The sequence below is a fragment of the Antarcticibacterium flavum genome, from assembly GCF_006159205.1.
In the GTDB taxonomy this organism is placed as follows: Bacteria; Bacteroidota; Bacteroidia; order Flavobacteriales; family Flavobacteriaceae; genus Gillisia; species Gillisia flava.
In genome coordinates this window covers 1,557,125-1,614,795 of sequence record NZ_CP040812.1, presented here as the reverse complement: position 1 = coordinate 1,614,795, position 57,671 = coordinate 1,557,125, and the positions used below count along the sequence as shown (strand labels likewise).

The following is a 57,671-nucleotide window of genomic DNA, read 5'->3' as shown; positions in this document are numbered from 1 at the left end:
GTGTGATGTTGGCGTATTTAATGTTGTTGTTTAGAATAGTTATTGTAGCTACAAAGGCCGACACTATTTTTGGAAAGCTGGTAGTGATGGGGGTTGGATTGCCCATAGTGTTCCAGGCCCTGGTGAATATGGCTGTAGCGGTGGAATTATTTCCCGTGACCGGCCAAACCCTTCCGCTTATAAGCAGCGGGGGAACATCCATCTGGATGACCTGCCTGGCCCTGGGAATTGTTCTTAGTGTAAGCGCAAAGAGAGAAGAAATTAAAGAATCGGAAGCCAGGGAACACGAGGAGGAGAATCCGTTGGATATTTTAAGTGAAGCCATATGAAGGAACTAAACGTAATAATATCAGGAGGAGGCACCGGGGGTCATATTTATCCCGCAATTTCTATTGCCGATGAGATCAAGAGCAGATATCCCCTGGCAGATATTCTTTTTGTGGGTGCAAAGGATAGAATGGAAATGACTAAAGTGCCAGAAGCAGGTTACCCTATCGAAGGCCTATGGATAAGTGGTATAGACAGGAAATTCTCCCTTAGAAATCTGGCTTTCCCTTTGAAACTGGTGAGCAGCCTTGTAAAGGCAAACCAGATCCTGGGATATTTCAAACCTCATGTGGTGATTGGAACAGGTGGGTTCGCAAGTGGTCCCCTACTTAAAATGGCAAATAATAAGAAGATCCCCACGCTCATACAGGAACAAAATTCCTATCCAGGTATTACCAACAGGATGCTGGGTAAGGAAGCCAATGTGATTTGTACGGCTTATGAAAACCTGGAAAGGTATTTCCCTGCTGAAAAGATTCGGGTAACCGGTAATCCTGTGCGACAGGATATAACGAATATTGATCAAAAGCGGGAAGAAGCCAGGGAGTTTTACGGAACAAAATCGGGTAAAAAGACATTGCTGGTGCTTGGAGGAAGCCTGGGGGCCCGCAAGATCAATAAATTAATAGAAGCCAATCTTGCGTATTTTGAAAGGAATGAAGTGCAGGTAATATGGCAAACAGGTTCCCTTTACTATGATGATTATAAAAAGTTTGATACAGAAACTATCAAAACCTATGCTTTTCTAAACAGGATGGACCTTGCGTATGCCGCGGCAGATGTTATAATCTCGCGTGCCGGTGCGGGTACTGTTTCAGAATTATGTATAGTAGGAAAGCCGGTGCTTTTTATACCCTCCCCCAATGTGGCAGAGGACCATCAGCTTAAAAATGCTATGTCTATTGTAAGTAAAAAGGCGGCATTTATGATTAAGGAGGATGACCTGCTGGGGGAATTTGAAGATACCATAACACTTATGTTGGAGAACAGGGAGGTACAGGAGGAACTATCAGAAAATATTAAAAAGCTGGCGAGGCCTATGGCTACCGCAGCTATTGTAGATGAAATAGAAAAATTCATCAAAGTATGATGAGCGTGAGGTATTTCGGCACAACACCCGGGGTTACTTTATAAAAAGAAGGAGATAATTTTGAAAAAGATAGATAACATACAGAATTTTTACTTTCTCGGCATTGGCGGGATAGGCATGAGTGCCCTTGCACGATATTTTAATGCGCAGGGTAAGAAGGTGGCAGGATATGATAAAACAGCAACAGATCTTACAGCCTCCCTGGAGGAAGAAGGTATAAAGCTTATCCTGGAGGATGAAGTGGCAAAGGTGCCGCAGGCTTTCAAGGATGTGGAGAATACCCTGGTGGTATATACTCCTGCAGTGCCGGCCGACCATAAGCAGTATAATTATTTCAAAAAGAAAGGTTTTAATATTAAGAAACGCGCAGAGGTGCTGGGGATGATCACTAAAGATAAATTCACCCTGGCAGTGGCCGGTACCCATGGAAAGACCACTACCACAGCTATCCTGGGGCATTTGTTGAGCAAGTCTGGCGCTAAGGTAACTGCTTTCCTAGGCGGAATAAGTGAAGATATAAACACCAATCTCATTATGCAGGGAGATGAGGTTATGGTGGTGGAGGCCGATGAGTTTGACAGGTCTTTCCTGAAGCTTTCGCCAAACATCGCGGCGATAACATCTATGGATGCAGATCATTTGGACATCTATGGTGATGCCGAAAAATTAAATGAATCCTTCCGGGATTTTGCTGCCCTTGTTCCTGAAAATGGAAAGCTTTTCATCGCAAATGGACTGGACCTGCCGGGTACAACGGTGGGAGTGAAGGATGATGCAACATATTCAGCTATAAACGTAAAAGTGGACAATGGCACCTATCATTTTGATTTGCGTACACCCACCATTACTATAGATAATTTACAGTGCAATCTACCCGGCAAACACAATTTGCAGAATGCGGTTACGGCCCTGGCAATGGCATTGGAATACGGGGCCCCATCCCCGGAGCTTGCCAGGGCTTTATTTAGTTTTAAAGGAGTAAAACGGAGGTTTTCCTACAGGATCAAAACAAAGGAGCTGGTGCTTATAGATGACTACGCACATCACCCTACAGAGATCGCTGCAGTATACCAGGCCGTTAAGGAAATGCACCCTCGTAAAAAGGTACTGGCGATCTTCCAGCCCCACCTGTTTTCCAGGACCAGGGATTTTGCCGATGACTTTGCTGAAAGTCTCTCAAGGTTTGATGAGGTAAGGCTGCTGGATATTTATCCTGCAAGAGAAAAACCCATAGAAGGAGTGACTTCTGAATGGCTTTTGGACAAAATAGAAAATGAGGATAAAAAGCTGATATCGGAGGGTGATATTGAGAAAGAAATTCGCAATTCACAGGCGAAGGTTGTGGTGATGATGGGTGCAGGTAACATTGGGGAAATGATCAATAAAGTGACTGAAAAACTGGCTAATGAAGATTAATTATAATTACATAAAAGCATTTCTCCTGCTTGCGGCATTGATCTTCCTTTTCGGCTTTGCTGAAAAGAGGAATAACAGCCGGGAAATAAACAAGGTAGAGGTGCAATTTATGGAATTTGAAAACCTGTATGTCACTGAGGAAGCGGTTAATAAATTGTTAATACAAAATAATGTCACTGCTACGGGTGTAGTTAAAGAAACTTTAGATTTGAATAGGGTTGAGAAGGTGCTGCGGGCACATGATATGGTAGAAAATGCCGAGGTTTTTGTTACCCTGGACGGGGTGCTCAAAACCACTATAAATCAGCGCAGGCCAATAGGAAGAGTATTTGGGGCAGAAATTTTTTACGTGGACAGGTTAGGGGATAAGATGCCCCTTTCGCCGTACTATTCTGCCAGGGTTCCCGTGATCACGGGAATTGGGGAAAATGAGATAAAAGAAGTATATCCTTTGCTGGATTTTATTTATAATGATGAATTCCTGCAGCAACACATCACAGGGGTACACAGGAAAACCGGAGGGCATTATGAGCTGGATGTGAGAAAGATGGATTTTGATATATTTTTTGGAAAGGTTGAAAATCTGGATACCAAGTTCAACAATTTCAAGGCGTTTTATAAAAAAGCGCATAAGGACGAATTATTAAATACTTACAAAATGGTGGATCTGCAATTTGGAAATCAGGTTGTATGCACTAAAAAATAAGGTATGGAAGAGAACGACATTGCCGTAGGCCTGGATATTGGAACCACAAAGATAGTGGCCATGATAGGCCGTAAGAATGAATATGGGAAGGTGGAGATCATTGGGATAGGAAAATCCAAAAGTATGGGGGTTCACAGGGGAGTGGTGAATAATATCACCCAAACCATCCAGTCCATTCAACTGGCAATACAGGAAGCAGAAGCAGATAGCGGATTAAAGATTCATGACGTGGTGGTGGGGATAGCCGGCCAGCACATAAGAAGTTTACAACACAGCGATTACATCACCAGGCCAAACCCCGATGAGGTAATTGATAATGATGATATCCATACCCTTTGCAACCAGGTACATAAGCTGGTGATGCTACCGGGAGAGGAGATCATTCACGTGTTGCCACAGGAGTTTAAAGTGGACGGGCAGGCAGAGATCAAGGAGCCAATTGGAATGTATGGTGGCAGGCTGGAAGCCAATTTCCACGTCGTCGTGGGGCAGGTATCCTCCATAAGGAACATTGGAAGATGTGTGAAGAGCGCCGGCCTGGAACTTTCAGCAGTTACCCTCGAGCCACTGGCATCGGCCAACGCGGTTTTGAGCCAGGAGGAAAAGGAAGCGGGAGTTGCTTTAATTGACATAGGAGGTGGTACCACAGACCTTGCGATCTTTAAAGATGGAATAATAAGGCATACCGCCGTTATCCCGTTTGGGGGTAATGTGATCACAGAGGATATCAAGGAAGGCTGTTCCATAATAGAAAAGCAGGCAGAGTTGCTGAAGATAAAATTCGGATCTGCCTGGCCGGGAGAGAATAAAGACAATGAGATAGTTTCCATCCCGGGCCTTAGGGGCAGGGAGCCAAAGGAAATTACCTTGAAGAATCTGTCCAAGATCATTCACGCCCGTGTGGTAGAGATCATTGAGCAGGTATACCTTGAGATCAAGAATTACGGTCACGAGGAGCAAAAGAAAAAATTGATCGCCGGGATGGTGATCACCGGTGGTGGTGCCCAGCTTAAGCATTTAAAGCAGCTGGCTGAATATATCACCGGGATGGATACCAGGATAGGTTATCCAAACGAGCACCTGGCAGGTAACAGCGATTCTGAAACTACCAGCCCGCTTTATGCTACGGCGGTAGGATTGGTGCTTAACAGCCTGGAGCAAAAGAATGCCCGGTTCCAGGAGCAGGTGAATTTAAAACCTGAAGAAAAACCGGCAGAGGAAGTTGCCCGGCAGGAAGAGAGTCAAAATGAGGAGGAATACAGGCAGGAAGAAGAGCGCCGGCCAAAGAAGAGCATTTTTGACAAGTGGGCAGAGAAGTTTAAAGATTTTTTAGATAACGCAGAGTAATAGAGTAGAGAACCAGTAAAACAGGATTTATGAGCAGTACAGATTTCGAGAACATTTCATTCGATTTACCCAAGAACCAATCGAACGTTATTAAGGTTATTGGTGTAGGTGGTGGAGGAAGCAACGCGATCAATCACATGTTCCAGCAAGGGATCAAGGGGGTAGATTTCGTTATTTGCAATACCGATGCACAGGCCTTGGAGAACAGTACGGTACCAAATAAAATTCAGCTGGGCGTGAGCCTTACTGAAGGACTGGGGGCCGGAGCAAATCCCCAAATTGGAGAACAGGCAGCAGTAGAAAGTTTTGAGGAGATCAAACGTATGCTGGATACCAATACAAAAATGGTGTTCATTACTGCAGGAATGGGTGGAGGAACTGGTACAGGGGCTGCACCTATTATCGCGAAACAGGCAAAGGAAATGGACATTCTCACTGTGGGGATAGTTACCATTCCTTTTCAGTTTGAAGGAAAAATGAGGAACGAGCAGGCGCAGCAGGGAGTTGAAAAACTTCGCAGCCACGTGGATTCCCTCATCGTTATAAACAACAATAAACTCAGGGAGGTATATGGTAACCTTGGATTCAAAGCCGGGTTCTCGAAGGCAGATGAGGTCCTTGCCACTGCTTCCCGCGGGATTGCAGAGGTAATAACGCATCACTATACTCAAAACATTGACTTGCGGGATGCCAAGACGGTGTTGAGCAATAGTGGTACTGCTATTATGGGTTCTGCAACCGCATCTGGTGCCAACCGTGCCAATGATGCCATCATAAAGGCGCTGGATTCCCCTTTGCTTAATGACAACAAGATCAAAGGAGCCAAGAACGTTTTACTGCTCATCGTTTCAGGTTCAGAAGAGATCACTATAGATGAAATTGGGGAGATCAACGACCACATCCAAACCGAGGCCGGCCACAGCGCCAACATCATTATGGGGGTTGGGGAAGATGAAGCCCTTGAAGATGCTATTGCAGTAACTATTATTGCAACAGGTTTCAATGTAGATACCCAAAATGAAATTGTAAATACAGAAACAAAGAAGATCATCCATACCCTGGAGGACGAGCAAAGAGCAGAGCACAACTTTTCTGCCGCAAAATTTGATAACGGGAGACAGCTTCCTGAGGATACTGCTTCAGGTAATGAGGCTCCAAAGATCGTTCATACTTTGGATGAGGAGATCGAGGAGGTGGAGGCACCGCCAAAAAACGATAATTTAAACACTCCTCCCAGTGCACGTAATATGGATGTGATCTATGAGGAGGTGAACTATGAGGAGGAAAATTTTATCATTACCGATACCTCTTCCGCAGCCAAAGAAATAGAGGTGAATGAGCCTGAGGAGATCAAAAACGATTCAGAAGAGCAATTTATGTTCACTTTTGATTTTCCAATAAATAATAAGAAGGAAGAAGAGAAGAAGCCTGCAATTCAAAATGAGAACAGGCAAACAAAGCAGTCGGTTGAAAAACCGGCTCCCAAAAAAGTAATCCACAATCTTAGCGAGGAAACCCGGGAAATGGAAGTGAATGAACCCATTGAGATCATTCCGGTTACAGAGAGTACTGCGACAGGGGTGAAACGTTACAGCCTGGATGATTATATGGAAGTGGAGCAAATGCTGAAGAAATCAAAGCCCACCCCTAAGAAACCTGAAGAGGAGGAGGTTGTTTTTGAAAAGAAAACAGTTGCTCCGAAACCACAGGAACAGGTGCAGGGTGAGGAACACGATCCCTTTAATAATCCTATTTCTGAAAGCCTTATCGCCAGGGCGGCAGAGAGAAGAGCAAAGATGAAGGAGTTCAATTACAAGTTCAGGAACAATGCAGCCCAAATAGAGGAGATAGAAAGACAGCCTGCATATAAGCGTGCCGGGATAGATCTTGACAGCTCAAGGCCGGGAGAGGAAAAGCTTTCCAGGACAAGTCTTGGTGGTGGCGATAAAGATGATCTAAGGTTTAGGAGCAACAACTCCTTCCTGCACGATAACGTAGATTAATAACTGGTTTTACACTTTTTTAAACCCGAAATTCCTTGCAGGATTTCGGGTTTTATTTTTATCTTCGCAGTCCTTTAATACAAGAAGAAAATGAGCTTACAGGAACGGGTAATGACAGAAATGAAAGCGGCTATGCGCGCAAAGGATGCCGGCAAGCTGGAGGCATTGCGTGCCATTAAAAGCGGCATTTTACTTGCGCAGACTGAGAGTTCATCAAAAGATGGTCTTACAGAAGAGGAAGAGCTAAAGCTTTTGCAAAAACTGGTAAAGCAGCGCAGGGATAGCGCCGCAATTTACCGGGAGCAGGGAAGAGAAGACCTTGCCCAGCCCGAGATCGAGCAGGCAGAGGTAATAAGCATCTTTTTACCGGAGCAAATGACAGCTGAGGAAATCGAGGAAAAAGTTGATGAGATCATTGCAGAGACCGGCGCCAGTGGTATGAAGGATATGGGCAAAGTAATGGGGAGAGCATCCCAGGAGCTGGCCGGCAAGGCAGATGGGAAGACCATTTCTGTGATAGTGAAGAAGAAATTAAGTTAGAATCGAATAAGACCTCACAGGTTTTAGAAACCTGTGAGGTCTGAAGATGAGTTTAGGCCCCGTGGCGCAACTGAATAGCGCATCAGATTTCGGCTCTGAGGGTTGCAGGTTTGAATCCTGCCGGGGTCACGAGTAGAGGAGAAGATCCGCAGCGAAAGCTGCGGATTTTTTTGTTCAGGTGCTGTACAAATTCACCGTTGCTTCTCAAGACCCTGCTTAATCGTTTCCTTTACTTTTTCCAGGGTGGCGATCATATCCTCTTGATTGGTTTCCGGGTCATTATTGTATGCAATGAGTGGACTCCCACCATATTTATCTGGTTGTAAGGCGGTGATGGTGAAAATCAGCTCCAGAAGACCCGGGGGTACATCCTTCATTCCTGTGGGAGCTTTTCCTGTTACCTCTGTTGCTGCCATTACTGCTGCACACCGAAGACTTTGACTATCTGCCCTTGAAGGGCAGGGCCCCCTTTCACCGCTCGGGTTCCAGCTATTCTCATTTGAAATAAGGGCCAGTGTTCGATCTATAATCTGCAGGTCCTGCTCTGTGAAAATTAAGCCGGGTTTAAAACAATCTTCTGCACAATCAACAGACTTAACCTGTTCCCCGGCTGCGATGGAGGCCACCCAATCGCTTAGGCGGTTTCCATCTTCCTGGTATTTATAAAAATGATCGCGCGTTAGGATAGTATGTTGAAACCCGCCTGCGGTATAGGATCGAAATTGGGGCTGCTGGCTCCTTATTGTCTCGCGGTTGGTTTGTATAAGTTTTTGTACGTCCTCTCCCGTCCCTGTGAGCTCCAAATAATATTTTTGTACCGCATCATGGGCATGGTCAACCTGATAGAGTTCCAGGTTTGGAGCACTACGGGCTGCGAATAGGAATAATTGATCTATCCCGGCATTGCCTTCAAATTCTTCCCAGCCGGGATGCTTTTGCAGTACTTCAGGGACACCCCATTTTGTGGGATCTGAACCTGCACTGGCCTCCCTGCCAAAACTGCCCGCATCATCACTTAAACCTACCACCCTGGCTTCAGGGTACTGCTGTGCCAGCAGGCTGGCATAAAAAGGAGTAGCTAAAGCTCCTGCACTGGAGCCGGCAACAAAGATCTCCTGTGGGCTCTCGAAGTTGTCGTAGATCCAGTTCATTACCGCCATGGTATTGGTTTGACCCCGATGGTACACCGTGAATTCCCGGGGTTTCCCATTTTCTTTTTCAATTACGTAAGTGACATCCCGGGCACCCAGGTAACTGTCACCTGTACAAACCGGGAGTACTACCATCGAATAACCCACAAAGGGGTTTTCAGGATGTTCCGGGTCAAAGATGCCATTTAAATTTTCGGGATGTCGCTGTGGCTCTACCTGTGAAGCATGTGTATAGGTTTCCCTTTCAGGATCACATGTTTCAGCATCCCAGCACCCACCTCCACCGTGAAGGTAAACAAGCAATTTATTAGAATTAGTAGCCTTTGCAAAGAACTTATACTCACTGCCTTGCGCACAAAGAGTCTCACCCCCGGGATACAGAATGTTCCAGCCCTCGCTTAAACGAGCTATGCCCGGCAGGGTTCCCTCCTGTGAAAGATTTGTATAATTGTTTTCCTCGGTTTCAGCAGGGGTTTGGCCGGTCGCGTGGATGCTTAGTAAAATTATGCCTGTCAGGATGAGTAGCTTTTTCATTATTATTTCACTTTAATTTGTTCAATCTTTTCAGTAAAAACAGCGGTAAAATTCTCCTACCTTTTATTATGATGAACTGCAATAACCTCTTCAGTAAGATTGAGAAATTGTGCAGCATTATGATAAAAGATCCCGGCTTTTTCTTCCGTAGTTAAAAAGCCAAGGGAATTTACACGTTCTATTGCTATGCCTATGGCTTCCGGCCATATCATTTGATCTGTACCAAATAATATCCTGTCCAGCATTCCCATTTGTTTAGCCTGTTTAAGAAAGGATTCCAGCACCGGTTCCATTCCCGGTATCCAGTTAAGGATACTTATATCTGTATATAGCTGCGGATACATATTCATCATCATCAAAGCGTATTGGGAATATGGGCCGGCACCCCCTGAGTGCATCATGAACACCTTCAGTTTAGGAAATTCTACCAGCAGGTCCTCCAGTAATAATGGGTTCCCCATCTTAAGCCGGAATTTGGGGCAACAGCGAAAAGGAGTGCCGGGAAAACTGGCCCCGGTATGTATACCCACGGGAATTCCTTCCTCCTCTGCAATTTTGTAAAAGGGGTAATAATCTGGATTTGACGGGGAATAGCCAAAATATTGTGCTCCTACTTCCCCCAGCATGTCAATTTCACCATTTCTAATTAATTGGCGCAAACTGTCAGGCGACATAAATTCTGATGGTTCCCTCAGTTCAATTCCACGCAGGGTGCTTTCCCTGTCATATGCAGCCCAGTCATTTCCGCTCACGTGAGAAATACCAGATACAGCTCCCAGGACTATATTGTGCTCCTTCATAATTTCAAAGGTTCTCTCCATTTGTTCTTTTGCCGTGGCAGGGGAAAGTTTGCCTGTTACAGGACTTGGCGCCGGGCCCCAGAAGTCGACAGAGTAGGAGTGCAGGTGCATGTCGATAATAGGACCGGTATAGCGTCCGGGTAAAGTTTCCTGATTATTTCCTGCGGAAGGTTCCTGTGCTAATGCCAGATTGAATGTAAGAAGAGATAAGAAGGCAATTGTTATGAGGTGGAAGTGCGGTTTGAAAAATTTCATAAGCCTTTGATTTGAATTAATACTATTTTACCGCGGAAGAGTCCTGCGCAATGTGGAGATGAGCACAGTACTATCCGGTGTTAGACAGGTAAAAATTTGTAACCTGTTCAATATCAAAGGGGTATGTAACTGTTAATTTAAGAATTTTATATTAAAAAGTATAAGCAGATTTAAAAAAATCTTTCACCCATTATTCTGTAGGAGATTATTCACAGGATTCCTTATCTAAATTTCTGTAATTTAGGGAGATAACAATTATCGCTTATAATTATGGAAAAGATCAAAGCCTTTGCGGCACACCAGGAAGCAGCGCCCTTAAAACCTTATGAACTGCAGCGGCGCGACCTGCAGGAAAATGATATTTTTATTGATATTGAATACTGCGGGGTATGCCATTCAGACCTTCATTTTGTGAAGAATGACTGGGGGATGTCCCAATATCCGTTAGTTCCGGGGCATGAGATCATAGGCCGGGTCCTCGGGGTGGGTGCAAATGTGACCGATTTTAAGGAGGGGGAACTTGTTGGCGTGGGCTGTATGGTGGATTCCTGCCGGCAGTGCAGTGCCTGTGAGGAAGGGCTGGAGCAATACTGCGAAAAAGGAAGCGTCTTTACCTATAACGGACCAGATAAATATATGGGAGGAATGACCTTTGGGGGCTACTCCCAACAAATCGTGGTAGATAAGGATTTTGTGCTGCATGTGCCCGAAAATCTCGATGCAAAGGCTGCTGCTCCTTTACTGTGCGCCGGGATCACTACCTACTCGCCATTAAAGCACTGGAATGTAAAAAAGGGAGACAGGGTAGGAGTAATTGGCCTGGGTGGCCTCGGGCATATGGGAGTGAAATTTGCTCACGCCATGGGCGCAGAAGTCGTGATGATCACCTCGTCTCCCTCAAAAAGTGAAGATGCAAAAAAACTGGGAGCCCACGATGTCCTAATCTCTAAGGATGAGGAACAAATGGCACAATATGCCAATTCCTTTGATTTCCTGCTAAACACCATCCCCGTGGGACATGATGTAAATCCTTACCTGGGATTGCTCAAGCGGGATGCAACTATGGTTATCGTAGGCGCAGTAGAGCCTGTGGAGCCTGTACATGGAGGTCAGTTAATATTTCAGCGAAAAAGAATGGCCGGATCCCTTATTGGCGGGATCAAAGAAACCCAGGAAATGCTGGACTTTTGCGGGGAACATAACATAGTTTGTGACGTGGAAATGATCGATATGCAGGAGATCAACACCGCCTATGAGCGAATGCAGAAAAGCGATGTGAAATACAGGTTTGTGATAGATATTAAATCGCTGGAGAAGTGATTAGTGAGCCAAGAAACAAGAGCCAAGAGACAAGAGCCAAGAGCCAAGAGAAAAGAGAAAAGAGAAGAGAATCTGGAGGCTAGAGTCTGGAGTCTAGACTAAAAATAGACAGGAATTAATACGCTAGCTAACACAGATTTTAGTTAAGCAGTTTAGAAAAATATTAGTGCATTAGTGGCTAAAAAAGAGAGCCAGGAGCCAGGAGACAAGAAACAAGAAACAAGAAACAAGAGAAGTACATCTGGAGGCTAGAGTCTAGAGACTAGACTAAAAATAGGTTAGAATAAATAAGCTAGCTAACACAGATTTTAGTTAAGCAGTGTAGAAAAACATTAGTGCATTAGTGGCTATGAAAGAGAGACATGAGCCAAGAAACAAGAGCCAAGAGAAGAGAGAAGAGAGAAGAGAAACTGGAGGCTAGAGTCTGGAGTCTAGACTAAAAATAGGTAGGGATTTAATACGCTGGCTAACACAGATTTTAGTTAAGCAGTTTAGAAAAATATTAGTGCATTAGTGGCTAAAAAAGAGAGCCAGGAGCCAGGAGACAAGAAACAAGAAACAAGAAACAAGAAACAAGAGAAGTACATCTGGAGGCTAGAGTCTAGAGACTAGACTAAAAATAGGTTAGAATAAATAAGCTAGCTAACACAGATTTTAGTTAAGCAGTGTAGAAAAACATTAGTGCATTAGTGGCTATGAAAGAGAGACATGAGCCAAGAAACAGGAAACAAGAGCCAAGAGCCAAGAAACAAGAAACAAGAAACAAGAGCCAAGAGCCAAGAAACGAAAAATAAGACCAAGAATCAAGAGAAGAGAGAAGAGAAACTGGAGGCTAGAGTCTGGAGACTAGATTAAAAATAGACAGGAATTAATAAGCTGGCTAACAAAGATTTTAGTTAAGCAGTTTAGAAAAACATTCGTGCATTAGTGGCTAATAAAGAGAGACAGGAGCGAAGAAACAAGAGCCAAGAGAAGAGAGAAGAGAGAAGAGAAACTGGAGGCTAGAGTCTGGAGTCTAGACTAAAAATAGGTAGGGATTTAATACGCTGGCTAACACAGATTTTAGTTAAGCAGTTTAGAAAAATATTAGTGCATTAGTGGCTAAAAAAGAGAGCCAGGAGCCAGGAGACAAGAAACAAGAAACAAGAAACAAGAAACAAGAGAAGTACATCTGGAGGCTAGAGTCTGGAGACTAGACTAAAAATAGGTTAGAATAAATAAGCTAGCTAACACAGATTTTAGTTAAGCAGTGTAGAAAAACATTAGTGCATTAGTGGCTATGAAAGAGAGACATGAGCCAAGAAACAGGAAACAAGAGCCAAGAGCCAAGAAACAAGAAACAAGAAACAAGAGCCAAGAGCCAAGAAACGAAAAATAAGACCAAGAATCAAGAGAAGAGAGAAGAGAAACTGGAGGCTAGAGTCTGGAGACTAGATTAAAAATAGACAGGAATTAATAAGCTGGCTAACAAAGATTTTAGTTAAGCAGTTTAGAAAAACATTCGTGCATTAGTGGCTAATAAAGAGAGACAGGAGCGAAGAAACAAGAGCCAAGAGAAGAGAGAAGAGAGAAGAGAAACTGGAGGCTAGAGTCTGGAGTCTAGACTAAAAATAGGTAGGGATTTAATACGCTGGCTAACACAGATTTTAGTTAAGCAGTTTAGAAAAATATTAGTGCATTAGTGGCTAAAAAAGAGAGCCAGGAGCCAGGAGACAAGAAACAAGAAACAAGAAACAAGAAACAAGAGAAGAGAATCTGGAGGCTAGAGTCTGGAGACTAGACTAAAAATAGGTTAGAATAAATAAGCTAGCTAACACAGATTTTAGTTAAGCAGTTTAGAAAAATATTAGTGCATTAGTGGCTAAAAAAGAGAGACATGAGCCAAGAAACAAGAAACAAGAAACAAGATTCTCGAACCAAAAATATTAAAAATTCCAAATTCCAGGTACCAATTTCCAAAAAATAACAACGCCAAACAGAAAACGGTAAACAGTAAACGGTAAACACTCCGTCCTCTGCCCTCTGCCCTCTGTCCCCTTTTTCTAACGACTAACGACTAAAGACTAACAACTAACCAAAAAACCCCATAACTCCAATGAAGCTACAGGGTTTTTTAGAATGTCTATAAATATCCTACTGCCCGTCTGGCGCTATGTTGGCATCGGGTAAGGTGATGCTGCCGTCTTTAAGGTAGGTGTCGAACCACTGCATCATTCGCAGGTTATAATCGTACCTGGCGGTGGATTTTCTGTTTCCGTGGCCTTCGCCGGGATACAGCACTAATCTTACAGGGGTTTCAGTTCTGGTTTTGATATGACGGTACAACTCATATGACTGCCCGGGGTTAACACGGGTATCATCTTTTCCATGTAGAATAAGAAGCGGTGTTTCAGCCTGGTCGGCATAGAAGATGGGGCTGCGTTCAAGGTAGAACTCATAGTCATCCCAAATCCTTTTGCGGGCGTGTACCAGGAACATTTCTTCAGGAATATCACTGGTTCCCCATTTAGAGATGTTGTTGCTTATTCCTACAGACATCACCCCGGCAGCAAAGCGTTTGGTGTGGCGGGTGGCCATCCAGGCAGTTGCATAACCACCGTAGGAACCTCCGGTAACCCCTACTTTGTCCTTATCGATATCATAATTTTCAATTAGATAATCCACTCCATCTATAATGTCGTCAAATTCCAGTCCCGCGGGATCTCCCTGGCTGGATTTGGCAAATTCAATTCCTCTGCCGGTACTACCCCTGTAGTTAGGATAGAAAACCGCGTAGCCCTCCCCGGCGCCAAGTTGACCCGGCATATTATAGGAGGTTAACCAGCCATTGCTGTAATGAGCCTCAGGCCCCCCGTGCACTACGGTGATCAAAGGGGACTTTCCGCTCTTGTTTATAGGGTGTATTAAGATTCCTTCTATCTCCAACCCGTCTGCTGCTTTATAGGTGATAACTTCCTGTTTTCCCATTTTCTCCTCTGCAAGCCAGGGGTTGGAGGTGGTGATACGTTCTGCTGTGCCGGCCTTCGGCTTAATGACAAAAAGTTCATCGGGGTGCTGCGCGGTATTTGCAGTAGTTGCAATAGTGTTATTGCCAGCAACTGCAAATCGTGTAATATTCATAGCCTCCTCACGGAAAAGTTTATCCATTTTTCCGTCAAGGCCTATTGTTCCAAGGCTGCTGTAAACGCCTTCACTAACCTGGATATAGAGGGTTTTATTGTCTTTCCAGTCCAGGCCGTCGAATTTCCCTTTGAAATCCTTTTGAAGGATCTTAGGGCTGCCGCCGGTAACTTCAGCTATAAACAGTCTGCCATCAATTGGATCATGTTGATCTTCTCCTGCGATAAATGCAATCCTCTTCCCATCGGGGCTCCATTTCATGGGCCCCTGTTTACCCTTATGATCAACTTCAGCAGTTATATTTAAAGTGTTGGCATCTACTATGTAGATCTTTTGTGAAGTATAGAAATCATCTACAAGAGAGGTAGGAGCCGCGGCAACTGCCAGTTGTGAACCCTTTGGACTCCATTGGACAGAAGTTACATGGCCCTCCACTGCCAGTTCTTTGGGAGTGGGGTCGTTGAGGTTGGTTACAAAAGCTGTGGAATTTTCCAGGTCGGTTTCATAGACCTCGGGCGTATAGGGCAGTTCATTTTCCCTTTTATCCTGGGGTTTGTTGGCTACGAAGGCCAGCTGTGTTCCATTAGAGTGCCAGTCATAAGATGAAATAGAAGTCTGGAATTCATAGATTTTGGTGGCGTCACCACCACCTGGCTGCATCTCGTAAACAGCAGTTGCTTCATCTTTATCCCTTTTTGCGGTAAAAGTGATGCTGCCGCTCCCGGGACGGAATTTAATATTCGAGATGCTGTAGTCTGTCACCAAAGGAGTAGATTCTTTTGAAGAAAGGTCATAGATGTATAAATGGCTTTTCGCCGGTACATTTTCCTCCAGCGGGTTTGCCGGAACGACTTTTTGATAGGCTATTTTTTGACCGTCCTGTGAAATGACAATATTGGTAATAGCTTCAATCTTTGCCACATCCTGTGCTGTGAGCACATTCTCCTGGGCTGTCACAGTATGGGCAATAAAAAATACGAGAAGTGCAATGTATTTCTTCATATGCTTATATTTTATGATTTAGAATTTGGAGGTATAAGTTAATTTAATTTTTGGATTCGAAATATGACTTTGGTCATTTGTCACAGTTTTTTGTTTTAATTTATTTATAGTTAGCGGTGCGACTATCTTTGCATCCTGTTTAAATTTATTGCTCCAGAACTTTCTGAAGTAAGGCTCTGTGACCTTTCCGGGATAACTAAATTTATATCTTGTACCGCCAGTTGGTTTCTTAGATGCAAATTTTTATTTCCATGAAAAACACCCCACGGGGGATGGTTTCAAAGTTTAAATAACTTTCTGAATAACAGATATTTAATTGTACCTTCCTGAATTAACCAGGCATGCTCGTTAGGTGATCTACAGTGGGAATTTAATATTAAGGCTATTTTTTTTTGGCTGTTTTAGCTTACAGGGTTATGGGCAGATCTATGATGCCACCCGGCAGGATCCCTATCAAAAGATCTTTGTTGAAACCGATGACTTCGATGATTCTTATTTAGAGCAGCTATTGGAAACCCTGCCTTTGGTAAAGGAGGACAGTATTCATTTCGAAATACTGAATGATCTTGCATATTACTGGCACACCAGGAATCTGGTAAAGGCTCTGGAATATACTGAAATGGGGCTGGAACTCACAGCCCGTGACTCTAATATGCTTTGGAATGGGCACTTTCAAATTACCCGGGGAGCCATCCTCCTAAGACAGGAAAAGCTTGACGCAGCAGAGGGAGTACTTCTGGAAGCTGAACAAAAGGTGGATGAAAAAGATCTGCCGCTTCTTTACACCCAGCTGGGATATGTTTATGAGCGTCGCGGGCAGCTGGACCGCGCAGCCGATTTCGCCATGAAGACCCTCGAAATTGGAGAGATATATAATAATGATTGGGCAAAGGGTATGGCATACAGTGACCTTAGCAATTTGTTCTGGAAACAGGGCAAATATGAGGACGGTTTAAAGTATGGGCTGCAATCCCTTTCATATTTTGAGAAGAGAGAGGTAGTAGATCTTGACTACGATTTCACTCTCTACATTGTGGGAAATAATTACTTGAGTTTAGGCCAATTTGATAAAGCCCTGGAATATTACCTGCGTTCCATAGAAATAGGAGAGCGCTATGGTTTTTACAATAACCTTAGCGACGTCTACATCTCCCTGGTAGAACTTTATGCTGTTCTAAATAATTTCAGCAAGGCTGAAGAGGCAGGTATCAATGCCATAAAATATGCCTATCTCCTTGATAATGCCTTTATGTTGATGCGCTCCTATCTTTCAGTAGGAGAATTACAGACTAAAAATAAGAATTTTGATGCAGCCATAGAAAATATAAAAAGGTCTATTGAGGTCGCCACGCCCCGGTTTGGAGACGGATTTTTCCTGGGCAAAACCTACAAAAGCCTCGGCCTCGCCTATGCGGGAAATGAGCAATATAAGGAAGCTTATGCTGCATTTTCCAAATATGATTCTTTAAATGCAGTGGTTTTTACGGCAGAGGCAGATGAACGTATAGCACAACTGGAAACCCAGTTTAATGTTGCACAAAAAGAAAACACCATCCAATTACAACAAACCAGGCTTTCACAACAGCAATCCCGGCAAAATTTGATAAGCCTTGTTGCAGGCCTTCTCTTTCTTACGCTTACGATCCTCCTGGTAAGTTTTTTCAATAACCGAAAGAAAAATAAACTCCTCTCCAATCAAAACCGGGAAAAGGAGTTTCTTCTTAAAGAGATACATCACCGCGTTAAGAATAATCTTGAGATTGTTTCCAGCCTGCTCGCTTTACAAACAGCACAAACCAGTGATCCCACTGTGGCCCACGCGATGAAAGAGAGCCAGAACCGGGTGTTCTCTATGAGCATGATCCACCGGCGCCTGTATCAAAAAGAACATTTGTCATCTATAGAAATGAAGGAATATCTCAAAGACCTGGGGGATCATATCCTGGAATCTTTTGGGGAAAAGGACCGTATTAGGATAATGTATTCCATGGCGGATTTGCACCTGGATGTTGATACTGCGGTGCCTATAGGGCTTATTGTAAATGAATTGTTCACCAACAGCCTTAAATATGCCTTTCCCCATAGTAAGAACGGGGAGATCTATATTCGGCTTTCCCGGGAAACCACCGGGGTTTTAAACCTTTGGGTAAAGGATGATGGTATAGGGCTTAAACCGCAGGAAGTTGCGAAAGGAACGGGCTTTGGAAAAAAACTTATTAAACTGCTCACCCGGCAGTTGGATGGTTCAATGGAGATAACTACCAATGCTGGAACCCAGTATTTATTCAGGTTTAAAATGCATAATTCGGTTAAAGGAGAATCTCCCTGATAGGTTTTTATAGTTCAATCCTTTTTTCTCTAACCCGAACTTCTAAAAGTTGTGGATCTAAAATATGAGCCTGTTGCTGTTCCAGGCTTGCAGCACCAATGATCCCTTTATTGTCTTCCGGTACAGACATCAGAACCATATCAAATTGTTCTTTTTTAGGGTTCCAGCATTACTTATTGAGAATTTTGAAGTATTAAGTCATTGGTGTCCGATTAAGACTAATTTAAATTGACGTTTAGCCATGCTATATATACTCTGAGGTCATGTCAACCTCAACATGGGGGTGGTGGCGAATCTACCTTGATTTAGGAAAATCCAGGCTTTATAGAAGTGGGGAAGGAGCTATTTCCATGGACGTAGATTTTAGTCCAGGTTCTATATTCCAGTAGCGGAAGCGGTCTAGACTCTTTTACCGGATAACAATAGTTTTGAAGTAATCTGTTATCCCGGTATTACCAGGCGTTCAAGGTCTTTCTTACCGGCCTAAATTTTAATTTCAAATCTTTTTTGGCAAGGTTATTTTTATAGACTACCTGCGCCTTTTCCTTCGGTTCGCGGCGATTTAGCATTTCGTGAATGTCCAAAACTTTATAAGTTTCACTGCTAAGAAGATAATCTTTCCCATGCAGGCCTGTGGTGGTAACGGCATTATAAACAGCCTGCGCCACGTCCTCCACATCTACCATTGCAAATGGAATATTATTATCATAGAGGTTTTGAAAAAAGTCATCTGGCGCCAGTTTGTTCTTAATTAAGGATTGGATCCCCGTGGAGGTTGAATCTTCCCTTTTGGAAAGGGATTTTCCCATCACCATCACCGGGGAAACGGTAGTAATTTCAAAAGGAAGGGAGGGATTATCTAATATAAATTGTTCCACTACCCCGTTAGCCACATATTTTGCCCGGCAATATGGGTGGCTTTCCTTACTTGTAAAACGAACATCCTGTTCATCAAAGCTGTCCAGGAAGGTTTTTCCTCCTGCGGGTAAAGGAAAGTTTGTGTTCCAGGCGGCTACAGAGGCAATGAAGATCACTTTTTTAATTTGAGGTGCATCCAGCAGGGAATCCAGGAAATTCTGGGTGCCAATTATTGTTGGATCCAGCAGTTCTGCCTGCGGATCTTTAACCTCGAGTTGAAACGGGGTGCCACTATGGATCACAATGTCACAATCTTCAATGAAATTGCCTAATGCTTCCCTGTTTTCCAGTTTTAATGGCCTAATAACTATGTTTATTGAATTCTCCAGGTTAAAAAGGTGCTCATATTTTTCGCTTTTTTGAATGCTGGTGACAGAGACCTTTACCTTATAATTCTTTTCCAGGAACTTCCTGGTTATATGGCTGCCTATAAATCCTGCTCCCCCTATGATTCCAACTGTTTTCATAACCTTTCATTTTTACTGCTGCGTGACATTGTTTGGGATTTTTTGGGAGGATCATACTGCGAATCGAGCTTAGGGTTTTTGGGACATTACAGCCTCTCCTCCCGTGGCTTTTAATGCCTGGGCTTCTGCTGCTTCCATCGCATTTATATCTGTAACCAGCTTTGAGATATCCCAATATCCAAGTTCCTTGACAATCTTCCCATCCCTGAACTGGGCTGTGGAATGAGTGGGGATCACATATTTACGGTTGTTAGCCTTTAAGGTACCTTCCCAAACACCCCAATAGTTCACCCAGGTTTCCCCGTCATTGGTCACTACCATTTCAAAGGTCTCAGGGTCGTCCAAGAATCTCCAGCTGTTAAAAATGGCAGCATCTTCTTTGTGTGTCTTCAGGATCTCTGCAAGGTTTTGCCCCTCGCTTTCAGGCACATTATTAATAATTACCGCATCGGGATGGTAATAGGTGGCAAGGCTTCTCCAATCCTGGTTTTCATAAGCTTCCAGGGAAGCCCTGTAGGAATCAATTTCTGCCGACTCTTGCGTGTAGCGTTTATCTGGCTGGCTGCAGGATGTAATAAGTAGAACTACAAGTCCTGTTAAAATGATATTTTTCATAATGTATTTATTGATATTATTCTGAAAATTTGACGATTTTCCCTTTTTCAAAAACCCAGGAATGCCTGAATCTTTTAGAAAGGTGATCACACTCTGTTGCTTTGCGTCCCTTAACAATTCCACTTACATAGATCATGTTTTTTCCTTCAGGTTCAAATTGAAGGTTTTTGAATTCCAGGCTTTCCCATTCCTTTTTTAGAATGGAGGAAATGCTAAAGCCATTATTGTTATTAATTTCTTTTACCTGCTCCTGTTCAATACCGGCCGGTAAGGCTGCCATATATCGTGAAGAGGCATCTCCTTCCTCTAAGGCTGCGTAGATCCCTTTTACCATAAGGATCCTTTCATCGCTTTGCGCCGGTGTGAGTGTGGAAAGGAACAAGGCAGGTAAAAGAAAAAATAATTTTATAATTCTCATTGCTATTTCCTTTTAATTCGAGGTGTAAGCCAGGTCAGGGCGCATATGGCCTGTTCTGGTTTCGTACTTTTCAACAGATTTTAAAATGTCATCGAACATTCTTTCCCCTTCCGGCCCCAGCAGCGTATTATTTTCTGCTGAAGTCTGCGCGTAGGATTGGGCGTCTTTGGCTGAAATTACCACCAGGTAGTAATCTGAATTTCCGAAGCCATTTCTATATACTCTGAAGTGTTGTTTGGAACCCTTCTTTTCATACAGGTCCCTTAGCGCCATCATTTTTGTCCGAAGGGCTGGAGCATTCTCAGGGGTGACATGGAAGAAATGCCATTTCCTGTAATCCTCACCCGGGGTATTAGTTGATAAGCCGTTGGGCATATAGGACATGTCGGTTAAGAGATGCACCATATAATCCCTGTGGGTGTCATAGGTCTTATTGAAACGGGCAAAGAGCTGTCTAAAATTGTCCTCTCCCATTTTCTCAGCAAGCGGGGCGAGGGGGTTCTTATCAAGATCGGCCATATTGGTAACAGGGGAGATGCTTAAAAAAGTACCATCGTCCAATGTCGCGGTGGCAAAATTGGCCCCTTTAATATTGTGCTTTTTACAGGCGTCGATAAAATCTTTGGTTACGGCTTCATACTCTTTAACCATAGAAGGTCTTACATTGTCCTCGTGAACCCAGAATGCCTGGTTGGCACTTGCGGTCTGCGCGAGAAGGTCCCCGGTTTGGAAAAGAAGGGTAGCAAGGAAAAAGCTGAAGAAGAATTTAGTTTTCATAATTTCCGGTTTTAAGTTAATTATACCCCAAGATATATTTGGAATTAACTGAAAACAAGGTAGTTAGGATGAGCGGGTGTGTTTCTTGTCCAAACGGTTCCTTTTTCTTCCCGGTGAGAATTTAGATGGTATGCAACCTTTTAAGAAGTTCCCTGCGCATCCCTCTGGCCATAGGGATAGCTTTTTTGGCAATAACTACATAAGAAGCTGCAATCTCATCAATCCTGGCAAGGTTGATAATATAGGACCGGTGCAGCCGGAAGAAATGCTTTGGAGGCAAACTGCGTTCGATATCTTTAAGGGTACATACCAACAGGAATTCTTTAAGAGTGGAAAAGATCCGGCAGTAATTTCGGTCGGCTTCCACATACAGGATATTCTTAAGTTCGATCTTTATCATAGATTCATGGTGCCTTACAAAGAGGTAATCCTTTAAGACCGATGTAGAGGCAGGTTCCCGGGCGTCCTTAGTCTGGGAAGGTTCTTTTTGATTCAGTTGAGAAATAGTAAGCTCAATGCTTCGCTGCAGGTCAAGAGGTTTAAATGGTTTGGATAAAAAGGCGTATGGATGACTTTGTTTTGCCCTGTTGAAATTTGCATCATCGGCATTGGCGGTTAGGTAAATAACGGCCAGGTCCCTGCTGTACTCCTGCATTTTAATTGCTGTCTCAATCCCGTCAAGTGGCCCCTTAAGCTGTATGTCAATAAGGACAATATCGGGCAGGTTATTCTGGATATGACTTAAAGCATCTTCACCACTGGGGATTATTCCCAGGACCTCGTGGCCCATTTCAGTAAGTTGCAGAGAAATATTGGCAGCAATGATCATCTCATCCTCAACTACCAGTATTTTCACAGGTTGCTCCATGGCTATGCCTTTCATTAGTTTTACAGGGTAGGTTTTAAAAAGACGGGGCCGTAGGGTAAAAATCCTGACTAACTTATATTCTTTACTAAGAAAATAAATTTGGATTAACAGCCTGGGATTTAGTAAACTAATTTAGTGAAAAATGTAGAAAGGAATCAAGGGTTTTTTGTAAACAGTACAAAATAAAAATCTTTTAACTTAAAAACTTATTATTTTTTTATATTTTAATTAGGATTTGTTGATTGAAGAATTGTAACTCGAGAGGAGTTACTGTTCTCAAACACCAAACGACAAACAACAAACACCAAACAAATCCCAGGCACCAAATCATTGTTGTCCGGGAAAAGAGTCTAGATCGCTCTGCTTCTAGAATCTAGAGCCTAGACTAAAATCCTAATGACTGAAAAAGAGCCACTTAAACTCTACTGCAATTCTTGAATATATTCTAAACTTTTTTAGATTCAAAACCACCCCCATGTTGAGGTTGATATGACCTCAGACTATACATAGCAAAGCAAACGGAAATTCAGTTTATATTAATCGGACAACTATGATTCCAAGTTCCAAATTCCAATATCAGGAATTTAATTCCAGATTTCAAAAACGGAAAACCGGAAACGGAAAACAGAAAACGGTAAACTACTAACGACTAAAGACTAAACCGCAGCAACCTTCTTTCTCCCTCCCATTACATTCCTGCGATGTTTTATAAGTCCGGAATGGTTTAGGGTTGGTTTCAAATAGGAACTTGTTGGTTTAAGCCCAAATAAACCAGATTCTATGAATCTACTGTTGGTTTTCTGAAGTTTACGCAGGGCTTTGGATTCATCTTTAATGAGCTTTTCCTGCTGCCTCCTGACCTTCAGCTGGAAGAATAGCAGCACGGCTATAAAAAGAAGAATTATTAAAAGAATCAGGGCCAGCATATTATAGATCAAAGGACTGTAAATGTAAATCGATTTGTAATTCACAAATTCTAAAGAGGGGTTAATTATTTGTTGATGAAAAGTTAATTGGGAAAGGAGGTGAGCAGTAAATAAGTAGCTTATGCCGAGAGGTGAAACGCACCTTTGTTGGGTGCCGGGGCTCCAAAGCTTTTTTTGAAAAAACAATTTCATATAAAAATTCGAAACACAAATATGTTTTCACCGGTATTTCTTGAGAAAACTTTTGCGGCTGTTGAAGAGGAATTTAATATTTGGTTTCGTTGTTGTCCGGGTCAAGAGTCTAGATCCCTCTGCTTCTGGAATTTAGAACCTGAATGAAAGCTGTGATAATCGTTAAAGCATAGCAAACACAAACGCGTTTGGCCTGTACTTCTCGAGTATTTTTGTAGATAGTTCTCCAAATTCAGAAATCATTTGTACAGGTTTATAGTTGCTTATGGTCAATGATGTTTCTTTAGTTATAGATAACTTAGCCACCAGTATTTGCGGTTATTCTTTTTATAATTCCAGTACCATTTGCAAACAGGATATAAACTAACAACCACAAATATCCAGACCAGGTACACAATACCTAATGAAAAACCATAGCCTTGCAAGTCCGTAACAAGTCCAATCCACACATCAATAATCATTAGTTCTGGATCATAACCAGTCAGATAAACAGCCAGTAGTGCCAGCAGATGGATCCAGTAAATATGAATGATGTAAAAGAACATGGGAACTTTGCCAAACAGCACCATTACTTCAAATAATTTTCCTTTAAACTTTTCAGCAAGTGAAAGCACGATTAGTGAGGGGCCCAAGGTGATTAACAAATACAAAAGTGAAGGCGGGTATTTGGTGACGTTGAAAAACGAAAGCAATGTTTTGGTAAAATCATCATAAGAAGAACGGGGAACCAAATCACCATAAACATTTGCAAAACGTAAAACAAAAAACAGGAGGATGGCAAAAATACCGGTGCGAATCAAGATCTGCTGCCTTTTAAGGGCATCATATCCAGGTTTGTAAAGGATGCCTAAATAATAACCCAGGGGCATTACAAATATCCAGGGTAGAAGTGGGTATGCATTTAAAATGTAAATGCTATCAGTGAGCTGAATTGGCCCTCTTACATGTAGCAGTTTCCAGAAATCACCCAGCTGTCCACCTAAAAAACCGTCCAATAAATTATGTCCAAAAATCACGAGCAGGCATAAAACTATCATAGGTCTTTTGGGGATATGGATAAACAATGCCAGAAAAAGCATCGAGGCTCCTAACAGCCATATCACCTGGAAAATAATAGCATCAAAGTTTAACTGAAACCGCCACCCGAAGGTTATGATGATAATTTCGACAAAAATGAGCCACATCCCGCGTTTTAAAAGCCATTTGCTAACAGCGTTTTTACCAATTTTTTGCTCTACAAAAAAAGCAGAAGTGCCGGCCAGCAAAACAAATACCGGCGCACAAAAATGCGTGATGAACCTGGTAAAAAAGATCCAGAAGTTGGTTTGGTCTATATCTGTAGGTTCAAAATAGAAATATTCTCTATGAAAATAAACCCGTGTATGGTCGAGGGCCATGAGTACAATGACAAATCCTTTTAAAAAATCTACAGATTGAATACGGTTTTGATTAGTTAAATTCATACAGTATTTGTTTTTAGCCATTAAACCTATTCAATGCACAGACTTTGAAAAAAATATTCAGCCTCCTTTTATAGTAAATTCAGCAATAGCAATTCGCTGCTTTTTGAAATCAATGAGATTTATAAAAAGAATACTTATCAGCGGTGCCAGTGCTATACATATAAAAACGTATTCCCAGGTCATAGTTTCTTTTAATGTTCCAACAAGCCCGGAGCCAACGGCTCTTCCCATGTTGGATAAGGCCATAAAGAGGGTGAATTGAGTGGCCGCTATAACCGGCCAGCAAAGTTTCATAGAGGCTGCAAAAATTCCAATTGTATGGAAGACGTAGAACAAATAATAGAGCATGATGAATCCAAATATGATCATTTTGATTTGCCAGAAGTCTGAGATAAATGCCATTAAAACGATTATTAGTGTTGTAATGATGAGGTAAATGGTAATCATTCTTTTATCACCGAAAAAATCAACCAGGGCTCCACCTACGAACATCCCAAACACACCCCTACTATAGTTGTTGTAGAATATGCCTGGGAAAATTCGGTGTTGGTCCAGCCCAGTTCCTGTATGGTAAAAATGGGTAAAAGTGTGTCGATTAAACCATACATGAGCCCCAGTACAAATGCTGCAACTAACATCATAAGAGTTGATGGCAGCAGCACTACTTTTAAAAGGCTGTTGAAGATTTGTTTCCAATGTTTTAGTTGTGTGGTTTCAGCCAGGGGGGATGCAATGCCTTTGGTCCATGGCATAATTTTTTCTCCTTTTCGTTCCCTGAAACAAATGGGGACCAGTATAATAAAGGCTACGGAAATGGCTAACAGGGCGATGGCGGTTGAGAATCCAAGAAGATTAATAAGAAAAGTTCCTATAAGTAGGGACAGGGAAATACCAATGGTTTTTGAACCCCACATAAGCCCGTTGGCCCTTGCCTGTTCGGGGACTGGCACAATATCTACCGCCATACCATCTGTAGCCACGTCCTGGAACGCCCCAAAGAAGCTGAGAATGAAGCCGGCGACCATTAAACTGTTTAAATTATTTAAGGGATCGTTCACCAGGCCCATAGAGAGAAAACTTAAAATAAGCCCTAATTGCCCGAATATGATCCAGGGGCGTTTGCGTCCCATGGATAGTATGGTATAGCGGTCCATTATAGGGGCAATAAGTATTTTAAAGCTCCACGGAATCCCAATTACCGCCACAAATCCTGCAATTTCCAAAGGTGTTTTTCCATTCATGGCCAACCATGCCGGTATAGCAAAATAGGTGATGCCCTCTGGTATTCCCTGAGCCAGGTACAATGCTGAAAAGCTTAAGTAGCGTAGGGTCGCATTTTCAGAAAGCACTAAATTTCGTTTCTTATGGCCTTGTCTCTTCATATCAAATAAGCTTCGTTCTTTTATAGTTTTTTAGTATTCTTATTTTCAATGCTTATTTTTCTATTGATTATATAAATAATCGTCAATAGAATTGTTGCCGCAAGCGTTCCCATAGCCTGAGCATAGGTCATCTTTGATAGGAAATAAGCTATAATTCCCACAGATAGAAGGGGTACAATTAAACCTCCCGGAATCTTAAATTCTCCCGGCCGGGATTTTCTGGTATATCTTAGTTTGATCACTGCAAGAGCTACTCCCAGATACTGCAGCAAAAGGCCTCCTGTTGCTATTACAGCCAGTTTTTCAAAAGTGCCGAATGCAGCAATTACAAAACCTGCCACTGCATAAGTAAGAATAGCCAAATGGGGTGTTTTAAATCTTGAATGTACCTTACTGAAAGCCTTAACAGGGATCACCCGGTCCCTGGACAGGGCATACACAACACGGGGCATATTCAGTATCGATCCACTTAGGTAGCCAAACATGGAAACAGCAGCACCTGCGGTGAGGAGCATAAATCCTTGAGAGCCGAAAACCCGCGCTGCCGTTTCAGCAAGCGGTGCGTTCTGGTCTGCAAGTTCATCCCCTAATACCCCCTGGGCTACGAGTTGTATGAATACATACAGAACTACGACGGTTGTAATTCCTGCAAAGATGGCCCGTGGTATATTTTTGTTGGGTTTTTTTACTTCTCCGCTCACATTGAGACCGGTTTCTCCGCCCATAAAAGCAAAGAAAAGGACAAGGGAAGTAGTGCCCAATTGTCCGAATTCAGGCCAGGTTTCGATAGAAATACTGGCTATTTCAATTTTAAAAGAACCTATAATAACAAGCAGCAACAGTGGGAGAATCTTGGCAACTACAAGTAACTTTACCAATCCAATGCCTTGTTTGATTCCTAAAATATTGAAGCCGGCGAGCCCCAGGAAAATTATGAGCAGGAACAACAATCTGATGATTTGCGATTCAAATAGGGGGAAAGCTACAGCAAGTATGTTCACCAGAGCATTGGAGACAGCTGCATCTGCAGCCAGGACGGCCATCAGGTATAGGTTACCCGATAAAAATCCCGCGTATTTACCGAAAGCGGTTTCTATATAGGTGTAAAGGCCACCTGTGGTTGTGATCTTACTTCCCACTTCAGCAAAACAGAGCATGATCAGGCCAATCAGCAAACCACAAAATAAATAGGCAATAATGCCGCCGGCACCCATTCCTGCAGCAACTATTGCCGGCAGCACAAAAATACCCGAGCCCACTATAATGTTAATTATGTTTGTGGACAATCCAAATATCCCAATAGTACGAAGCAGGTTTTCCTGTTTGTCTTCTTTTTTTGTAATGTTATTAAAAGAAGAGGACGTATGTATGGGCGGCATTATCTGGTTCGTTGGTTTCATTTAAAAATTTCTTTTCCAGATGCTCATAAAGGATTACTTTCTGGCTGCATCGGCCAGTTTTTTGGTATCCACATACTGCTGAAAGCCTATTATTTTCCCTCCTTTGAGCGTCCAGATATGGGCTACCTGTGCATTAAAGGTTTTACCGGTTTCCTTCACTTTTGCATCATAACGCAGCGTAGCCAGCACTTTATTGCCGCTCATTTCGTGCAGCTCAATATCTTCCAGTTTAAAATATTCATGTTCTGCGCCAGCCCTGGCAAAAACACCATTCAGCACAGCGTCGTGACCTATATAAGGGTTGCCGTCTGCATAGGCATTTCCTTCGGCTTCCATCCAGACTACTTTTTCGTCAAGTAAGGCGAGAACTGCAGGGATATCCCCTGCGGAAAAGGATCTATAAAGGCTATCTATAACAACTGTATTTTCATTGGTATTCCCAGGTTTCATCTCCACCCGAATTAGCCGGATGGGTTTGGTCTTGCTAAGGTTAACAGGCGCATGAGGTGCCTCCGGACCTTTTTGCATGGTGAGCGGAAAGGTTAAGGGTTCGGGCAATTCCCGGGTGTCAAAAATCACCTCACCGTCTTTATCGTAATCCACGAAATCCCCGGCTTCCTGAATGTAAAGTACACTTGGCCATTTGTGATGGTGAAGCGGTTCTTTCTCCCCGGGTGCAAGGCTAACTTCAAGTACCCTTACCTGATCATTCTCCAGTAGAATTTTATGGTTTTTTGGCGCCGCGATCACCGCATCCAGTTCAGCCGGCCAGGTAGCAGGATCTCCGGTTTTATAATCTATCTTCTGATTTTCCTGACCATAAGTGGTTGCAGTTATTGCAAGTAATACGAGCAGGCATTTTTTAATTGTTTTCATTTGTCGGTATGTATTGGTGAATCTCTTTTGGGAGATTTTTGTATGGTCTTTGTTTTAAAATCGTTTACCCTGGCAGTTACTCATTAGATTTTTTCCTGTATTCTGCTTTTAGGAGAATGTAATAGGCATCAAAATAAATTTAGCTTTAAGGATAAACGATCTTTAATTGACAGAGCTTGTCCATTGTTTTTCAAAGCTCCTTTTTTCTTTAATTTAAAAAGACCGAACAGCACGAGCTCTGGTGCCGTTGTAGTACTTAGCATAGCTGTCATCCCAGCCATAGTTGTCGACATAAACCCAAGCATGGAATGCATTGATCTCCGAAGAACTCCAATAGTAGCCATTAGTTAAAATGCCTACCGCTCCTTTATTTTCAACAAGTTTGTTCAACTCATCTTTGCTGGGTAAATACCAATCGGTGTAACCATTTAAATCTAAATCATTAGCTAATCTAGCTGCGATTCCTGCTTCTGCACAACCACTCACTATAGCGTTGGTATTAGCTGCGCCTGTTCCTAATCCTGTACTTGTACCACCAATAAAAGTATCAGCACAACCCCAAAAAACATAATAGTCGTTACCTACACTTAGGTCACTTGGAGCAGCAATGATGCCGTGGGTTTCATTTTCCACATATCCCGGGTCACCAGGCTGTAAGATATAGGCAATGATACCGCCCTGGTATGCATCTCCTATTTTTAAACCTTCTTCTTCACAAACAGGGATTAAGGAATAGCTTTCGCTAAAGGTGATTGGATCCCCTAATGCCTCCTGCACAACGCTGAAAGAAATCTCATCACATCCGGCCCAGGCTTCAGCAAGAGCCACAGTATGGTTCACCGTGCTGCCAGAGCTTACATCTGAATATTCCACTTCATCGCCTTCAATATCAATGGTAATGGTGGCCTTTGCATTTGGAGGTCCGGCAGTGATGGCATAGGTCACTTCCACCACAAAATCTGTTTCCGTATTGTAAGCGGTGTAGCTTACCGATTTTGTATTTCGGCCCACGCTCAGCGTTGCCATGTCGGAAACAGGATAGTAAATTTCACTTCCCGGTTCAATACAATCATCTTCACACGATCCAGCCAGGGCTTTATTCATTGGTGTGAATTGCAAATCTTTTTCAAGTATCTGGTCTGATACAGATTCTGTACTGCAAGAAAACATTACTACGGCAGCCGCGAGCAACGTGAGGCTGGTTCTGAGTCTTCTAAATTGATCTTTTTTCATAATAAAATATTTAAAATTCCTACTCATATGGCTTTTTGGAATACGCCCCGTTTTTTTTTAGTGGGTCCTGGACTCCACTTTTTTATCGGAAAGAAACTTTTTTCTATGCCACTGTTTGTATGGACTTTGTTTGAAAATCGTTTACCCGGGCAGTTATTCATTAGATTTTTTCCTGTATTCTGCTTTTAGGAGAATGTAATAGGCATCAAAATAAATTTAGCTTTAAGGATAAACGATCTTTAATTGACAGAGCTTGTCCATTGTTTTTCAAAGCTCCTTTTTTCTTTAATTTAAAAAGACCGAACAGCACGAGCTCTGGTACCGTTGTAGTACTTAGCATAGCTGTCATCCCAGCCATAGTTGTCGACATAAACCCAAGCATGGAATGCATTGATCTCCGAAGAACTCCAATAGTAGCCATTAGTTAAAATGCCTACCGCTCCTTTATTTTCAACAAGTTTGTTCAACTCATCTTTGCTGGGTAAATACCAATCGGTGTAACCATTTAAATCTAAATCATTAGCTAATCTAGCTGCGATTCCTGCTTCTGCACAACCACTCACTATAGCGTTGGTATTAGCTGCGCCTGTTCCTAATCCTGTATTTGTACCACCAATAAAAGTATCAGCACAACCCCAAAAAACATAATAGTCGTTACCTACACTTAGGTCACTTGGAGCAGCAATGATGCCGTGGGTTTCAATTTCCACATATCCCGGGTCACCAGGCTGTAAGATATAGGCAATGATACCGCCCTGGTATGCATCTCCTATTTTTAAACCTTCTTCAGAACAAACAGGGATTAAGGCATAGCTTTCGCTAAAGGTGATTGGATCCCCTAATGCCTCCTGCACAACGCTGAAAGAAATCTCATCACATCCGGCCCAGGCTTCAGCAAGAGCCACAGTATGGTTCACCGTGCTGCCAGAGCTTACATCTGAATATTCCACTTCATCGCCCTTAATATCAATGGTAATGGTTGCCTTTGCATTTGGAGGTCCGGCAGTGATGGCATAGGTCACTTCCACCACAAAATCTGTTTCCGTATTGTAAGCGGTGTAGCTTACCGATTTTGTATTTCGGCCCACGCTCAGCGTTGCCATGTCGGAAACAGGATAGTAAATTTCACTTCCCGGTTCAATACAATCATCTTCACACGATCCAGCCAGAGCTTCATTCATTTGTGTGATTTGAAAATCTTTTTCAAGTATCTGGTCTGATACAGATTCTGTACTGCATGAATACATTACAACCGCAGCCGCAACCAACATCAGGCAGGATTTTAGTTTTCTCAAATGATCTTTTTTCATAATAAAATATTTAAAATTCCCTACTCATATGGCTTTTTGGAATACGCCCCGTTTTTTAAAGTGAGTCTGGACTTCACTGTATTTGGACTTTTAAATAGAATTGCCGAAACCTTTCTATAGTCTCTAACTTTAAAAGTTGGCTTAAAATGAATTAATTCAGGAAGCAATATGTACTTCCATTTCTATTTCAATGAGCAATCCGGGAAGGGCAAGTTCTTTGACGCCCAGCCAGGATCCGGTTGGGAAGTGGTTTTTATAGATTTCAGCTCTGTAACCTGCCGCTTCCAGAAACCCGGACATATTGGTGGTAAACACATCTTCCTTAACCACATCATCAAAAGTGCAGTTGAAGTGTTTCAGGATTTTTTCAAGATCGGAATAGCAATTTTTCATTTGCTGCTCAATGTCGCCTACAGCGGTAGGGTTGCCTTCATCGTCCATACTCACGGCACCGGAGATCTTTATGCTGTTGCCTATTTTTACGGCGTGCGAATAGCCGTAGGCTTTTTCAATTTCGGGCCGGAGTAAAAAATATTCGGGTTTTTCAGTTTGCATCTTATAAGCTTTAAATTTTTTATTGAAATATTAGGGAATACTGCGTAACCTATACTTTCCCTTAACCCATCGCTTTCCTGCCGCTTAAAAATTAACCTCTGCAGACATAGTTATGGGTTCCAGGACAGTATGACGATCTTTTATATGTTGAATTTTTGGATCATTGATTATTGCCCCCAATTTTTGGACATCATCGGTATCAACCACTATTAAAATGGAATTGGGATCATCTGTATCCTGAAATGTTCTAAATCCATGAGATGCAGGTGCGAATAATCTTACCCTATCTTCATGGCCTTTTAGCCAGGCATTGATATCCCCTACTTTGTGTCGAAATACATAAGTTGCCATTGTTTTTTCATTTAGTATTTTGCCTACTCTGTATGGTTTTCGGCATCCCCATATTTTTCAATGTTTTTCATAACTTTTTACGAGCTGAATCATTTCCTGATTTTATATAGTATTCTTAATCATTCAGCAAAGGTTTCTAAAGATGATGACCTTTATTAGCTGCCTAAAGATTTTTGCGCCTTTCTCGCATCCAGTCCAAACAGATCCTGAACAGATTTGTACCAGTCGGCATCTGTTGCAGCATTCCAGGTTATCCATTCTTCATCTGTCATGGATGCACGCCAGTTAAGGAAGGGAACTGCATCAGGCCCCACCGGATATCGCAGTTGCCAGGACTCACTTTTGGCTATCTCCAGGATCTTATCTGCAACTGATGATGCCTGAGTGGGAGTTTCAAGGGAAGCTGCAAAGAGCCCGCTAAACCGGTTCACCTGCATATAAATAGATCTTCCGGCACCGTCCTGAGCAACATCCCTGGCCATTTTAGTATCTATGATCCCGGGTTCCACGATCGCGACCCTTATATTGAATTGTTTAACTTCCTGTGCCAGTGCTTCACTTATAGCTTCTAAAGCGAATTTGCTGGCGCCATACGCCCCGAGCGGAGTATTTGCTATTTTACCGGCAATGGATGCGACGTTTATGATACAGCCACTTCGATTATTCCTCATGTGAGGCAGCAAGTGCTTAATGCATCTAAGAGGTCCAAAATAGTTGGTTTCCATCACCGACTTAAATTTTGAAAGATCTGTTTCCTCAATAGAACCATGACATTCGATCCCGGCATTGTTAATAAGAACATCTATCTGTCCATGCTCTTTTTGAATGGCATTGATACAGTTTTTCACCGAGTCATCAGAGTCCACATCCATCTGTGCAATGTGGACATTCAAAGACTCGTTTTCTACTTTTTCCCTTAAAGAAACAGCCTTCCCCGGGTTCCGCATAGTTGCGAAAACCCTGTAGCCTTCCCTCCCGAATGCTAATGCTGTTTCGAGGCCGATACCTTTGCTAGTGCCTGTAATAATTACAGTTTTCATAATAAGTAATATTTAGTTACTTAACTCACTGTTTAAGGTGTAGATGTATGACCAGCCATCATCAACCGCGGCATCCCATTTAGCTCCCATTTCATCAGCTTTTTTCTTCCCTACGGCATTTTCGTAGACTTTCGATGGACTGTCTCTTACTATGTCCAGTTGAGCAAAACCGTTGTAAGGAGTGGAGACCATATAATCTGCGGCATCAACAGCACCACCCATATAGTTATACCACATTCCCCTATAGTCGCCTTCCTTGGCCTTAATGGCACTTGATACAGCAGTAATTATTTCCCTAAAAGCGGTATCGTCTTTGACTCTGAAAAATGTGACCCAAACAAGTTTTGTGTCTTCTGGCATGACTCTGCTGAATTCAGGCATGGAACGGCTGATACCATATGCAACCTTGTCAACATGCGGCATGATAAAATTGAGTAATACATTCGCGCATCCTTCGCCTGCAGGGTCCTCTTTGTCCATTTCTGCCCAATTACTCATTGAGCCAGACATTACATAAACATTGCCTTCGCCCTGCATTCTGCGCCAAAAATTCCAATTCTCTTTTCCCTCATTATCCAAATAACATTCTTTCCATTTTTTTACCCCTTCTTCAAACTGGGCACGGTGTCCTTGTTTTACAGTAATTTCAGTCGTTGTCAACAGTACAGGATCTGGCGTTTGTGCCAACACCATTGCGGGAATAAGAGCGATTAAAAAAATTAATTTTTTCATAATATTTGATATTGTTTTCACCTTTGGTGAAACGGGTTAGTAATTAATTTCCTTTAGAATAACCGGCTTTAAGATTATCTGTCCACCCATTTTTAAACGACCGGGAATGTGAGATGCCTATAGAGAAAAACTCACATCCGGTCGCTTTACGGCCCTCTACGATGCCGGTTTTAATTTCTTTAATTCGAGGTGTAAGCCAGGTCCGGGCGCATACGGCCTGTTCTGGTTTCGTACTTTTCAACAGATTTTAAAATGTCATCGAACATTCTTTCCCCTTCCGGGCCGAGCAGCGTATTATTTTCTGCTGAAGTCTGCGCGTAGGATTGTGCGTCTTTGGCTGAAATTACCACCAGGTAGTAATCTGAATTTCCGAAGCCATTTCTATATACTCTGAAGTGTTGTTTGGAGCCCTTCTTTTCATACAGGTCCTTTAGCGCCATCATTTTAGTCCGCAGGGCTGAAGCATTCTCGGGGATGACATGGAAGAAATGCCATTTACGGTAATCCTCAGCCGGGGTATTTGTTGATAAGCCGTTGGGCATATATGACAGGTCGCTTAAGAGATGCACCATATAATCCCTGTGGGTGTCATAGGTCTTATTGAAACGGGCAAAGAGCTGTCTAAAATTGTCCTCTCCCATCTTTTCAGCAAGCGGGGCGAGGGGGTTCTTATCAAGATCGGCCATATTGGTAACAGGAGAGATGCTTAAAAAAGTACCATCGTCCAATGTCGCGGTGGCAAAATTGGCCCCTTTAATATTGTGCTTTTTACAGGCGTCGATAAAATCTTTGGTTACGGCTTCATACTCTTTAACCATAGAAGGTCTTACATTGTCCTCGTGAACCCAGAATGCCTGGTTGGCACTTGCGGTCTGCGCGAAAAGATCCCCGGTTTGGAAAAGAAGGGTAGCAAGGAAAAGGCTGAAGAAGAATTTAGTTTTCATAGCTTGTGGTTTTAAGATATATACCACAAGATATTGTTGGAAGTCGCTGAAAACAAGCGTGTTAGGACGAACAGGGCCGTAGCCTGTCCAAAACGTCAATTTTATTACCCGAAAAGGAAAGTTATATGGTTTGCAATCATTTTAGAAGTTCCCTGCGAACCTTTAAGCTGAATATTGATAAGTACAATATCCGGGAGGTTTTTCTGTATATGGCCTGGGGCATCTTTTCCAACGGGGATGATTCCCGGGACCTTGGTGGCCCATTTCACAGAGCTGCCTGGAAATATTAGCTGCAATGATCATTTCATCCTCAACAACTATTATTTTTACAGGTTGCTTCATTAAGCGTAGGCTTTTATTTTAAATTCAAACTCAACTGTTGTTCCCTGTTCCGTTTTTTCAAGCATGGTGCCATGAAGTTGCTGGGTCAATAATTGTATTAATTGAGAACCAAATCCGGTTCCTTTTGGTGCTAAGCCTTTTATTTTACCAACTCCGTTATCTGCGACTTTTAAAGTCAAAGTTTCAGGAGTAGATTGTGATAAGCTTATTTGGATGGTTCCGTTATTGTCTACAGGGAATGCATATTTAAGGGCGTTGGTAAGCAGTTCGTTTACAATTAAGCCAATAGGCACGGCTGTATCCACATCCAGTTCAAGGGTTTCCATAACACATTTGATCTTCACTTTATCTTCAGCATTAAAGGTATCTAGAACTCCTTCGCCCAAATTCAGAAAATAGTCTTTCATCTCAATACTGCCCAGGTTTGTACCCTGATATAACTTCTGGTGGATAATGCTCATCGACTGTATCCGGTTTTGACTGGCAACCATAGCCTCTTTAGTTGCAGGGTCTTCTATTTGAGCCGATTGTAATGAAATTAAGCTCTTGACCAGTTCCAGGTTATTTTTTACACGATGATGTATTTCCTTGAGGAGCAGTTCATTTTCAGCATTCCGCCTATCCAGTAATACATTTTTGTCGGCTAACTCTTCATTTAATGCTTTTAGTTTATGATTACTCCTTTGCTTAAGCCTGTAATTACGATAAAGTAAGCCGAGTAATAAAACACCAATGGTTAAGGCCACAATATAAATGCTTTGTCGTTGCTGATTGGCTGCAAGCTTTTTTTCCTGTTGTAGCACATCTACCTGCAATTCACTTTCACGAAGGCTTCTTTCGTTTCTTTCTACTTCGATAATATTGTTAGCCTCAGACCATTCCTTATAGTTTTCCAGTGCTTTTTTATAATCTCCCTGGAGCTCATGGACCTGGTATAATTTATTGATGAAGTAGGCTGTATTGGCTTTGGTGTTAATTTCAATGGAGGAATTCCTCGCTTTTTCATAATAGGCGATTGCTTCGGCATATCGATTTTCTGCCTTTGCAATGTCTCCTAAACGGGAATGTGCAAATTGATAAACATCAATAGTGCGCAAATTATTATCCTCCAGTAATTTGATGGTTTTATATAAGTAGGGTTTAGCCTCTTCGTATTTTTCTTTGTCGATAAGTTTGCTGCCCTGGGCATAATAATACCAGGTATGATGAAAAGGATTGGTTATTTTTGGCAATAGCATTGCTATTTGATCCATATAATAATAACCAGAATCAGAATTTGCATCTGCGTAATGGTAGTATAAAGTTTTGTAGGTAGTCATAAGGGCTTCATTCTTTTCAGGATAATCTGAATTCTGGAAACCAGCCACACTTTCTCTTAGATACTGGAAAGATTTTTCCTGCTCTTCCGGCAACCCATATTGATAAAGAAATCTTCCCTTATCCTTTAAAAGCTTTAGCTGAATTTCAGGTCGGGGATCATCCTTGAGCAAATTCACGGCTTTTTCAAAAAGTTCCAGTCCGGGTTTTGGCTCTCCTCTTACTATTTTTATCAAAGCCCAATTGACTAATAGGTCATAACCTAAAACTTTATCTTTCCTGCTTTCCGGTATTTTTTCGTAATAATCCCAGCCTATGGGTGCCAGCGAATCCACGACAATAAAGTTATGTGACCTGTTCGCCCTGTCGGTAATATCACGAAACAAATCGGCCAAACGTTCATATTGTAAAGGCTTGTTGTTTTGGAGAAGGAGTGCTGCCCTGTCAAAATAATAGACAGTGCTGTCCCGGTTAAAATGCGGCATTTCCCTGAACCACATGGCCTTGTCCTGGTAGGCTCTGCTTAAAGCAGTAACCTGAGCAGGGGAAAGGTCTTGGTCAGCAATCCTTTTACTTAATTGTAAACTTTTAGGTTCTGGTTGATGCAGGGGCTCCATGGCATCCTTTTCTTTGTAAAAAGAAGCGCTGTCCTTATAGAAAAGAGGCATATAAATAAATAGGGAAGCTTTATTAGCATAAGAATTGCCCGAACCAATTACAGTTTTTACGGATGTGGCTTTTGCAGGTGAATTTTTTGAAAATCCGCTCAGGTGAAGGAGTAAAGCACTGCACCACAAAAGGAAGATACTCAGGGTGTGCCTTTTGGATTTATCTGTTTTGAAGATCATGGGATGTGGGATGGGAATTATTTTGAAGTTGAGAAATGCTTAACTCAAAATTGCGTTGCAGATCCAGTTTTTTGTAGGGTTTGAAAATAAAAGCATAAGGGTGGGGGCCTTTTGCCCGGTTGAAATTGGCATCATCTCCATTGGCGGTAAGATTAAGGGAAACTTTGAACTGAATGTCGATTAGGGCTGTATCTGGGAGGTTGTTCTGTATATGGCTAAGGGTATCTTTCCCACCCGGGATAATCCCCGGGACCTCGTGGCTCATTTCACAAAGCTGCATGGAAATATTGGCTTCATTGATCATTTCTTCCCCGACAACTAATATTTTAACAGGTTGCTTCATTAGTGCCTAATTTTATTGGGACCCATTATACACAGTGGTCTTTTAAATGAATTTCAATATCAATTAAATCACCGGGCGAGAGGTGAAGGGGTTAAAAGCTGCTAAACTGAAAAAAAATCCTGTTGGATAACACAGAAAACTAAGGTAGTAAAAAATTGGGTTAAAAATATCTTGTTGGCTGATTTTGAGGTTTTTATTGAATTTTCTACAAGAATATACAATTATGAAGTACGGTATGGTTGGCAAATTTTTGCCATTCATAAAAGCGTGATTTCGCAATTTACTCAAACTCTATAGTATACATTATGCACTATACATTATACAATTTGCTATATACAGGTTTTCGGCTTCAGGATTTTTTTTACTCAATACCCAATTCTCACTACTCAATTCTCAACTCAATTCTCACTACTATAAAACGTCACCCTTTGGCGCTTTGACATTTTACTTTTACCATAAATAATTATAAACGATGATTTATAACACCGTTAATCAAACAGCTAATAATCAAAGAGCTAATTTGACCGAGCAACTTGCCGAAAACCTCCTGTGCCTGGGATTCTCCATCTCCTTTGAAGAAATGAATGGGATAGAATTTATTTCTGTTACTTCAGAAGCTTCGCCGGGAGGAAAGTTGTTCTTTCTCCCTTTCGATCCTGTTACAAACAGGGCTGCCGACTTTCTACTTTTACTATCCCTTATGAGCGGATTACCCGGAACCACCTCCATAGTAGTCGCGGGAGCAGGGGAGCGGGAGATGATGCGGAATATTCTAAGAATGCAGGAGATTTCCGGGATAGAGGTATGGTCCCTGGATAAACTGAAGGATTATCCGTTGCAGGTGATTTAGGAAGGTAGAATCTGTAGTCTGGACTTGTTATAGCAAGCGATTGAATGGCTGACAAAAATTAAATTCCAAATTCGAAATTCCAAAAAATAGGAAAAAAAGAAAAAGAGAGCAGAGGGAAGAGAGAAGAGATACCGGGAGTTTAAATACAATAGTCTGGACGGGTGGGTACTTATTGGTAAATCGTCTTAGGAAGAAACCTCACAGGTTTCGAAAACCTGTGAGGTTTGAGCGTGCTTCTTTGTTATACAAGTGATTAGGGAAATTTTAAGCAGGAGAATCAGCATCATGATTCTTTTTATGCAGTAAGAAATAATCGGGTAGAAAGATCCCTTTAATGTTGGGGTTCGAACGCGAGGGAGACCTGCCAGGTTTAAGTTCCTTAAAAAGACAAAAATTGTTATTTAATCCTCCTCTGGAAAGAAGAAACCTGGTAGGTCTAAACAAGGAAAAACGAGTCCGTTTGTACATCGCGAGGGAGACCTACCAGGATAAATAATCGAAAGAGCATGGATATCCTTTATCATTCCGGCTTTTGTTGACGAGAAACCTGGCAGGTCTGGTGCCGGGTGCATTTAGAAACAAGAAACAAGAATCATTACGCAAATCGAGGTGTAGATCTTTTATAAGACGCTTTTTTTTACCGCAAAGAGCGCAAAGTTTTACGCAAAGAGCACAAAGGATTTTTCTTTGCGACCCTGGCGTATTGTCTTAGCGTCCTTCGCGGTTATAATCAAATTCCAGGCACCAAATTCCAAATTCCAAATTCCAAACCAAATTATAAAAAGCCAAAGGAAAACGGCTAACCTCTTATGCCTGCAGGGCCTACTGTATAAAAGTAAAATTGAAGAACGGAAAATTAGTATAACACCAATTTACATATAAAATATCCCTTCTCGTCCTCTTCCACCAGGTGAAAGAAATCCCGGAGATTTTCTACTGCAGGAATAGGCTCATAGCGTTCCCAGTTGAGGTATTTGTCCTTTCCATACACCTTCCAGCAATTGGTATTCTTCACATACGTAGCCTTCCCTGCTTCAGTCTTTATTACTGAATTTGCCTTTTTAAGATCAGGCCGTAGTTCGTAAATAATGACCGACTGGCCTTTTATATAAAAATCCAGGTCCAGCAAGTGACGAATATCTCCAGGAGGTCGGTTATTATTTAGAAAAAGAGCTGCTTCAATCTTTATTTCAGTAAGCTGTGCCTGGTCAAATGCCATGAAAATTCAAATATTTAAAGGCTATCAATTGCCACTTTCAAATCATGAAATTTGCAGACGGTATGATCAATTCCTAAAAGCGCGCCTAAAGTAATATGAGATGAATTTCTATCTTTTTCGTCCAGAACCCGGGTAGGAACTACATAAAAATTCCATTGGTCCAGATCCAGAGGATTTACCTTTTCCGGGTCTTTAGTTGTCAAAAGGCAGAAAATGAAGACATCACTCCAGCGCCTTTGAAATCCTGTAAACCCGGGGGTATTCTTGTCCCCCATATGCCCTAATATGCTAAACTTAATCTGTGCATTTTTTTTGATCTTTCCATTTTCACAAAAAGCATCAGTTCGTACCGACAGTCTTTTTCCTGATTTGCTTTCCAGGTCCCAGGAAGGGAAATTCTCCTTTAACGGGGAAGCGTTATTTAAAGCACGGGCCACAATAAACCTGGCCAGTTCATTCAGGGTTTTCTTTTCCAGTAAGTTCGATTTGTTCCATTTCCAGAAATCCAGAATATCAATCCCGGTGGGTTCCCCATTGCTTGTGAAGATCTCTGTACCCGTTTTTGTGCCAGGTTCCTTAGTGAAAATTGCCATTGCGGAAGTTTTTATTAAGAAAGTATAATTAAAGAATAAAATTTGGAAAAGGAGGTAAAAATTTTGGTTTTCAATTCCAACAGACATCAAATTACAAATTCCAGGCACCAAATTCCAGGCATAAAATTCCAGGCACCAAATCCAAAATTCCAAATTCCAACGGAAAACGGTATACAGAAAACAGAAAACGGAAAACAGCAAGCGGTAGGGCATATTAAGCCGGGAATCCTTCTTCCGCTTTGTTCGCTTTCTACTTTGAGATTAATTAAGGTCACGCAGTGCCCACCCCGGCCTTCGGCCACCCCTCCGAAGGAGGGGAATCGTCATGAGATAACTCCGTGCAACTCCTTTTTAAACTCCTTTTAAACTCTGGGTTTAACCTACAATTAGACTCGAAGAAAGAAAAATTAACCTCACCAGAAAATCCCAACTGACAACCCACAACCGACAACCGACAACATTTTTTTTCAACCTACAACCTACAACCTACAACCCACAACATTTTTTTAAATTCCAAATTCCAAATTCCAAATTCCAAAAAAAAAACAAATGAAAACTGAAAACGGAAAACGGAAAACGGTAAACAGAAAACAGCAAACAACCGGATTCCTCACTTTTTTGTTTTAACTTTATTTTATGATAAAAGCAGTAATAATTGATGACGAATTAAATGCCCGGGAGTTGCTGGAGAAGACCCTGGTTAAGTATTTTCCGAACAGGTTTAATATCGTTGCGAAATGTGATTCAGTAGATGCAGGCGTGATGGCGATTAAGAACTATGAACCGCAGCTGGTTTTTCTGGATATTCAGATGCCGGAGAAGAACGGGTTTGAGCTGTTCAAAAGTTTTGAGGCCATAAATTTCGAGGTTATTTTCACTACGGCTCATAATCAATTTGCCATTAAGGCGATTAAACGCAGTGCACTGGATTATTTGCTGAAGCCTATTAACCATATGGACCTGGCAGAGGCGGTGAAGAAATTCGAGAAAAAGAATGCCGGCAATTTTGCACAGAAGAAACTGGCTCTACTGCTCGAGAATTTGAATGTGAATGACCAGAATGTTAGCAAGATCGCATTTCCTACTACTGATGGTTTTGAGCTGATACATACCAACCAGATCCTGTATTGCAAGGCAGAGAGTAATTATTGCTGTATAAAAAAGATTGAAGGCAGCACCAAATTGGCCGCGAAAACCCTGAAATTTGTGGAGGAGATCCTGCCGACCAATACGTTTAAGAGGATTCATAAAAGCTACGTCATCAACCTGAACTACGTGGTGAGGTACCACAAGGCAAACAAGGAAATTGAATTAACCAATGGAGAGAAACTTCCTGTTTCCTTTCGAAAAGAAGAAGAGTTCATCAATGCCATTCTACAGAACCAGTAAGCTTTTCCTCTTATTTTTCCTATGCTATAGTTTGGGGTTTTCCCAGAATTATCCCGGCAGGAATTATACTGCAGCCGTGGAACTGCCCAATAATTCGGTAAGGTCTTTATTGGTGGACAGCAATAATATCCTGTGGATTGGGACAGAGAACGGACTCGTAAAAAAGGAGAACGACATCTTTAAATATTTCTTCGAGGAGGATGGCCTGGCGCTCAACAGTTGCTGGGCCATTGCAGAAGACAGCAACGGCAGGCTCTGGTTCGGCAGCTATGGCGGGGGTTTGAGTATTTATGACGGAAATAAATTCCAGGTCATTTCAGAAGAGGAGGGGCTGGTTCATAACGAGATCACCAAACTATATGCTTCCGGAAACCTGATGTACGTGGGCACCAGTGACGGGGTTTCAGTCATAGATATCAATACCCTGGAGGTTCGTTCCTTTGATGATCCTTCAGCAGAACAGCTTTTTAGGGTCAGGGATTTTTTAGAGTACGACGAGCATGTCTACGTTATTACTTATAGCACCGGCATCTATAAACTTCAGCAGAAGGGGAGCCAATGGGATTTGCTCAAGGTGAATGATCATACTTTCATTTATTCTGTATTTGTGGATAATGACAGCGTCTTCAGCAGTAACAAAGAGTATTTCACCAAACACAGCCTTTCCGAATATCTGAAGGAGGAGGTGCCTGAGGAGGTAGAAAAATTTGGGTTCTCCATTATCTGGGATTATGTGAAGACCCGCAATAACAGATTGTTTGCTGCAGCCTGGGGAATATATGATGCTAACGGTGGGATCTATGAAATAGTGGATAACCGGCTTATCTCCATGACTTCTCAATTCAATGTCCCAAGCCGGGAAGTGGTCTCCCTGGCATATGACCCAAACTTTGAAAAATTGTATGTAGGCACGCAGGATATGGGACTGTTTGAGATCAGTCTGGATCCGCAGATAAAATTCAGCGGGATCATAGGGAACAAGGTGCTGGGATTTGCCGCTGCCAGCAGTACTTCCGCAGTGTTGTTAGATGATGGCATCCTGATTAAAGGAGCAGAAAATGAACAAAAGATCTCCTTGCTTCAGCTAAAGAAATGGCAGGAAGATTATGTGCTGAAGACCACCCTTCCCTTGCCCAAACACAGGGATGATTTCTATGAATTGGATTATGCTACACTGGCCGAAAATATTGAATTCTATGACATAAAAGTGTCAGAAGATAGCTATTGGGTAAACACCACTATTGGTGTATTTGTCGTGAAGGAATCCGGGGAACTTGCGCGTTATTTGCCTTTGCATACAGAGGAAGTCAACTTCACGCCGGCCGGGGCTCTTATCGAGACCAATCCTTATGGCGGGGTGAGGGTTTACAGCGATGTGGATGCTTTTAAATATCAGCATTTCGATCAGGAGGAGCCCCACACCCCCACAATGGTGGTCAACAGCCTGAGAAAAAAGGATAAGACCTATTTTCTCTCCATTTTTTCCGGACTTTATGTGTGGGAAAATGATCGTTTCCGGTCCTATTTAAAAGAGGATATCTGGAGTGAAAAAAAGTTGAAGCATATCACTGCCCTTGGAAGGGATCTTGCGATTTCAAATGAGTTTGGGGATGTGTTCCTCGTGAATGATGAGGCGGGATTTGAAGTTAAAAAGAAAATTCCGCGCGCCGAGATCCGCGGGAATTCCATTTCTTTTCTGAAGGATTATCAATGCACCCTGCTTATAGGTACAGAAAAGGGATTGACGCTTTATAAGGACGGGCGCTTTATATTTCTGGATAGGGAACAGGGCCTGGAGCAGCCTCTGCGAAGTGCCCGGGTAAACGGGAATATCCTGTCCATAGGCAGCGATAACGGCTATTATCTCATAGATCTTGATGAGGTGGGGGAGACGAAAGCTTTGGTAGATCAAATTAGGCTGAAGGAGCTCCTGGTCAATAATACTGAATTTTCTTCGGAAGGATTCAATGGTAAGCAGCCGCTGACTCTGCCGCACAATGAGAATTCGGTATTGCTGAAGTTTGGTACCAATGCACACCCTTATCCGAATAAATTGCAATATCGCTACCGCTTAAATGCCAATGAACCCTGGAGCCTGCCTGTGAACCAACCCGAAATCTTTCTACCTGCCCTGCCGCCCAATGATTACGCGATAGACGTAGAAGTACTGGATGCCAGCACGGGGCTCACTTTTTCCCAGTCATTGCTAAGTTTGTCTATACTTCCTCCATTCTGGCAAACCTGGTGGTTTTCGGCACTTCTTATAGGCACCCTGCTATTGGTGGTTTACAGTGTTTATGTATATCAAATAAGGCAACACAGGCAATATGAAGAACAAAAGGCACTGATCCAGAAGCGGTTTGAGGAAACCAAAATGGAGGCCCTCCTGGCGCAAATGAATCCGCATTTTATTTTTAATGCGATGAACTCCATCCAGTACTATATTATGGACAGTGATATAGATAAAGCCACCGTTTTCCTGGGGGATTTTTCGAAACTCATCAGGTTGAACCTGGACCACTGTATCAAACCCGGAATCTCGCTGAACGAAGAAATTGAATACCTGCAATCCTATATCAGGATCGAGAATACGCGGTTCAATAACAGGATAAAGGTGAACTTTGAAATTGATCCTGCCATCAATACCTATGAACTGAATATCCCCACGATGTTACTGCAAACTTTTGTGGAAAATGTCTTCGTTCACGCTTTTCCAAACCAGGTGAAAGATCCCAACTTAAAAATCTCTTTCAGGTTGCTTACAGAAGATGTCCTGCAATGCAAAATCGAAGACAACGGCATAGGCTTCACCGGCAGCCCCTCCAATAAACTCCACGACTCCAAAGGCGTTAAGCTGGTAAGGGAGCGATTGGCCTTGCTGGGGTATGATGTGGAAGAGGCGTTGCAAATAACTTCCTCAAAAGAGAGTGGCACCACTGTCATTCTTGGGTTAAAAGTCTAGCGATAGCTCTTGAATTAAGAATTGTGCTTAAACAGTTCGATATACTCTTTAAAGGCATAAAGCCTTCCACGTTGGGCACCGGTAATTTCTTTTACCACCTCCAGGTCTTCCAGTACCGAGAGTAGATTATACGCCGGCTTAAGGGATTTGCCAGTAATTTCACTTACTTTTTGGGCGTCGATAATGGGTTTGGAATATAGATATTCCACTACTTTAAAAGCATCACCACTTCGCGCCCCGATTCCTTTTAATTTATTTTCTAATTCTTTTTGTAGTTGCAAAATTCCGTCAAAGGTTTTCACCCCATTTTTAGAAGTTTCAATGATGCCTGCAAGAAAGAACTTAAACCATTGATTAAGGTCATCATGTGTGCGAACGCGCATCAGGTTGTCATAATATAATGTTCTGTGCTTTTCGAAAAAATCTGACAGGTACAAAATTGGTTGTTTCAAGATGCCTTTACTCACCAGGTATAAAGTGATCATTAACCGTCCCACCCGTCCGTTTCCATCCAGGAATGGATGTATGGTTTCAAATTGGTAATGTATAAGTGCAACTTTTAGCAAATCGGGCAAAGGATTTGCTTCATCGTTGGCAAACTTTTCTATATCTCCCATTAGTTCATCAATGGAAGTGTGTACTGGAGGTACAAAAACAGCATCGTTTATACTTGCACCTCCTATCCAGTTCTGACTTTTCCGGTATTCCCCTGGCATTTTATGTTCGCCTCTTACCCCCTGAAGCAGTATTTTATGGGTTTGTTTAATAAGTCTGGAGGAAAAGGGTAGGCGATGCAACATTTGCACGGCTTCCTTCATTGCCAAAATATAATTTTGTACCTCTTCCCAATCGTTCCTTTTTTCTGAATGAACTTCCTCCTTTGATAAAAACGCTTCTTCTATATTGGTTTGCGTACCTTCAATTTTAGAAGATTGAACCGCCTCCTTAGCAATGTGCATTTGAATAAACAATTCAATATGCACATATTCAGAATACATATCCAATCGACCCAAATGCCGGTCGGCCTGGCTAAGCAGCTGCAGGACCTGCATATCACTTACAGTCCAATCCCTGTTAATCATCCCGGGTTGAAAACTTTTATAATAACCTTGCTGAATATAATTCCCTGCTTTGAACGTTTTCATATAAAAGTAAAATTCTCTTGTTGCTTATTTTACTAAAATAGAAAAAGCTACAATAATAAGCGATGTTATTTTACTTTTTAATCAAAAAGTAAAATAAGGATTTTCTCATATCCTAGTCACACAAATTTATTAAACCTATGTATTGTGGAAAAATACGAGGTTCCGCATAGAGGTGAACCTTAATATAGACCCTTTCTATTGATGTGTATGATGTTGAAATCCCTAACATGACCTTTCGAATCTATACAGAAAATGTGTTTGTTCGATTTTCTGCCCGGAGTCACCAATCCCACATTAAAGGTTTATATCAAATCGGTTTCAGAAGATGTTTTGCAATGTGAAATCGAAGATAATGGGATTGGCTTCTCTAAGGGTTCAAACAATAAATTCCACGACTCCAAAGACGTTAAGCTGATAAGGGAGGGATTGGCCTTGCTGGGCTATGCTGTATAGGAAGCGCTGCAAATAATTTCCAGAAAAAATACTGGCACCACTGTCATTCTTAAGTTGAAGGTCTAACGATAACTTCCGGATTCCATACGTTTACTAATCCAGCATCCTGCGTCTTAACATAATATTTAGATTTGATGCAAACCAGAAATGGTTAACATTTAATCTATCAAAAAATGCTCCCGGTTTAATATTGTGAAGTAGGGTTTACGGTGTTTTTTCGGGGGCTTTTTATAACTGCTGATACAAATATTCTTAAAAACGCTGTTTTTCTCTTCAGCCAATTCATTTGATCAGGTGGTTAAAACGTCAGTGTAACATAAAAACTAAAATTTAATTTAAATAAATCTATGAATTTAAATGTCGAATGCCCTAACCCGGACTGTAGAAGTGAAAGTGCTTTTTTTAACGGCGTATGTTACGAATGCCCTGATTGCGAACGTGAATGGGGAGAATTTGGTATAGATGACTAAATTTAAAATAGATAAAAAATGACCCTAACAGTTATAACTTCAATAGCATCATTACTAATTGGATTTTTTGCCTCAAGATTTTTTTACTTGTATAAAAACTACCAGAATGGAAAAGTTGATGGTGCTTTTGAAAAGGAAAAGGAATTATTTTATAATTATAATAAAGAAAGTATTAAATCGAAACTTGAAAATCGTGAACTTGAATTACAATTTTTGAAAGGAAAAGAGGAAGGTCAAAAGGAAGAACGGAAAAAAATAGAAATTCAGATTATTCCCAGGATCTATGTGGAAGACGGTATATTCAGTAAAACACTTTTTACCGGCTATGATATTCAAGTTAAATACGATACATTGCCTATTGGTGGAACTCAGTATTATCCAGAAAATACCATAGAAAAATTCAAGGATGAGAATTTTAAATATGTAGCAGATTTACTTCAGAAAACAGTAATTGACGTTGCAGAAAAATTTATCAATAAAGGTTTTAGTGTTGATGCCTTAAAAGCTCCTAAAGTAGCAACAGCTTAGAAACAATACAGAGAAAACTCATTGTGTCTTTTTCTATCGCTATTTTTATTTCCGAAGGAGTTGGATTAAAGTTATTCTCTACTAAGTCAGCAGGTTTGGCGCCTAAAATACTCCCAAATCATCACCATCGCCAACGTATCCAATTCACAATACTTGAGCAGCGACTGCTTAATCGCCAGCCGCTCCTCCTCTGGCATATCGGTATATTGTAGTTTACCATAAGCGGTCAGCGCAGCCCCGCCATCGGCAATGTCTTGCATTCCCGATACTGTGGCGTCGAGTTGTTCCTCGTCCCAGTCGGCGAAGAGGGGCGGGAGCATTTTGTACGGACTCAATACTTTGTCATTTTCGATCTGTAGCCATACATGTCTGGGATCAAAATTCTTTGAGCTTAGGCCGATCACTGCAATAGGTCTGGAGTATTTTTCCTGCAGGTGTGCAGAGGAGTTGAGAACTGCCGGGAGAACGGCTTTAATGGAGTTGGAGCCGCCCATGTATGGGTCGTAGTAGTAATCCTTCACCACGTCCAGTAGATCTATCATATTCCTATCGCCGCACCATTTTTCTGCACTGTTTTTTGTAGATTGGCTAATGGTTTTAATGAATTCCTGGAGTTCCTCCTTATCTGGTTCATCGCTGTCATTTAACTGATAATATATGGCATTCAGGATGCTGTTCTCATGAGCAGCATATCTGAAAATGCTGCCTTTATTCTTCGAAAGAGCTTTCTTTAGCTCCCGCACGAATTCGAAGTTGGGAAAATTCCCAGGTTCAAAATTGATGTATTCGCTTTCGTGCTTCACGTTCCCGGCTTCGTCTACTGTATGGTGTGAAAACTGAAACGCCACCTGCTCATAAGGCCGCCGGCCTTTGTTGAAGGGCAGGGCAGTAGCACTGGTTTCAAAATCAATGAAGTTGAGCGGAAATTTCCATTTGCTCATTTCCTGCCGGAGTTCTTCTTTTAAAATGTGAGGAGTAGTGTCGCCGGTAACGCTTTTTTCAATCTGTATCCATTGGCGTTCTGTGCGGGAGATTTTCCCGGGTGCAGGATTTAGTCCAATATCATCTTCGGAAATACCATCAAGGAAAATTTTTCCTTCTTCAAATAACTTACTGCCTCTCCTGAAATCCCAGACGTCAAAAGTACTGGCTTTGGCAAAATCTTCTTCTTTCCAGCCCATTTGTTTGCTCCAGCATTCTTTGTAACCGGACTTCATTCCTTCCGCTTCTTCTTCCGGCGTGGCCTTAAATTCACAGCCTTTACAATTCCAGGAAACCGGCGCATTAAAATATTTATCTTCAACATAGTATTCAGAAAATACTTTGATGCTCTCCAAAAAATCCAGGCTCTCAAAACACATGTGCTTCCCTGATTCTATATCATCCAAGATCTCATCTACCGGAACTTTCCCCAACACACTACGCCCACCAATCTCCTCCAGGCTGTTGATCTTCCTGGTGATCCCGGTGCGGTTGTCGGCTTTTTTGCTAATGCGGAACAGCTGATTCAACCCTTCCACGGGAGATTCTTTGGATTTATCGGCCAGCATCAGGTAGGACTTAATCTTCCACTCCGGGTGGCATTGCTGGATCACATATCGCTGAAAAGCAACATCGAACAAATATGGTTTCCAGCCGGAAACTAAGCCACCCTTTTTGCCAACCAGCAGATTCTCATCCTCCGGTTCAAAAGATTTTGCCTTTACCTCGATTAGCTGAATATTATTCCCCCGCTTTACCAGGATATCTGTACGAATGAATAGGTTCTCAAACTTAAAAGCCGCTTCAAAGATCACCACATTCTCCTGTTGCAGCAGTTCGGCTGTCTGCGCCGCTAGTAGATCGTAATTCCAGTCGTTCCCTTCAATTAAAATCCCCTCCGGATATTCCAGCCGCGCCAATTCCTCCACCTGGAATCCGCCCTGCGCAAGTGCCTCCAGGAATGGATCTTCAAGTTGCTTGTTCGCGTACTCTTTCTTTTTTGTGTAGAAGAGTTTATTCGGGCAATCTAATGCCAGTTTGAATCGGGATTTCGTTAGAAGGCGTTGGGACATGTTCCTGGTTTTATTTCACTAAGGTAATTCGAGGTAGCGACAATTGGTGTCGGGTTTAATTGATCTTAGTGTATGTATAATGTATATTGTATAGTGTATATTGTTAAAATTTTGCTCGTTATTTGTTCTTACCATAAATAAAGAAATTTCCAAAAAACCTTTTAAAACCTCGGTGTTTCTGAACCTATTTTAGGTTCAGAAAGTAGGAGGTGTTTTTTCCGCTTCCGTTCTTTACAATGATGTCATTTTGCAATAAATCCTGAAGATCTCTTGTAGCTGTGGCTTTAGAGGTTTTTGTGATGCCTATATATTTGCGCACGTTCAAACCACCTTCAAAGCCTCCGGGTCCTTCTTTGAGTATTCTTCGTATTACTTTAATTTGACGCTCATTCAAATCATTTTTATACTTGTCAAAAAACCTTGCCTTATACAGGCTGAATTCTATAATTTTTTCTGCTGAAATCTGGGCCTGAAGGGTCGTGTTTACAAAATATTTAATCCAGGGAGTGATTTCATTGGACCTTTGTGCAAGCATAAGAGCATTGTAATAATCCTTCTTCCTGCGTTCCATAGCATCAGAAAGGCTTAAAAGAATGGGCCTTTTCACGGTTTGAGATAAGGCTTTTTCGGCTATTGCCCTTCCAATCCTTCCGTTTCCATCTTCAAAAGGATGAATGCTCTCAAAATAAAGATGTGCAATGGCCGCTCGTATAACAGGTTTTTTAATTTCCTTTTCAGCATTTTTGCCGGTAAGGTTAAACCAAGAAATAAACTGTTTCATCTCCCCCGGGACCCTTTTAGAAGGTGGTGCCTCGTAGTGAATGATTTCTCTCCCCAGTGCACCGGAAACTACCTGCATGGGTTCTTCGTGGGTGCGCCATTTTCCGGCTTCCAGGGAAGAATTCCCCTTCATTAACATCCGGTGCCAGTTCAATAAAGTTTCTTCGCTTAAAGCCTCATTGAAGCTCTTTTGTGCATCGGTCATAAGCTCTGCTATTCCTTCGGCCCTTTTATCATCGGTATTGTGATGGCCCGGCAATAAACCCAGATTTTTTTTAATAGATGACATAACATCCATTCTATCCAAATACTCCCCCTCAATCGCAGAAGTCTTTACGGCTTCTGCTACCAAAAGCTCAATCACAGTTTCCACGCGAATTTCTTCCGGTAAACTTTGCAGGAGCGCATTTATCTTCCCGGCTCTTTCAGAAAATTCAAAGAGCTGTACCTCCACTTCTTCAGTAGAATAAGTGAAATTAGGCCAGTCTTTTTGTTGCCAGTTATATTTCATGAGCCGAATAAAATAGGATTCGGCTCAAATATAAGTAAAATTTGAGCCGAATAGATTTTTTTGCGGCTCAATAAATTTTTTTCCCAAAGATTTTTCAGTCTACATTATGCATTATACAGTCTACATTATACAGTCTACAGTCTACAATATACAGCCTACATCATACATTTTACGTAATTTTCAAAAAAATCCCCCTTAAATGGCAAACAGGTTATATCTCCATAATTTCGGGAAATAGGTTTTTCTGGCACTGGTTTTTTCCTTTGTAACTTATGTAGTGTATGATAAGCCGAATGATTTAGAATCGCAGCCGGAATTTTCAAAAGAGGAAACAATTTTCACGGCAGAGCAAACCAATTATACTTTCAGGGACAGCATTGTGGAATATGGAATGAATTTGTTAGGAACGCCGTATGTAACGGCGGGTAACGGAAAAGAAGGTTTTGACTGTTCCGGTTATATCTATTTCGTTTTTCAACATTTTGATATTGAGGTGCCACGAAGTACGGCAGGATATGAAAATTTTGGAACTGAGATCCCAATTGAGAAGGTCCGGAAAGGAGATCTTTTATTGTTTTTAAGTCCCACCCGCGATGCGATTGGTCATATTGGAATTGTTTCCGCAGCAAATGGGAATGAAAGCGATTTTATTCACGCTACCTCAGGAAGTGAGATGAAAGTTGTTATTACCAGCCTTTCCAATGAAGGCTATACCCGCCGGTTTGTAAAGGCCATCCGGGTGTTATAAAAAATTACGTCTAATCATTTCTAGGAAATCCTCTATTCTAAGAAAATGCGTGTTAATTTTTTACCGCAAAGTCGCAAAGATTTACGCAAAGCTCGCAAAGTTTTTCTAATGATTGATATATAAGGTAGTGACCAAAACTCCTTTAAAACCGGGATGTTTCATTGTTAGAAGCTGTTTTTCTTCCTTGACCTTAAAGTTAAACGGTGCCGCGGTTATATTTACACCACTTTTCTTTTTCAGTCTTATTCCCTGCCCGGAGATGATATCTTTATTGGGTTCAAAATCATCTTCCGGTAAATGCTCGGTAAGAAGAACATATTTGTACCGGTATAATTTTTCTACCACGCTCTTTATTTCTGCATTAGAAAGGTGTTGTAACACCTGCCGTAGAATCGCACAATCCCCCGACGGTAATTCCTCCGCTGCAATATCCAGGACGTGAAATTCTAAATTCTCTGCCCTGAATTTTTTCTTGTTGCGCGCTATAAGGTCCGGAACAATATCTATTGCGATATACTTCTTAGAATGCTGCACCAATTCCTTTCCCACATTAAAATCCCCGCACCCCAGGTCACAAACTACCGGGGGAATTTTAAAAGCTTTTAAGACTGCGCAAACGGTCTCCACATAAGGAGCTACCAGCCCGGGATGATGTGAACCCAAACCGGAATAATAGTCAGCACTATCCCCACCCCACAGGTTGTTTTCATATATCTGCGTCATGGCATCCTTGGTAGGCCAGGGCTGCTTTAGTTTTTTCTTTTTTGTCATTTAAAAGATAGAAACTGGATCATCACTCAAAAGTAAAGGATTAAAATTTGAAAAAAACGACGGTAGAAGAATCAAATTTTAATTTTGAAAAGTGCCTCTTTAATATCCTGTTTTTAAAGTTAGATTTATAATTTAAAGTATTGATAGTTAGATTCTTAGTCTTTGGTCCTGGCTCTTGGCTCTTGGCTCTTGGCTCTTGGTTCTTGGCTCTTGGCTCTTGGCTCTTGGCTCTTGGCTCTTGGCTCTTGGCTCTTGGCTCTTGACTCTTGGTTCTTTTTTTACGCTACTTTTGTCGCTACTAAATATAGTATGAAAAGAACTTTAGTAAGATATAAAAAAAGTGCTTTTGGAAGGTATGTTAGTCGCAATCAAAAGTACGCCCCCATTCTTTTTTTTATGGGTGGTTTTATTTTTGATACCTTGACCTTAGGTCGAATAGATCGTGTTTATGATACTGTGGTACTTTGCTCGCATATGACCTTATTATCCATAACGCTTTATTTGTTTAATTTGGCAGATGATGGGAAATGGAAAAACACTTTTATCGATCGTTATTCCGAATATTTTCCGCTAGCCATACAATTTTTCTTTGGGGCACTTTCAAGTGCCTTTGTCATCTATTTTTTCAGAAGTGTGTCCCTGTCAAAAACCATGGTTTTTTTCATACTGCTGGTGCTGCTCTTATTTGCAAACGAGTTCCTTAAAAAGAAGATCTCCAATAAGTACCTGCAGTTCAGTGTTTATTTTTTTATAAGTTTTACCTTTTTCACCTTTATGGTCCCTACTCTCATAAAGGAAATGAATACCTTTATTTTTATTATTTCCGGACTTCTGAGTTTGGGGTGTACCCTGGCTCTTATCCTGTTTATTTACTCCTCCAGCCCAAGCACAAGAGCAGAGATAAGTCTTACAAAACTGATTAGCGGTATCCTTTCCATCTATTTAGTGATCAATGTTTTTTACTATTTCAATCTTATTCCGCCGGTACCACTGGCTATGGAAACCGGGCTGGTGGCTCATAATGTCAGGAAAACAAATAATGAATACATCGTTACTTACGAAAGGGATGAGTGGTATGTATTTTGGCGTACACATAACATCAATTTTCATCGTCATGCCGGGGAAAGGGTTTATGTGTTCACTTCTATTTTTGCACCTACAGCTATAAAAAAATCAATTTTTCATCGTTGGCAATGGTACAATCCCAAAACCGGGAGGTGGGAAATAACCGAGGACATTGGCTTTGAAGTTACCGGTGGGCGTGATCAGGGTTACCGTGGTTATACATATAAAAACAACCTTAAGGAAGGCAACTGGGAAGTTCATATAATTACCCAAGAGGAGCTGTTGCTTGGGGTTGTAGGTTTTGAGATTAAAAACACTTCTGAACCTCATAAAGAAAGTATGGTAACGAAAACATTTTGAAACTGTTGCATAATCCTATTCAATTCTCTAAAGGTCATTGATAAGGCACTTCAAAAGGGCTGCACTTGTAGGATTGTTAAAGCGGTGAGAGTGTTGTAAATGATTATTAAAATCTTAAACGATGCATAATTAAAGTTTTTTCTATATTTAGAAAAACAACTTGAAATGAATTCCTCCCAAAACCCCTGGCTCACTTTAGCAGCTAACTCACATAGGAAAAACTTTGTCTTAGAATCAGAACTTTCAATAATAGAAAAGTTCAATTCAAAAGTTACCGATGAATACAAAATTCATGACAACATTTTCCCTGCCCCTTTTATGGGTGATGTTCATAATGCTCCTGTAATAATCCTGATGTTAAATCCTGGATATGACAAACATGAAGATGCTGAGGGAACTAATTATTATAAAACTTATGAGAATTGGTGGATGCTGCAAATACAGCACCAGCTTCCTTACCCGAAACTGCCATTGTTTTGCCTGGAGGAAGAGTATATTCAAAAATCTGACTACTGGTTTAAAAAGTTAAAACCATTAATAGATGCGACTAGCGATGAAATAGTTGCTCATAAAATAGCTAAAGTTCAATTCTTTCCATATCATTCCACCAAATATAAACCGCTTTACAAAAGACTACTTAAAGAGGAAGGTTTCAGTTCTTATTTGCCTAGCCAGAATTATAATTTTGAACTTGTTAGGAAGGCAATTCAAAGAGATGCTATCCTTATAATACCCAGAAGCAAAAGCTATTGGGAAGAAGCTATTCCTGAATTGAAAGCATATTCAAATAAATATATTACAAAAAGTTATCGTAATCCCATTTTGTCTAAAAACAACTTGGGAAGTGCATCTTTTTATAAGATCCTAACAAAATTAAAATAATAAAAAAAGATTAGTCAATATAAGAAATTAGTTTTTTTTACCATACACGAGGGTGGAGCAAAATATTTAAAGTTCGGAAAAGGGTTTTTTCATAGGGTCATTTCAGTTTATCCATAACAATTTTTAATTGTCGGGGTGGGCATTAGTGGGCGAATCATCAAGGTTTTGTCATTGAATTTAAACCGTATATTAATTAACGCTTCCATTTTTAAACCTAGATCTCTTTTGTAAATCTCTTTATTGGAAACAAAGAAAAGTTTTACATCATTATAATTAATTAAGAGTGGGTCAGCAAATTTATCGCTAATAAAGTCAGAAAGGGTAGTTTCAAATTTCTGCTCAATATTTTTCATGTCAAAATCCTTGGAGGAGTTGGCTTTCTTTAATTCGACTAGGGTTAAACCATGACCACGATTTATACATTCCCGAACTATTAAGCAGTCCACTGAGGGAGGTCTGAATTCAATATTTAAAGAATTATAAAATTTATCCACCTTTATTATTACATATGAGTCTTCAGAAATAGAATCATCAAAAGAAACACAAACTCCATTTTCAGAACAAGTCTCTTCAATAAATGATGAAAGCACCTCATGTTTTTCTATTTTATTTATCATTTAATCCTTCTAAAAAGTTTAATCTTTCAAAATATAATCTCTCTGAAACGTCTTGAAAATTTTCATCGTTTATTCCCTCCTGGGTCACCTGCATATCTTTCTTATCCCTGGTCCCTCTTTAGTGTGCACCAAATGATAAACTTTTACCTTATTTTCCTTTATATCTTTTTTAATAAGAAGATTGTTCAACTTATTAAACATATAATTACTGTGAGAGGTAATAAATATTTTAAGCTTCTGATTTGTAAGTTGCACGAACAGATCAATAAGTTTAACCTGTATCTCTGGATGCAAATGTGCTTCTGGTTCTTCTACAAAAAGAATATCATAACCGCGGGGAGCTGATCTTCTTTGGTAATATCCATCAAAGAAAAAACGATCCTGAGGATTTAAAGATGAATATTTATAGTTTAGAATGTGCTTAAAATAAAGAACTAACGGAGATAGTTCTGCTACCATAGAAGAAGCTTCAGATAAGTTCAATTCAAGATTGACATTTTGGGGTAAATAAAGAATCCTTTTTGTCTTTTCATCATACTTTACAGCCCCTTTTAATATTTCTTTTTCAAGAAAATTAATTACTTCGGTAAACTCTTTGTTGCTATTCTTTTTATCCACTGTAGAAAGATCAATGAAATAGTCAGATAAGGGTTCAGATAAAGATGGAAGTTCGATCGATTTATTTTGCATGAAAAATCGATTTTGGGTTAATTCCGCAATCATTGGAGTAAAGGCGCTTAAGGCTTGGTATAGACCAGATCTGCTAGCAGGTAAATAATATATATCTCTAATGTCATGATCTAATCGCTTTAGAATATTCTCTACATTTCCAATTGAAAATCTCACAAATTCTATTAAAAAATCATCTTCTTTTCCCTTTCCAAATTGCTTTTTATCATCACTGTAAAGAGAAAATTTTGTGGTTTTAGTATCCTTTAGTATGAATTCTAACTTATTTTTTTTAGATAAATATTCTAAATCTAAAGTTCCCTCGTCATCTGCAAAAATTCTTATTTTTTCAGAGTCTGATAAATAAATAATAAATTCAAAGTTTTTATTTGTAAATCTATTTTTAAGATTATGCAAGGATGAAAAAGTGTTCCGAAGTGAATTTTGTAAACCACTTAAAATAATTAACCTTAATTCATTTTCTATTAAGGTTTTGTATTTTAATGATAGATCTATCCTTTGTTGCTTCTTTCTATTTTTTAATGTGTTTTTAATAAATTTGTGAAAATCATTGGTATCCAAATCTCTGTAGTAGAAATATCTATTCCTAAAAGATTTATTTTTAATGTTTTTAATCAAACAATATATACCATAAGTTGCATATGATTTTCCGATAGCATTTTGACCAAATATAAGATGCAAATCTTTGTTTAGATCAAATTGTAATCTATCTATAGGTCCAAAGTTTCTCAATTCAATTTTCATCAATTTTTTTTTTAGTAAATAAATGTACTGAAATAGTTTTGGAATTTTTTATATTTACTTGTGAGTGTCCTATTTCTCACTAGGCCCCAACCCCCTCACAAACACCTCCACAAACACCTTCATCTTATTAATAATCCTTTCCCCAATCTCCCGTGCTTTTAGCACGCTGGGGCGGTTATCCAGACACTTGAAAATTTCATCCCGCAGGGGTTCGTGTTCGTTATAGATGTAGGCGTCTATTAATGATTTGAATTGTGCCTTGTCCAGGTTTTCCTCTTCACATAAATTCCCAAGGGCGAGCACTCGCTGGTCGCTCCAGTATTGTTCAAATTCATCGGGGATGGAATCTATGTCGGTGATCTTTGGCAGGTGCTCTTCTATGAATTTTTCTATCAATTCCCGTTTGCTACGCAGTTCTACATCTCCGGCGAGCATATCCAGGATTTGCTTTTTCTGCTGGGCGGCATTTTTGCCTTTGGCTTGTTTCAGCCCCGCGAGTAGTTTTAGAATGTAAGCCACATTCACCTCGTCCCGGTGGATCAATTCCAGTTCAAAATCCACATCGTCAAGGATGGAGGTTTTGTTCTTCTGGTGATCGCCTTTGGCTTTCTCGTAAAGATCCAGGTATTTGCTTTTGTAATCTTCAAAGGTCTGCTCATCCATTGGCACATCATCCCAGCTGAAATCGGCAAAGGAGGTTAAAACATTCTTTGCTCTTATCAGGGCGCGAAAAGCCTGCACGAATTCCAGTTCCTCTTCTTCCGAGGGTAAATTGTCCACGCTTTTTACTGTGGGTGCGATCTTGAGCAGGTCAATAAAAGCTTCAGAAAATTTCTCTGTGATCACTTCGTAATCGGGGAGGAGGATGTCTTCTTTGGCGTCTTTGTTTGAAAATAGCGCTATGGCTTCATCAGTGGCTTTTTTCAGGTTTCTAAAGGAAAGGATCTCTCCCTGGGATTTCTTCTCGTCCAGGATCCTGTTGGTCCTTGAAAAGGCCTGGATAAGTCCGTGGTGGCGCAGGTTTTTGTCTACGTACAACGTGTTCACTTTCTTGGCATCAAATCCCGTAAGCAACATATTGACCACCAGGATAATATCCAGGCGATCTTCGTCTTTAAAACCGACTTTCTCCCGCTCTTTCAGGCGTTTGCTGATGTCTTTAAAATATCCCTCAAATTGTTTGCTGTCCCGGGTGGAGAAAGCGGTGTTATACATCGCGTTGTAATCTTCAATAAACTCATCCAGCTTTTCCCGGGTGTGGCTGGTTTTATATACCGGAAGTGCATCGGCTGCCATTAGCTGGTTATCGGGCAGCAAGCCCTGCGCTTCCTCATCTTCTTCGTTGGCTCCATAAGTGAAAATGGTGGCCACTCTTAGATCGTGCTCCCCGGCAGCTTTCTTCCGTTGAAAATGCTCGTAATAGGTGATAAGGTTTGGAATGCTGCTCACTGCGAAAATGGAGGAGTATTCCCTGTTCTTGGTCTTGGTGTCGTGATATTTGATGATATAATCAGTGATCTTTTCCAGCCTTTTAGAGCTGTCAAGAACTTCCCGGGTATCTATGTCTTCTACTTCAATATCTA

The 57,671-nt window shown here is 41.3% G+C and carries 50 protein-coding genes and 1 tRNA gene (2 of these 51 running past the window's edge); 18 read left to right on the top strand and 33 right to left on the bottom strand.

What is annotated here, in order from left to right:
• From FHG64_RS06665 to FHG64_RS06630, 8 genes are all read left to right on the top strand, one after another.
• Window positions 1-329, top strand: partial view of an FtsW/RodA/SpoVE family cell cycle protein gene (locus FHG64_RS06665; protein ID WP_139065689.1) — the end only. 874 nt of this gene lie to the left of the window's left edge; 329 of the gene's 1,203 nt are visible here — the last part of the coding sequence; its start codon lies off the left edge, out of view; it ends in the stop codon at window positions 327-329.
• Entirely contained in the window at window positions 326-1,417 is a 1,092-nt protein-coding gene (gene murG, locus FHG64_RS06660) for an undecaprenyldiphospho-muramoylpentapeptide beta-N-acetylglucosaminyltransferase (RefSeq protein WP_139065688.1), read from the top strand. Before FHG64_RS06665 ends, murG begins: the two co-directional genes overlap by 4 nt.
• 60 nt (window positions 1,418-1,477) lie before the next feature.
• Window positions 1,478-2,833 carry a UDP-N-acetylmuramate--L-alanine ligase gene (gene murC / locus FHG64_RS06655; protein WP_139065687.1) on the top strand — a complete coding sequence of 452 codons (1,356 nt, stop codon included), beginning with the start codon at window positions 1,478-1,480 and terminating at the stop codon, window positions 2,831-2,833.
• Window positions 2,823-3,539, top strand: coding sequence for a cell division protein FtsQ/DivIB (locus FHG64_RS06650; protein ID WP_139065686.1), 717 nt, complete (start codon window positions 2,823-2,825; stop codon window positions 3,537-3,539). The genes murC and FHG64_RS06650 overlap by 11 nt, the downstream gene beginning before the upstream one ends.
• A 3-nt stretch (window positions 3,540-3,542) precedes the next feature.
• A complete protein-coding gene (gene ftsA, locus FHG64_RS06645; RefSeq protein WP_139065685.1) occupies window positions 3,543-4,886 on the top strand; it encodes a cell division protein FtsA in 1,344 nt (447 codons plus the stop codon).
• 29 nt (window positions 4,887-4,915) lie between these two features.
• Window positions 4,916-6,889, top strand: coding sequence for a cell division protein FtsZ (gene ftsZ / locus FHG64_RS06640; RefSeq protein WP_139065684.1), 1,974 nt, complete (start codon window positions 4,916-4,918; stop codon window positions 6,887-6,889).
• 90 nt (window positions 6,890-6,979) lie between these two features.
• Window positions 6,980-7,429, top strand: a complete 450-nt coding sequence (locus tag FHG64_RS06635) for a GatB/YqeY domain-containing protein (protein WP_139065683.1) — start codon at window positions 6,980-6,982, stop codon at window positions 7,427-7,429.
• Window positions 7,430-7,484: 55 nt separating this feature from the next.
• Window positions 7,485-7,558, top strand: a tRNA-Arg gene (locus FHG64_RS06630).
• Window positions 7,559-7,620: 62 nt separating this feature from the next.
• Here the strand turns inward: FHG64_RS06630 and FHG64_RS06625 are convergent.
• Together FHG64_RS06625 and FHG64_RS06620 are read right to left on the bottom strand one after the other, a co-directional pair.
• On the bottom strand, window positions 7,621-9,114 hold the full coding sequence (locus FHG64_RS06625) for a pectin acetylesterase-family hydrolase (protein ID WP_139065682.1): 1,494 nt from the start codon (window positions 9,112-9,114) through the stop codon (window positions 7,621-7,623).
• A gap of 56 nt (window positions 9,115-9,170) precedes the next feature.
• Window positions 9,171-10,169 (bottom strand): amidohydrolase family protein, encoded by a 999-nt coding sequence (locus tag FHG64_RS06620; RefSeq protein WP_139065681.1) that lies wholly within the window; start codon window positions 10,167-10,169, stop codon window positions 9,171-9,173.
• Window positions 10,170-10,439: 270 nt separating this feature from the next.
• Between FHG64_RS06620 and FHG64_RS06615 the strand changes: the two genes are divergently transcribed.
• Window positions 10,440-11,489, top strand: coding sequence for an NAD(P)-dependent alcohol dehydrogenase (locus tag FHG64_RS06615; RefSeq protein WP_139065680.1), 1,050 nt, complete (start codon window positions 10,440-10,442; stop codon window positions 11,487-11,489).
• Window positions 11,490-13,622: 2,133 nt separating this feature from the next.
• Here FHG64_RS06615 and FHG64_RS06610 read toward each other — a convergent pair.
• Window positions 13,623-15,611, bottom strand: coding sequence for a S9 family peptidase (locus tag FHG64_RS06610; protein WP_139065679.1), 1,989 nt, complete (start codon window positions 15,609-15,611; stop codon window positions 13,623-13,625).
• A gap of 352 nt (window positions 15,612-15,963) precedes the next feature.
• On the opposite strand from FHG64_RS06610, the gene FHG64_RS06605 reads away from it, so the two are divergent.
• Window positions 15,964-17,940 (top strand): tetratricopeptide repeat-containing sensor histidine kinase, encoded by a 1,977-nt coding sequence (locus FHG64_RS06605; protein WP_139065678.1) that lies wholly within the window; start codon window positions 15,964-15,966, stop codon window positions 17,938-17,940.
• A gap of 7 nt (window positions 17,941-17,947) precedes the next feature.
• Here the strand turns inward: FHG64_RS06605 and FHG64_RS19780 are convergent, their stop codons facing one another.
• The 19 genes from FHG64_RS19780 to FHG64_RS06515 form a co-directional block, all read right to left on the bottom strand.
• Window positions 17,948-18,079 carry a hypothetical protein gene (locus FHG64_RS19780; protein WP_262710277.1) on the bottom strand — a complete coding sequence of 44 codons (132 nt, stop codon included), beginning with the start codon at window positions 18,077-18,079 and terminating at the stop codon, window positions 17,948-17,950.
• Between the two features lie 313 nt (window positions 18,080-18,392).
• The gene (locus tag FHG64_RS06600) at window positions 18,393-19,325 is read right to left on the bottom strand and encodes an NAD-dependent epimerase/dehydratase family protein (RefSeq protein WP_139065677.1); all 933 of its coding nucleotides are present in this window, start codon (window positions 19,323-19,325) and stop codon (window positions 18,393-18,395) included.
• Between the two features lie 69 nt (window positions 19,326-19,394).
• Complete coding sequence (locus tag FHG64_RS06595; protein ID WP_139065676.1) at window positions 19,395-19,940, bottom strand: nuclear transport factor 2 family protein; 546 nt, start codon at window positions 19,938-19,940, stop codon at window positions 19,395-19,397.
• Window positions 19,941-19,956: 16 nt separating this feature from the next.
• A complete protein-coding gene (locus FHG64_RS06590) occupies window positions 19,957-20,358 on the bottom strand; it encodes a hypothetical protein (protein WP_139065675.1) in 402 nt (133 codons plus the stop codon).
• A gap of 12 nt (window positions 20,359-20,370) precedes the next feature.
• On the bottom strand, window positions 20,371-21,135 hold the full coding sequence (locus tag FHG64_RS06585; protein WP_139065674.1) for a hypothetical protein: 765 nt from the start codon (window positions 21,133-21,135) through the stop codon (window positions 20,371-20,373).
• Window positions 21,136-21,256: 121 nt separating this feature from the next.
• Window positions 21,257-22,018 (bottom strand): LytR/AlgR family response regulator transcription factor, encoded by a 762-nt coding sequence (locus FHG64_RS06580; RefSeq protein ID WP_246054320.1) that lies wholly within the window; start codon window positions 22,016-22,018, stop codon window positions 21,257-21,259.
• Between the two features lie 641 nt (window positions 22,019-22,659).
• A complete protein-coding gene (locus FHG64_RS06575) occupies window positions 22,660-22,974 on the bottom strand; it encodes a hypothetical protein (RefSeq protein ID WP_139065673.1) in 315 nt (104 codons plus the stop codon).
• Window positions 22,975-23,408: 434 nt separating this feature from the next.
• Window positions 23,409-24,584 (bottom strand): DUF1624 domain-containing protein, encoded by a 1,176-nt coding sequence (locus tag FHG64_RS06570; RefSeq protein WP_139065672.1) that lies wholly within the window; start codon window positions 24,582-24,584, stop codon window positions 23,409-23,411.
• A 57-nt stretch (window positions 24,585-24,641) separates the two neighbouring features.
• Complete coding sequence (locus FHG64_RS06565; RefSeq protein WP_139065671.1) at window positions 24,642-24,986, bottom strand: hypothetical protein; 345 nt, start codon at window positions 24,984-24,986, stop codon at window positions 24,642-24,644.
• Window positions 24,987-25,066: 80 nt separating this feature from the next.
• Window positions 25,067-25,966: an MFS transporter gene (locus FHG64_RS06560; protein ID WP_139065670.1), complete on the bottom strand. Its 900-nt coding sequence runs from the start codon at window positions 25,964-25,966 to the stop codon at window positions 25,067-25,069.
• A 20-nt stretch (window positions 25,967-25,986) separates the two neighbouring features.
• The gene (locus FHG64_RS06555; protein ID WP_218937561.1) at window positions 25,987-27,366 is read right to left on the bottom strand and encodes an APC family permease; all 1,380 of its coding nucleotides are present in this window, start codon (window positions 27,364-27,366) and stop codon (window positions 25,987-25,989) included.
• 33 nt (window positions 27,367-27,399) lie between these two features.
• Entirely contained in the window at window positions 27,400-28,242 is an 843-nt protein-coding gene (locus FHG64_RS19565) for a nuclear transport factor 2 family protein (RefSeq protein WP_246054318.1), read from the bottom strand.
• Between the two features lie 213 nt (window positions 28,243-28,455).
• Window positions 28,456-29,475: a DUF1566 domain-containing protein gene (locus FHG64_RS06545; protein ID WP_168191328.1), complete on the bottom strand. Its 1,020-nt coding sequence runs from the start codon at window positions 29,473-29,475 to the stop codon at window positions 28,456-28,458.
• 290 nt (window positions 29,476-29,765) lie between these two features.
• Window positions 29,766-30,785, bottom strand: coding sequence for a DUF1566 domain-containing protein (locus tag FHG64_RS06540; protein ID WP_139065668.1), 1,020 nt, complete (start codon window positions 30,783-30,785; stop codon window positions 29,766-29,768).
• A gap of 156 nt (window positions 30,786-30,941) precedes the next feature.
• Window positions 30,942-31,340: a RidA family protein gene (locus FHG64_RS06535; protein ID WP_139065667.1), complete on the bottom strand. Its 399-nt coding sequence runs from the start codon at window positions 31,338-31,340 to the stop codon at window positions 30,942-30,944.
• Window positions 31,341-31,424: 84 nt separating this feature from the next.
• Window positions 31,425-31,691 (bottom strand): hypothetical protein, encoded by a 267-nt coding sequence (locus FHG64_RS06530; protein ID WP_139065666.1) that lies wholly within the window; start codon window positions 31,689-31,691, stop codon window positions 31,425-31,427.
• Between the two features lie 155 nt (window positions 31,692-31,846).
• Entirely contained in the window at window positions 31,847-32,731 is an 885-nt protein-coding gene (locus FHG64_RS06525; protein ID WP_139065665.1) for an SDR family oxidoreductase, read from the bottom strand.
• A gap of 12 nt (window positions 32,732-32,743) precedes the next feature.
• Entirely contained in the window at window positions 32,744-33,463 is a 720-nt protein-coding gene (locus FHG64_RS06520) for a hypothetical protein (protein WP_139065664.1), read from the bottom strand.
• Between the two features lie 179 nt (window positions 33,464-33,642).
• Window positions 33,643-34,407 carry a hypothetical protein gene (locus tag FHG64_RS06515; protein ID WP_139065663.1) on the bottom strand — a complete coding sequence of 255 codons (765 nt, stop codon included), beginning with the start codon at window positions 34,405-34,407 and terminating at the stop codon, window positions 33,643-33,645.
• A 125-nt stretch (window positions 34,408-34,532) separates the two neighbouring features.
• On the opposite strand from FHG64_RS06515, the gene FHG64_RS19155 reads away from it, so the two are divergent.
• Window positions 34,533-34,697, top strand: coding sequence for a hypothetical protein (locus FHG64_RS19155; RefSeq protein ID WP_168191327.1), 165 nt, complete (start codon window positions 34,533-34,535; stop codon window positions 34,695-34,697).
• A 51-nt stretch (window positions 34,698-34,748) separates the two neighbouring features.
• Here FHG64_RS19155 and FHG64_RS06510 read toward each other — a convergent pair whose 3' ends face one another.
• Together FHG64_RS06510 and FHG64_RS06505 are read right to left on the bottom strand one after the other, a co-directional pair.
• Window positions 34,749-36,914 (bottom strand): tetratricopeptide repeat-containing sensor histidine kinase, encoded by a 2,166-nt coding sequence (locus tag FHG64_RS06510; RefSeq protein WP_246054316.1) that lies wholly within the window; start codon window positions 36,912-36,914, stop codon window positions 34,749-34,751.
• A complete protein-coding gene (locus tag FHG64_RS06505) occupies window positions 36,895-37,257 on the bottom strand; it encodes a response regulator (protein WP_139065662.1) in 363 nt (120 codons plus the stop codon). The genes FHG64_RS06510 and FHG64_RS06505 overlap by 20 nt, the downstream gene beginning before the upstream one ends.
• Before the next feature lie 472 nt (window positions 37,258-37,729).
• Here FHG64_RS06505 and FHG64_RS06500 point away from each other — a divergent pair, with 472 nt between their 5' ends.
• On the top strand, window positions 37,730-38,107 hold the full coding sequence (locus tag FHG64_RS06500) for a hypothetical protein (protein ID WP_139065661.1): 378 nt from the start codon (window positions 37,730-37,732) through the stop codon (window positions 38,105-38,107).
• An 856-nt stretch (window positions 38,108-38,963) separates the two neighbouring features.
• Here the strand turns inward: FHG64_RS06500 and FHG64_RS06495 are convergent.
• Both FHG64_RS06495 and FHG64_RS06490 read right to left on the bottom strand, forming a co-directional pair.
• Window positions 38,964-39,326 (bottom strand): DUF3024 domain-containing protein, encoded by a 363-nt coding sequence (locus FHG64_RS06495; protein WP_139065660.1) that lies wholly within the window; start codon window positions 39,324-39,326, stop codon window positions 38,964-38,966.
• 14 nt (window positions 39,327-39,340) lie between these two features.
• Window positions 39,341-39,919 carry a hypothetical protein gene (locus FHG64_RS06490; protein WP_139065659.1) on the bottom strand — a complete coding sequence of 193 codons (579 nt, stop codon included), beginning with the start codon at window positions 39,917-39,919 and terminating at the stop codon, window positions 39,341-39,343.
• A 636-nt stretch (window positions 39,920-40,555) separates the two neighbouring features.
• Here FHG64_RS06490 and FHG64_RS06485 point away from each other — a divergent pair.
• Window positions 40,556-41,308 carry a LytR/AlgR family response regulator transcription factor gene (locus tag FHG64_RS06485; protein ID WP_139065658.1) on the top strand — a complete coding sequence of 251 codons (753 nt, stop codon included), beginning with the start codon at window positions 40,556-40,558 and terminating at the stop codon, window positions 41,306-41,308.
• A complete protein-coding gene (locus FHG64_RS06480; protein ID WP_139065657.1) occupies window positions 41,286-44,270 on the top strand; it encodes a sensor histidine kinase in 2,985 nt (994 codons plus the stop codon). The genes FHG64_RS06485 and FHG64_RS06480 overlap by 23 nt, the downstream gene beginning before the upstream one ends.
• Before the next feature lie 14 nt (window positions 44,271-44,284).
• Here FHG64_RS06480 and FHG64_RS06475 read toward each other — a convergent pair whose 3' ends face one another.
• Entirely contained in the window at window positions 44,285-45,415 is a 1,131-nt protein-coding gene (locus FHG64_RS06475; RefSeq protein WP_139065656.1) for a Fic family protein, read from the bottom strand.
• A 941-nt stretch (window positions 45,416-46,356) separates the two neighbouring features.
• Here FHG64_RS06475 and FHG64_RS06470 point away from each other — a divergent pair.
• Complete coding sequence (locus FHG64_RS06470; protein WP_139065655.1) at window positions 46,357-46,866, top strand: hypothetical protein; 510 nt, start codon at window positions 46,357-46,359, stop codon at window positions 46,864-46,866.
• A gap of 86 nt (window positions 46,867-46,952) precedes the next feature.
• Here FHG64_RS06470 and FHG64_RS06465 read toward each other — a convergent pair whose 3' ends face one another.
• Together FHG64_RS06465 and FHG64_RS06460 are read right to left on the bottom strand one after the other, a co-directional pair.
• The gene (locus FHG64_RS06465; protein WP_139065654.1) at window positions 46,953-48,920 is read right to left on the bottom strand and encodes a DUF2779 domain-containing protein; all 1,968 of its coding nucleotides are present in this window, start codon (window positions 48,918-48,920) and stop codon (window positions 46,953-46,955) included.
• Window positions 48,921-49,104: 184 nt separating this feature from the next.
• Entirely contained in the window at window positions 49,105-50,211 is a 1,107-nt protein-coding gene (locus tag FHG64_RS06460) for a Fic family protein (protein WP_139065653.1), read from the bottom strand.
• Window positions 50,212-50,488: 277 nt separating this feature from the next.
• Between FHG64_RS06460 and FHG64_RS06455 the strand changes: the two genes are divergently transcribed.
• Window positions 50,489-50,959 carry a C40 family peptidase gene (locus FHG64_RS06455; protein ID WP_139065652.1) on the top strand — a complete coding sequence of 157 codons (471 nt, stop codon included), beginning with the start codon at window positions 50,489-50,491 and terminating at the stop codon, window positions 50,957-50,959.
• Window positions 50,960-51,064: 105 nt separating this feature from the next.
• Here the strand turns inward: FHG64_RS06455 and FHG64_RS06450 are convergent, their stop codons facing one another.
• Window positions 51,065-51,730: a class I SAM-dependent methyltransferase gene (locus FHG64_RS06450; RefSeq protein ID WP_139065651.1), complete on the bottom strand. Its 666-nt coding sequence runs from the start codon at window positions 51,728-51,730 to the stop codon at window positions 51,065-51,067.
• 309 nt (window positions 51,731-52,039) lie between these two features.
• On the opposite strand from FHG64_RS06450, the gene FHG64_RS06445 reads away from it, so the two are divergent.
• The gene (locus FHG64_RS06445; RefSeq protein ID WP_139065650.1) at window positions 52,040-53,155 is read left to right on the top strand and encodes a DUF2914 domain-containing protein; all 1,116 of its coding nucleotides are present in this window, start codon (window positions 52,040-52,042) and stop codon (window positions 53,153-53,155) included.
• A 165-nt stretch (window positions 53,156-53,320) separates the two neighbouring features.
• A complete protein-coding gene (locus FHG64_RS06440) occupies window positions 53,321-54,037 on the top strand; it encodes a hypothetical protein (protein WP_139065649.1) in 717 nt (238 codons plus the stop codon).
• A 107-nt stretch (window positions 54,038-54,144) separates the two neighbouring features.
• On the opposite strand, the gene FHG64_RS06435 is transcribed toward FHG64_RS06440, so the two are convergent.
• From FHG64_RS06435 to FHG64_RS06425, 3 genes are all read right to left on the bottom strand, one after another.
• Window positions 54,145-54,654, bottom strand: coding sequence for a hypothetical protein (locus FHG64_RS06435; RefSeq protein WP_139065648.1), 510 nt, complete (start codon window positions 54,652-54,654; stop codon window positions 54,145-54,147).
• Window positions 54,655-54,738: 84 nt separating this feature from the next.
• Window positions 54,739-56,088: an AAA family ATPase gene (locus FHG64_RS06430; RefSeq protein ID WP_139065647.1), complete on the bottom strand. Its 1,350-nt coding sequence runs from the start codon at window positions 56,086-56,088 to the stop codon at window positions 54,739-54,741.
• Window positions 56,089-56,157: 69 nt separating this feature from the next.
• Window positions 56,158-57,671, bottom strand: the 3' portion of a protein-coding gene (locus FHG64_RS06425; RefSeq protein WP_317133592.1) for a type I restriction endonuclease subunit R. The gene runs 1,069 nt beyond the window's last position; 1,514 of the gene's 2,583 nt are visible here — the last part of the coding sequence; its start codon lies off the right edge, out of view; its stop codon occupies window positions 56,158-56,160.

Coding starts and splice junctions, on each gene's coding strand:
- murG (WP_139065688.1), top strand. CDS start 326: ATGAAGGAACTAAACGTAATAATATCAGGAGGAGGCACCGGGGGTCAT.
- FHG64_RS06650 (WP_139065686.1), top strand. CDS start 2,823: ATGAAGATTAATTATAATTACATAAAAGCATTTCTCCTGCTTGCGGCA.
- ftsA (WP_139065685.1), top strand. CDS start 3,543: ATGGAAGAGAACGACATTGCCGTAGGCCTGGATATTGGAACCACAAAG.
- ftsZ (WP_139065684.1), top strand. CDS start 4,916: ATGAGCAGTACAGATTTCGAGAACATTTCATTCGATTTACCCAAGAAC.
- FHG64_RS06635 (WP_139065683.1), top strand. CDS start 6,980: ATGAGCTTACAGGAACGGGTAATGACAGAAATGAAAGCGGCTATGCGC.
- FHG64_RS06625 (WP_139065682.1), bottom strand. CDS start 9,114: ATGAAAAAGCTACTCATCCTGACAGGCATAATTTTACTAAGCATCCAC.
- FHG64_RS06620 (WP_139065681.1), bottom strand. CDS start 10,169: ATGAAATTTTTCAAACCGCACTTCCACCTCATAACAATTGCCTTCTTA.
- FHG64_RS06615 (WP_139065680.1), top strand. CDS start 10,440: ATGGAAAAGATCAAAGCCTTTGCGGCACACCAGGAAGCAGCGCCCTTA.
- FHG64_RS06610 (WP_139065679.1), bottom strand. CDS start 15,611: ATGAAGAAATACATTGCACTTCTCGTATTTTTTATTGCCCATACTGTG.
- FHG64_RS19780 (WP_262710277.1), bottom strand. CDS start 18,079: ATGGTTCTGATGTCTGTACCGGAAGACAATAAAGGGATCATTGGTGCT.
- FHG64_RS06600 (WP_139065677.1), bottom strand. CDS start 19,325: ATGAAAACAGTTGGAATCATAGGGGGAGCAGGATTTATAGGCAGCCAT.
- FHG64_RS06595 (WP_139065676.1), bottom strand. CDS start 19,940: ATGAAAAATATCATTTTAACAGGACTTGTAGTTCTACTTATTACATCC.
- FHG64_RS06590 (WP_139065675.1), bottom strand. CDS start 20,358: ATGAGAATTATAAAATTATTTTTTCTTTTACCTGCCTTGTTCCTTTCC.
- FHG64_RS06585 (WP_139065674.1), bottom strand. CDS start 21,135: ATGAAAACTAAATTCTTCTTCAGCTTTTTCCTTGCTACCCTTCTTTTC.
- FHG64_RS06580 (WP_246054320.1), bottom strand. CDS start 22,018: ATGAAAGGCATAGCCATGGAGCAACCTGTGAAAATACTGGTAGTTGAG.
- FHG64_RS06570 (WP_139065672.1), bottom strand. CDS start 24,584: ATGAATTTAACTAATCAAAACCGTATTCAATCTGTAGATTTTTTAAAA.
- FHG64_RS06565 (WP_139065671.1), bottom strand. CDS start 24,986: ATGGCATTTATCTCAGACTTCTGGCAAATCAAAATGATCATATTTGGA.
- FHG64_RS06560 (WP_139065670.1), bottom strand. CDS start 25,966: ATGAAGAGACAAGGCCATAAGAAACGAAATTTAGTGCTTTCTGAAAAT.
- FHG64_RS06555 (WP_218937561.1), bottom strand. CDS start 27,366: ATGAAACCAACGAACCAGATAATGCCGCCCATACATACGTCCTCTTCT.
- FHG64_RS19565 (WP_246054318.1), bottom strand. CDS start 28,242: ATGAAAACAATTAAAAAATGCCTGCTCGTATTACTTGCAATAACTGCA.
- FHG64_RS06545 (WP_168191328.1), bottom strand. CDS start 29,475: ATGAAAAAAGATCAATTTAGAAGACTCAGAACCAGCCTCACGTTGCTC.
- FHG64_RS06540 (WP_139065668.1), bottom strand. CDS start 30,785: ATGAAAAAAGATCATTTGAGAAAACTAAAATCCTGCCTGATGTTGGTT.
- FHG64_RS06535 (WP_139065667.1), bottom strand. CDS start 31,340: ATGCAAACTGAAAAACCCGAATATTTTTTACTCCGGCCCGAAATTGAA.
- FHG64_RS06530 (WP_139065666.1), bottom strand. CDS start 31,691: ATGGCAACTTATGTATTTCGACACAAAGTAGGGGATATCAATGCCTGG.
- FHG64_RS06525 (WP_139065665.1), bottom strand. CDS start 32,731: ATGAAAACTGTAATTATTACAGGCACTAGCAAAGGTATCGGCCTCGAA.
- FHG64_RS06520 (WP_139065664.1), bottom strand. CDS start 33,463: ATGAAAAAATTAATTTTTTTAATCGCTCTTATTCCCGCAATGGTGTTG.
- FHG64_RS06515 (WP_139065663.1), bottom strand. CDS start 34,407: ATGAAAACTAAATTCTTCTTCAGCCTTTTCCTTGCTACCCTTCTTTTC.
- FHG64_RS19155 (WP_168191327.1), top strand. CDS start 34,533: ATGGTTTGCAATCATTTTAGAAGTTCCCTGCGAACCTTTAAGCTGAAT.
- FHG64_RS06510 (WP_246054316.1), bottom strand. CDS start 36,914: ATGATCTTCAAAACAGATAAATCCAAAAGGCACACCCTGAGTATCTTC.
- FHG64_RS06505 (WP_139065662.1), bottom strand. CDS start 37,257: ATGAAGCAACCTGTTAAAATATTAGTTGTCGGGGAAGAAATGATCAAT.
- FHG64_RS06500 (WP_139065661.1), top strand. CDS start 37,730: ATGATTTATAACACCGTTAATCAAACAGCTAATAATCAAAGAGCTAAT.
- FHG64_RS06495 (WP_139065660.1), bottom strand. CDS start 39,326: ATGGCATTTGACCAGGCACAGCTTACTGAAATAAAGATTGAAGCAGCT.
- FHG64_RS06490 (WP_139065659.1), bottom strand. CDS start 39,919: ATGGCAATTTTCACTAAGGAACCTGGCACAAAAACGGGTACAGAGATC.
- FHG64_RS06485 (WP_139065658.1), top strand. CDS start 40,556: ATGATAAAAGCAGTAATAATTGATGACGAATTAAATGCCCGGGAGTTG.
- FHG64_RS06480 (WP_139065657.1), top strand. CDS start 41,286: ATGCCATTCTACAGAACCAGTAAGCTTTTCCTCTTATTTTTCCTATGC.
- FHG64_RS06475 (WP_139065656.1), bottom strand. CDS start 45,415: ATGAAAACGTTCAAAGCAGGGAATTATATTCAGCAAGGTTATTATAAA.
- FHG64_RS06470 (WP_139065655.1), top strand. CDS start 46,357: ATGACCCTAACAGTTATAACTTCAATAGCATCATTACTAATTGGATTT.
- FHG64_RS06465 (WP_139065654.1), bottom strand. CDS start 48,920: ATGTCCCAACGCCTTCTAACGAAATCCCGATTCAAACTGGCATTAGAT.
- FHG64_RS06460 (WP_139065653.1), bottom strand. CDS start 50,211: ATGAAATATAACTGGCAACAAAAAGACTGGCCTAATTTCACTTATTCT.
- FHG64_RS06450 (WP_139065651.1), bottom strand. CDS start 51,730: ATGACAAAAAAGAAAAAACTAAAGCAGCCCTGGCCTACCAAGGATGCC.
- FHG64_RS06445 (WP_139065650.1), top strand. CDS start 52,040: ATGAAAAGAACTTTAGTAAGATATAAAAAAAGTGCTTTTGGAAGGTAT.
- FHG64_RS06440 (WP_139065649.1), top strand. CDS start 53,321: ATGAATTCCTCCCAAAACCCCTGGCTCACTTTAGCAGCTAACTCACAT.
- FHG64_RS06435 (WP_139065648.1), bottom strand. CDS start 54,654: ATGATAAATAAAATAGAAAAACATGAGGTGCTTTCATCATTTATTGAA.
- FHG64_RS06430 (WP_139065647.1), bottom strand. CDS start 56,088: ATGAAAATTGAATTGAGAAACTTTGGACCTATAGATAGATTACAATTT.